This is a genomic window from Parapedobacter sp. 2B3, from assembly GCF_041925275.1.
GTDB lineage: Bacteria > Bacteroidota > Bacteroidia > Sphingobacteriales > Sphingobacteriaceae > Parapedobacter > Parapedobacter pyrenivorans_A.
Genome location: NZ_JBHEUZ010000006.1, coordinates 1 through 57,671, shown reverse-complemented (window position 1 = coordinate 57,671; position 57,671 = coordinate 1). Strand labels below are relative to the sequence as shown.

44 protein-coding genes (1 of these 44 running past the window's edge) are annotated in these 57,671 nt (G+C 51.1%); 31 read left to right on the top strand and 13 right to left on the bottom strand.

The genetic code is table 11. The annotated features are described in order from the left end of the window. The 12 genes from ACEVG1_RS08660 to ACEVG1_RS08605 all read left to right on the top strand — a co-directional run. On the top strand, positions 1-190 hold the 3' portion of the coding sequence (locus ACEVG1_RS08660) for a DoxX family protein (protein WP_374743254.1). It extends 161 nt beyond the left edge of the window; the window shows 190 of its 351 coding nt (coding positions 162-351); the start codon falls outside the window, past its left edge; the stop codon is at positions 188-190. A gap of 63 nt (positions 191-253) precedes the next feature. Continuing rightward, entirely contained in the window at positions 254-586 is a 333-nt protein-coding gene (locus tag ACEVG1_RS08655) for a hypothetical protein (protein WP_374743253.1), read from the top strand. An 80-nt stretch (positions 587-666) separates the two neighbouring features. Beyond that, entirely contained in the window at positions 667-1,416 is a 750-nt protein-coding gene (locus ACEVG1_RS08650) for an EcsC family protein (protein WP_374743252.1), read from the top strand. A gap of 20 nt (positions 1,417-1,436) precedes the next feature. Further along, positions 1,437-2,486 (top strand): A/G-specific adenine glycosylase, encoded by a 1,050-nt coding sequence (gene mutY / locus ACEVG1_RS08645; protein ID WP_374743251.1) that lies wholly within the window; start codon positions 1,437-1,439, stop codon positions 2,484-2,486. A gap of 18 nt (positions 2,487-2,504) precedes the next feature. Continuing rightward, positions 2,505-2,957, top strand: coding sequence for a single-stranded DNA-binding protein (locus ACEVG1_RS08640; RefSeq protein ID WP_374743250.1), 453 nt, complete (start codon positions 2,505-2,507; stop codon positions 2,955-2,957). Between the two features lie 31 nt (positions 2,958-2,988). Further along, positions 2,989-4,026 (top strand): phenylalanine--tRNA ligase subunit alpha, encoded by a 1,038-nt coding sequence (gene pheS, locus ACEVG1_RS08635; protein ID WP_374743249.1) that lies wholly within the window; start codon positions 2,989-2,991, stop codon positions 4,024-4,026. A 2-nt stretch (positions 4,027-4,028) separates the two neighbouring features. Continuing rightward, the gene (locus ACEVG1_RS08630) at positions 4,029-4,454 is read left to right on the top strand and encodes a hypothetical protein (protein ID WP_374743248.1); all 426 of its coding nucleotides are present in this window, start codon (positions 4,029-4,031) and stop codon (positions 4,452-4,454) included. Position 4,455: 1 nt separating this feature from the next. Next, entirely contained in the window at positions 4,456-5,031 is a 576-nt protein-coding gene (locus ACEVG1_RS08625; RefSeq protein ID WP_374743247.1) for a TetR/AcrR family transcriptional regulator, read from the top strand. 35 nt (positions 5,032-5,066) lie between these two features. Next, a complete protein-coding gene (rlmD, locus tag ACEVG1_RS08620) occupies positions 5,067-6,479 on the top strand; it encodes a 23S rRNA (uracil(1939)-C(5))-methyltransferase RlmD (RefSeq protein ID WP_374743246.1) in 1,413 nt (470 codons plus the stop codon). A gap of 30 nt (positions 6,480-6,509) precedes the next feature. Beyond that, positions 6,510-6,908 (top strand): hypothetical protein, encoded by a 399-nt coding sequence (locus ACEVG1_RS08615; protein ID WP_374743245.1) that lies wholly within the window; start codon positions 6,510-6,512, stop codon positions 6,906-6,908. A gap of 63 nt (positions 6,909-6,971) precedes the next feature. Beyond that, a complete protein-coding gene (locus ACEVG1_RS08610) occupies positions 6,972-7,721 on the top strand; it encodes a carboxypeptidase-like regulatory domain-containing protein (RefSeq protein ID WP_374743244.1) in 750 nt (249 codons plus the stop codon). An 88-nt stretch (positions 7,722-7,809) separates the two neighbouring features. Further along, positions 7,810-8,499 carry an OmpA family protein gene (locus ACEVG1_RS08605; protein WP_374743243.1) on the top strand — a complete coding sequence of 230 codons (690 nt, stop codon included), beginning with the start codon at positions 7,810-7,812 and terminating at the stop codon, positions 8,497-8,499. A 55-nt stretch (positions 8,500-8,554) separates the two neighbouring features. Here ACEVG1_RS08605 and ACEVG1_RS08600 read toward each other — a convergent pair whose 3' ends face one another. Then, complete coding sequence (locus tag ACEVG1_RS08600; protein ID WP_374743242.1) at positions 8,555-8,977, bottom strand: secondary thiamine-phosphate synthase enzyme YjbQ; 423 nt, start codon at positions 8,975-8,977, stop codon at positions 8,555-8,557. Positions 8,978-9,055: 78 nt separating this feature from the next. Between ACEVG1_RS08600 and ACEVG1_RS08595 the strand changes: the two genes are divergently transcribed. The 9 genes from ACEVG1_RS08595 (at position 9,056) to ACEVG1_RS08555 (ending at position 23,590) form a co-directional block, all read left to right on the top strand. After that, positions 9,056-9,547, top strand: a complete 492-nt coding sequence (locus ACEVG1_RS08595) for a VOC family protein (protein WP_374743241.1) — start codon at positions 9,056-9,058, stop codon at positions 9,545-9,547. A gap of 97 nt (positions 9,548-9,644) precedes the next feature. Continuing rightward, on the top strand, positions 9,645-10,787 hold the full coding sequence (locus ACEVG1_RS08590; protein ID WP_374743240.1) for an acyl-CoA dehydrogenase: 1,143 nt from the start codon (positions 9,645-9,647) through the stop codon (positions 10,785-10,787). A gap of 201 nt (positions 10,788-10,988) precedes the next feature. Further along, positions 10,989-12,770 (top strand): DUF885 family protein, encoded by a 1,782-nt coding sequence (locus tag ACEVG1_RS08585; protein ID WP_374743239.1) that lies wholly within the window; start codon positions 10,989-10,991, stop codon positions 12,768-12,770. A 27-nt stretch (positions 12,771-12,797) separates the two neighbouring features. Further along, a complete protein-coding gene (locus ACEVG1_RS08580; RefSeq protein WP_374743238.1) occupies positions 12,798-14,219 on the top strand; it encodes an APC family permease in 1,422 nt (473 codons plus the stop codon). Positions 14,220-14,288: 69 nt separating this feature from the next. Next, positions 14,289-16,544, top strand: coding sequence for a DPP IV N-terminal domain-containing protein (locus ACEVG1_RS08575; RefSeq protein ID WP_374743237.1), 2,256 nt, complete (start codon positions 14,289-14,291; stop codon positions 16,542-16,544). A 404-nt stretch (positions 16,545-16,948) separates the two neighbouring features. After that, positions 16,949-20,080, top strand: coding sequence for a SusC/RagA family TonB-linked outer membrane protein (locus ACEVG1_RS08570; protein WP_374743236.1), 3,132 nt, complete (start codon positions 16,949-16,951; stop codon positions 20,078-20,080). Positions 20,081-20,091: 11 nt separating this feature from the next. Continuing rightward, entirely contained in the window at positions 20,092-21,747 is a 1,656-nt protein-coding gene (locus ACEVG1_RS08565) for a RagB/SusD family nutrient uptake outer membrane protein (RefSeq protein ID WP_374743235.1), read from the top strand. A gap of 121 nt (positions 21,748-21,868) precedes the next feature. After that, entirely contained in the window at positions 21,869-22,552 is a 684-nt protein-coding gene (locus ACEVG1_RS08560) for a hypothetical protein (protein WP_374743234.1), read from the top strand. Positions 22,553-22,579: 27 nt separating this feature from the next. Beyond that, complete coding sequence (locus tag ACEVG1_RS08555) at positions 22,580-23,590, top strand: hypothetical protein (RefSeq protein ID WP_374743232.1); 1,011 nt, start codon at positions 22,580-22,582, stop codon at positions 23,588-23,590. A gap of 64 nt (positions 23,591-23,654) precedes the next feature. On the opposite strand, the gene ACEVG1_RS08550 is transcribed toward ACEVG1_RS08555, so the two are convergent. Then, positions 23,655-26,348 carry a carboxypeptidase regulatory-like domain-containing protein gene (locus ACEVG1_RS08550; protein ID WP_374743231.1) on the bottom strand — a complete coding sequence of 898 codons (2,694 nt, stop codon included), beginning with the start codon at positions 26,346-26,348 and terminating at the stop codon, positions 23,655-23,657. Between the two features lie 157 nt (positions 26,349-26,505). On the opposite strand from ACEVG1_RS08550, the gene ACEVG1_RS08545 reads away from it, so the two are divergent. Continuing rightward, positions 26,506-28,896, top strand: coding sequence for a TonB-dependent receptor (locus ACEVG1_RS08545; protein ID WP_374743230.1), 2,391 nt, complete (start codon positions 26,506-26,508; stop codon positions 28,894-28,896). A gap of 1 nt (position 28,897) precedes the next feature. On the opposite strand, the gene ACEVG1_RS08540 is transcribed toward ACEVG1_RS08545, so the two are convergent. Beyond that, the gene (locus ACEVG1_RS08540; RefSeq protein WP_374743229.1) at positions 28,898-29,782 is read right to left on the bottom strand and encodes an AraC family transcriptional regulator; all 885 of its coding nucleotides are present in this window, start codon (positions 29,780-29,782) and stop codon (positions 28,898-28,900) included. A 305-nt stretch (positions 29,783-30,087) separates the two neighbouring features. Between ACEVG1_RS08540 and ACEVG1_RS08535 the strand changes: the two genes are divergently transcribed. The 4 genes from ACEVG1_RS08535 to ACEVG1_RS08520 all read left to right on the top strand — a co-directional run bounded on the left by ACEVG1_RS08535 (position 30,088) and on the right by ACEVG1_RS08520 (position 37,179). Further along, the gene (locus ACEVG1_RS08535; protein ID WP_374743228.1) at positions 30,088-30,954 is read left to right on the top strand and encodes a sugar phosphate isomerase/epimerase family protein; all 867 of its coding nucleotides are present in this window, start codon (positions 30,088-30,090) and stop codon (positions 30,952-30,954) included. Between the two features lie 187 nt (positions 30,955-31,141). Continuing rightward, on the top strand, positions 31,142-32,275 hold the full coding sequence (locus tag ACEVG1_RS08530; protein ID WP_374743226.1) for a Gfo/Idh/MocA family protein: 1,134 nt from the start codon (positions 31,142-31,144) through the stop codon (positions 32,273-32,275). A gap of 89 nt (positions 32,276-32,364) precedes the next feature. After that, complete coding sequence (locus ACEVG1_RS08525) at positions 32,365-35,874, top strand: PVC-type heme-binding CxxCH protein (protein ID WP_374743225.1); 3,510 nt, start codon at positions 32,365-32,367, stop codon at positions 35,872-35,874. 156 nt (positions 35,875-36,030) lie between these two features. After that, positions 36,031-37,179: an aldose epimerase family protein gene (locus ACEVG1_RS08520; protein ID WP_374743224.1), complete on the top strand. Its 1,149-nt coding sequence runs from the start codon at positions 36,031-36,033 to the stop codon at positions 37,177-37,179. 54 nt (positions 37,180-37,233) lie between these two features. Here the strand turns inward: ACEVG1_RS08520 and ACEVG1_RS08515 are convergent, their stop codons facing one another. The 5 genes from ACEVG1_RS08515 to ACEVG1_RS08495 all read right to left on the bottom strand — a co-directional run bounded on the left by ACEVG1_RS08515 (position 37,234) and on the right by ACEVG1_RS08495 (position 43,030). Further along, positions 37,234-38,214 (bottom strand): sugar phosphate isomerase/epimerase family protein, encoded by a 981-nt coding sequence (locus tag ACEVG1_RS08515; protein ID WP_374743223.1) that lies wholly within the window; start codon positions 38,212-38,214, stop codon positions 37,234-37,236. Between the two features lie 103 nt (positions 38,215-38,317). Then, positions 38,318-39,817, bottom strand: coding sequence for an L-arabinose isomerase (araA, locus tag ACEVG1_RS08510; protein ID WP_374743221.1), 1,500 nt, complete (start codon positions 39,815-39,817; stop codon positions 38,318-38,320). A 44-nt stretch (positions 39,818-39,861) separates the two neighbouring features. Then, the gene (locus ACEVG1_RS08505) at positions 39,862-40,563 is read right to left on the bottom strand and encodes an L-ribulose-5-phosphate 4-epimerase (protein WP_374743220.1); all 702 of its coding nucleotides are present in this window, start codon (positions 40,561-40,563) and stop codon (positions 39,862-39,864) included. Beyond that, positions 40,560-42,227 (bottom strand): ribulokinase, encoded by a 1,668-nt coding sequence (locus tag ACEVG1_RS08500; protein WP_374743219.1) that lies wholly within the window; start codon positions 42,225-42,227, stop codon positions 40,560-40,562. Before ACEVG1_RS08500 ends, ACEVG1_RS08505 begins: the two co-directional genes overlap by 4 nt. A gap of 104 nt (positions 42,228-42,331) precedes the next feature. Then, the gene (locus ACEVG1_RS08495) at positions 42,332-43,030 is read right to left on the bottom strand and encodes an NUDIX domain-containing protein (RefSeq protein ID WP_374743218.1); all 699 of its coding nucleotides are present in this window, start codon (positions 43,028-43,030) and stop codon (positions 42,332-42,334) included. Between the two features lie 325 nt (positions 43,031-43,355). On the opposite strand from ACEVG1_RS08495, the gene ACEVG1_RS08490 reads away from it, so the two are divergent. The 5 genes from ACEVG1_RS08490 to ACEVG1_RS08470 all read left to right on the top strand — a co-directional run bounded on the left by ACEVG1_RS08490 (position 43,356) and on the right by ACEVG1_RS08470 (position 53,018). Continuing rightward, the gene (locus ACEVG1_RS08490; protein WP_374743217.1) at positions 43,356-45,305 is read left to right on the top strand and encodes a glycoside hydrolase family 97 catalytic domain-containing protein; all 1,950 of its coding nucleotides are present in this window, start codon (positions 43,356-43,358) and stop codon (positions 45,303-45,305) included. A 373-nt stretch (positions 45,306-45,678) separates the two neighbouring features. After that, positions 45,679-48,795, top strand: coding sequence for a SusC/RagA family TonB-linked outer membrane protein (locus ACEVG1_RS08485; RefSeq protein WP_374743216.1), 3,117 nt, complete (start codon positions 45,679-45,681; stop codon positions 48,793-48,795). A 10-nt stretch (positions 48,796-48,805) separates the two neighbouring features. Beyond that, the gene (locus ACEVG1_RS08480; protein ID WP_374743215.1) at positions 48,806-50,575 is read left to right on the top strand and encodes a RagB/SusD family nutrient uptake outer membrane protein; all 1,770 of its coding nucleotides are present in this window, start codon (positions 48,806-48,808) and stop codon (positions 50,573-50,575) included. Positions 50,576-50,752: 177 nt separating this feature from the next. Then, positions 50,753-52,060 carry a Gfo/Idh/MocA family protein gene (locus ACEVG1_RS08475; RefSeq protein ID WP_374743214.1) on the top strand — a complete coding sequence of 436 codons (1,308 nt, stop codon included), beginning with the start codon at positions 50,753-50,755 and terminating at the stop codon, positions 52,058-52,060. Then, the gene (locus tag ACEVG1_RS08470; protein WP_374743213.1) at positions 52,032-53,018 is read left to right on the top strand and encodes a glycoside hydrolase family 43 protein; all 987 of its coding nucleotides are present in this window, start codon (positions 52,032-52,034) and stop codon (positions 53,016-53,018) included. Before ACEVG1_RS08475 ends, ACEVG1_RS08470 begins: the two co-directional genes overlap by 29 nt. Here ACEVG1_RS08470 and purE read toward each other — a convergent pair. The 5 genes from purE to ffh are packed head-to-tail and all read right to left on the bottom strand — an operon-like array spanning position 53,010 to position 57,198. Then, positions 53,010-53,516, bottom strand: a complete 507-nt coding sequence (gene purE / locus ACEVG1_RS08465) for a 5-(carboxyamino)imidazole ribonucleotide mutase (RefSeq protein ID WP_374743212.1) — start codon at positions 53,514-53,516, stop codon at positions 53,010-53,012. The two genes, ACEVG1_RS08470 and purE, sit on opposite strands and share 9 nt — an antisense overlap. A 51-nt stretch (positions 53,517-53,567) precedes the next feature. Continuing rightward, positions 53,568-54,710 carry a 5-(carboxyamino)imidazole ribonucleotide synthase gene (locus tag ACEVG1_RS08460; RefSeq protein ID WP_374743211.1) on the bottom strand — a complete coding sequence of 381 codons (1,143 nt, stop codon included), beginning with the start codon at positions 54,708-54,710 and terminating at the stop codon, positions 53,568-53,570. 24 nt (positions 54,711-54,734) lie between these two features. Then, entirely contained in the window at positions 54,735-55,238 is a 504-nt protein-coding gene (locus ACEVG1_RS08455; protein WP_374743209.1) for an NADH-quinone oxidoreductase subunit B, read from the bottom strand. Then, positions 55,235-55,834: an NADH-quinone oxidoreductase subunit A gene (locus ACEVG1_RS08450; protein WP_374743208.1), complete on the bottom strand. Its 600-nt coding sequence runs from the start codon at positions 55,832-55,834 to the stop codon at positions 55,235-55,237. Before ACEVG1_RS08450 ends, ACEVG1_RS08455 begins: the two co-directional genes overlap by 4 nt. A gap of 23 nt (positions 55,835-55,857) precedes the next feature. Further along, a complete protein-coding gene (gene ffh / locus ACEVG1_RS08445) occupies positions 55,858-57,198 on the bottom strand; it encodes a signal recognition particle protein (protein WP_374743207.1) in 1,341 nt (446 codons plus the stop codon). Between the last annotated feature and the right edge of the window lie 473 nt (positions 57,199-57,671).

The window sequence follows — 57,671 nt, the reverse complement described above, 5'->3', positions numbered from 1 at the left end:
GTTGGCTTCGGTTTTAATCTTGTTTCCGAGAACTTTTGTGTGGGGGAATTTTCTGATGGCAGCAGGGATTTTGATGATTATTTGTTTGCAATTATTGAACAAGGACCTGAAAGGTGTAGCGACGGAAGTTCCGTTTTTATTACTTAACCTGGTCATCATTTATTTGCAACATCCGTTGAAAAACAACTAAAAATGAAAACACTACTGCGGGCAACAAACGAAAAACAATCAAACAACTAAAGTAGAAAACGACATGCAAGACGAAACAATATTAAAGCCTGTAAAAACATTGATGGAAGCAATGGAGGCAGAAAACGCTAAAATAATCCGGGCTCAATTTTCAAAAGCGGCCACGCAGGCTTATGGCGCCGATGGAACCATGAAAACAGCTGAGGAAACTGCTAGATGGTTAGAAAGCGACATTATCAGTCGTCAAGGTAAGGTTGCAAAACCTGAATATACCGTGCTTAACGAAAACGAAATTGTTGTTAAAGGGCAATATTCAAGTCAAGGATACTCAAACAAAGCTAATTTTTTGTTCACTGTTGAAAACGGACTGATAACGAGTTGGAGAATGAGATATTAAGTAAGGCCGTCGGCTCTTTTGTGCCCCGTTGCAAGTGGAGCCGGATGTAACAATGCCATTTAGCGGCTGTCTAACCAACCATGGAACAGGATTGGGATGCGGGTATGTCATCGCTATACCGAAAAAAGGTGATGATTGAGCTGGCCTTCTGGAAACACAAGATGACGAAGAAGCAGCCGATGGGATCTGTGTGGGCCAAGAATATACAATCCAAACTGAACGACCTTATTCCAGAGAAAGTGCACCAAGCGATTACCTTTACGATTGAGAAGATGGTAAAGGGCGTATTATTCGGAGCGACGTACACGGTTGCCTCTTCAAGGGCGTACGGGAGCTTCCAACTGCGCGAAGCGTACGTGAAGAAATTTATCGATACCTATAAAAAGGCTGCGTCCATAGAAGGCGCCGTAACGGGGGCGGGGGGTATCCTGATGGGCATTGCCGATTTCCCTGCCTTGTTGGCCATCAAGATGAAAATGCTGTTCGATATCGCTGCAACTTATGGCTATGACGTGCGGCAATACAAAGAACGGCTCTTTTTGCTTACCGTATTCCAGCTGGCATTCTCAAGCCACAAACACCGGGCCGCGGTGTACGATAGGCTGTGCAATTGGGAGGCGTATGCGGAAAGCCTGCCGGACGACATCGACAGTTTCGATTGGCGTACCTTTCAATTGGAGTACCGGGATTACATCGACCTGGCCAAAATGGCACAGCTAATCCCGGTAATCGGTGCTGCCGTTGGGGCAGTGGTCAACTACCGCCTGGTACAGCAGCTCGGCACTACAGCGATGAATAGCTACCGGATGCGGATGTTGGAGACTAGCTAAAAAAATGGGACCTTTGCCGCATGGCATTTTCCAATGATATCATCACCTGGTATAACCAGCATAAGCGGGATTTGCCATGGCGCGATACGACCGATCCGTATGTTATCTGGCTTTCGGAAGTCATCCTGCAGCAGACAAGGGTAGCGCAGGGGCTTCCTTACTTCCATCGGTTCTTGTCCCATTATCCCGATGTCGGGTCGTTTGCATCGGCCCCAGAGGGGGAGATACTACGGCACTGGCAGGGATTGGGCTACTATTCGAGGGCACGCAACATGCACAACGCTGCCAAAACGGTGGTAGCAGCGCATGGCGGGGTGTTCCCGAGCCGGTATGACGACCTCATGGGTTTGAAGGGGGTGGGTGAATACACCGCAGCGGCCATTGCCTCTTTCGCGGCCAACGAGCCGCGCGCCGTGGTAGACGGCAATGTTTTCCGTGTGCTGGCCAGGTATTTCGGTATCGACGAACCGATCAATTCCACCGGCGGGAGGAAGGTATTCCTGAAGCTGGCGCAAGAGCTCCTCGATGGCAGCCGCCCGGGTTTGTACAACCAGGCCATCATGGAATTTGGGGCCTTGCAGTGCAAACCCCAGAACCCCGACTGTGCGAACTGTGTCTTGCGGCTGGATTGCCGTGCGTTGAAGGAAGGCCGCGTTGATCAATTGCCTGTGAAGCTGAAGGGAAAGGCAAGCCGTAACCGTTATTTCAATTATTTCGTGGTGGAAGAGGGCGATCGTGTCTTGATGAATAGACGGGGCCCCGGCGATATCTGGGAAAGCCTGTACGAATTGCCCCTGATTGAGACCCCCCGAAGCATGGAACTCCACGAATTGGCTGCGGATAAGGTGGTTATGGAACACTTCGGTCCGAATGCTGGCTTGAAGTTGGTGGGCGGGCCGGTAAAGCATGTGTTAAGCCACCAGAACCTACATGCCCAATTCATTGCCGTGGATCGTTTCGAAGGCGTTGGCGACAAAAAAATGAACTGGCGTTATGTTTTTATCAAAGATTTAGGTACATTAGCTAAACCGAAGCTGATTTATTCTTTTTTGAAAGGATTATATGGTTAACCAAAAAGCACCTAAATTATGTCAGGCATCAACAAAGTTATTTTAGTCGGCCATTTGGGCAAAGACCCCGAAATACGCCATTTGGAAGGGAATGTCACCGTAGCCAGTTTTCCGTTGGCAACGTCGGAAATGTACAATAAGGATGGCCGTAGGGTGGAGCAAACCGAGTGGCACAACATCGTAATGTGGCGGGGCTTGGCCGAGGTGGCCGCCAAGTACCTTTTTAAAGGAAAGTTGGTCTATATCGAGGGGAAGTTGCGTACGCGGACATATGAAGATAAGGAAGGGATTAGACGGTACACCACGGAAGTGGTGGCCGATAATTTCACGTTGTTGGGACGGCGCAGCGATTTTGAAGGACCGGGTGGTGCGGGTACCCCGGCGACCGAACTGGCAACCAAAAAGGATGACAGCGGAGAGACGCCCGTGGATTTCAAAGAGAACGACGGCGACGACGATTCACTTTTTTAAAACTTTTATTTTTTCCCGTATCTTTGGCGTCATGTTGGACGAAAAGATAGCACAGTATACGCGGGAAATCGAGCAGTTTACGCCGCAATCACAGGGGGATACGGAGGCCTTCCGGTTGAAGTTTTTGGTTGCCAAGGGCGTGATACGCAACTTGTTCGATGCATTTAAATCTGTTTCGCCCGAAGAAAAGCGTACGCTTGGCAAAAGCTTGAACGAACTTAAGCAGGCTGCCGAGCTGAAATACAAAACCGCGCAGGAGCAGTTTGCGGCGAGCCAGCCGATCCATCAGCGCCATACGGAAGATCTTACGTTACCCGGCGAAGGGTTCGTGTTGGGGTCGAGGCATCCGCTTGCGCTGGTGCGCAAAGAAATCGTGGAGATATTCAAAAAGCTGGGCTTCGTGGTGGCCGAAGGGCCTGAAATCGAAGACGACTGGCACAACTTCACCGCACTTAATTTCCCGCCCGAGCATCCGGCACGCGATATGCAGGATACGTTCTTTATCAAGAAGCAGGACGGAAATGACATCGCATTGCGCACGCACACATCTTCCGTACAGGTGCGCATGATGGAGAACGGCCAGCCGCCGTTCCGCGCTATCATGCCGGGACGGGTGTATCGAAACGAAGCCATATCTGCCCGGGCGCATTGCTTCTTCCATCAGGTAGAAGGGCTTTACGTGGATGAGTATGTATCATTTGCTGATCTCAAACAGACCCTCTACTATTTTGTGCAGGAACTGTTCGGCGAGGATACCAAGGTCCGTTTCCGCCCGTCTTACTTCCCCTTTACGGAGCCATCGGCCGAGATGGACATCAGCTGCACCATCTGTAAGGGCAAAGGGTGTACGATGTGCAAAGGCACGGGTTGGGTAGAGATTCTGGGCTGCGGCATGGTGGATCCCAATGTGCTCGAAAATTGTGGCATCGATTCGGGCAAATACAGTGGTTTCGCATTTGGCATGGGCATTGAACGCATTACCAACCTCAAGTACGAGATCAAGGACCTGCGTTTATTTTCCGAAAACGATGTGCGCTTTTTAAGCCAGTTCGAAACGGAGTTGATTTAAACATGGGTAAAGCTGGCTGGTATATCGCACTCTCCATCATCCTGGTGCTGCCCGCGGCTTGTCGAAAAGGAGGATGCAATGTGGTTCCCTACGTACCGGTGAATAGGGTTCAGTTTTCCACCGCCCAATACCCGGCGCTGGCAGGAGCCAATGGTAGCATAACACTCAGCGGGGGTGTGGCGGGGATCATCGTATACAATACCGGAAACGGTTTTGTTGCCTATGATCGGTGTAGTACGGTCGACCCGGATAAGCGGTGCGCCGTTGAAGTGGGGTCTAATCCCCTGGTGGCTATCGATCCGTGCAGCAAGGCAGAGTTTATCCTCTTAAACGGATCGCCGGCTAAGCTGGCAGAGTGTCCGCTGAGACCGTATGCGATCCAACAGGTTGGTAGCGGTGCCGCCGCGATCTATTATATCGATAATTAAAATGGAAGCTGATAAAGTAAAGGAATCGATAAAGAAAGCTGCCCGGGAGCTTTTCAGGCGTTATGGTTATAAGAAAACCAGTGTCAATGAAATCGCCCGTCGAGCAAAGATCGCCAAAGCGACCATTTATAAGTATTTTGACAGCAAAGAGCTCGTGCTGCATGCCATCCTGATGGACTATATCCGCGAAAGCGTAGCCGATCTGCTCAGCAAATACAATAACCAGGCGGATCTGGAAACGTATTTGGGCAACACGATCCTGCGCGTAAGCCGCCTTACATATGCGATATGCAACGAATTTCTGGGGTGGGACTTTATCCGCGAGTCTACCAACACGCAGGAATACCTGCGTACCTTGTCGGATGACCTTGAGTTTCTCCTCGTTAGCTCCTTTATCAATAATTCCGAAATCGGCGAAGCGGTGACACCCGAAAAACTGACGTTCCTCATCAAAGCCAGTAAGAACATCGTTTTCTCATTTGCGTTTACCTCGGTAAGCGAGGCGGACGTCCGCAAGAATTTCGTCTCTTTCCAGAAAGAAATCCTGCCCTACCTAGTTAAAGCTACGGTAGCGTAGCGGTTCTTCAAAAAACCCTTACCTTTGTACGTTTTATGAGTAGAAGAAGGCTTACCGCCGAACAGCGATTGCTGGCAGGTGTTTCGATTGTGGATATTGCCGAAGGGGGCAAAGGGGTGGCGAAGGTCGACGATCTCGTGGTTTTTGTCGACAAGGCGATTCCGGGCGATGTGGTCGATGTGGAGCTCACACGCAAGAAAAGGAATTTTGCCGAGGCGCGGGTACGCCAGCTCAACGCGTCTTCCCCCCATCGGGTGGTCCCGTTTTGCGACCATTTCGGGGTGTGCGGCGGTTGCAAATGGCAGCACATGGAATATCCGGCGCAGCTAACCTATAAGCAAAAGAGCGTGGATGAGGCCCTCACACGGTTGGGTAAATTAGATACGTCGGCGATGGAGGCCATATTACCTGCACCGCAGACACGGTACTACAGAAATAAGCTGGAGTATACGTTTTCCAACAAGCGGTGGCTTACCGACGTAGACGGGTCCGATGAAGGGTTGGAAATGCGCGCGCTGGGGTTTCACGTACCCTCCCGTTTTGACAAAATCCTTGATATCGAACATTGCTATTTGCAGCAGGACCCTTCCAATGCCATCCGCAACAGGCTCCGTGCTTTTGCGTTGGACCGCGACATTTCGTTCTACGACTTGCGGCAGCACGAAGGGGCATTGCGTAACCTGATTATCCGCACGGCTTCGACGGGCGAGTTGATGGTGATCGTTGTGTTTGCTTATGCCGATGCGGAGACCATCGAAGCAACGATGGCTTTTCTCCAATCGGAATTTCCGGACGTCACGTCGCTCCTGTATGTCGTGAACCAAAAGAAAAACGATACCATTTTCGACCAGGAAATCCATGTGTATAGCGGGCGCGACCACATATTCGAGGAAATGGAAGGCCTTCGGTTCAAAATCGGGGCGAAGTCGTTCTACCAAACCAACTCCGCACAGGCCTATGAGCTTTACAAAATAGCGCGCGATTTTGCGGGTTTTGAGGGGTGGGAATGCGTGTATGATTTATATACCGGTGCAGGAACGATCGCCAATTTTGTCGCGCGGCACGTAGGTGAGGTCATCGGCGTGGAATACGTGCCGACAGCCATCGAAGATGCGAAGATCAACTCAGCGATCAACGGCATCCAGAATACGAAGTTTTATGCCGGGGATATGAAAGACGTGCTGACGGCGGATTTCGTTGCGGCACACGGCAAGCCCGATGTGGTCATTGTAGACCCCCCCCGGGCGGGAATGCATGCCGATGTGGTGGCCAGGTTGCTCGAGATGGAAGCGCCCAAACTGGTGTATGTAAGCTGCAATGCCGCTACACAGGCGCGCGACCTAGCTTTGCTTGCCGAACGATATGCGGTCCGGCGCATCCGTCCGGTCGATATGTTCCCACATACGCAACATGTCGAAAACGTGGTATTGCTTACGCTGAAGGGCTAAAAGATAACCCTGTACGAATAGTTAATTGCTATGGACTTAAAAGATTTGCTCGCTGCGCAGGCCGGCGATGATGGGCAACCGAAAAAGGAGAGCCCGCTAAAAAGCCTGCAATTGGATTTGGATTTCTACAGCGAGTCCATCAAGGAGATTGCTGTGGAGATTATGGCGGAAGGCTTGTCGGCTTACCCTATTTTCATTGCCCACCAGCACGAAGTCGCCTTGGGCGAACTGATATTGGATAAAAATGAGTTGGGCACCAATTGGTCCATCCATGCATCTACCGTGGAAGAATTTGTGGAACGGGGCGTGATCAATGAGGAGCGGAAAGCCCATTTCATCAAGAAATACAAAAAGCCGGAAGATTTTATGTGCCTGTTCGTGATCGTGCCAGAGGGCGCCAACTTCGTTTTCTATCCGTATAAAAAATGAGGTGGCCTGTGGTAGCACATTGTGGCATTAAACGTTTGGCCCGATAGCCAGTCCAATAGACGTATGGATTACCGCTATCTACTTGCGCTGTTTGTTTTGATGGGGGTGTTGCCCCTACGGGTGGGTGCCCAGGAGTCTGGGACCATCCGGGGTATCGTTGTGGAAGCGGGTACAAGTAAACGGCTGGGCAGTGCGACGATTTCCAATGTCAACACAGGTCAATCCACGGCATCCAATAGCTTGGGAACCTTTGAAATCAAGGCGACCGTAGGCGATTCGCTCGAGGTATTGCTGATGGGGTATGGGACCGTGCAGACGGAGGTTAAAACGCTAAGCGATATCCTGATCGATATGCGCCCCGCGAGTATCCTCTTGGAGCAGGTAGATGTAAACCGGACCACCAAGGAAGCTGAACTCCGCGACGCGATGCGCGGCTACCGCAAACAAGGCGTGTATTTCGATGGTAAGCCCCCCGCATTAGCCTATATTTTCAACCCGATTACTTCCCTTTACGAGCTGTTTGGCCGTACGCCCCGAAATGCGCGGCGTTTCCACAATTATATGGAAAAGGAACTCGCCGAAACGGATGTCGACCGCAAATTCAGCCGCACGAAAATACAGGAGCTTACCGGCCTCGCCGACGATGACCTGACGAACTTCATGTTTTGGTACCGTCCGTCTTACGAAAAAATGCAATATTGGGGCGACTACGATCTCACCGCCTATATCATGCAGTCTTTCAGGCAGTTCGACCGAGACGGTCGGCCCGCTACACCCAAGCTGCCCAAGCTGGAGGCAACTCCAGTAAGGTAAATCACCACATCATTGCATCGATACATCTGCACATCAGCAAGGTTTGGCATCGGGTTTGCGCTTACTCCGGAAACAATACGTTAAAGTTATGATTACGAATAAAAGAATAGCACTATTTGGACTATCGGTAGCTACTTCGGCGATGTTATTGGGTAGCTGCGGAACCATCCAATCCATGAGCAATACCCAAAAAGGTGCCGCTACGGGCGCTGTAGCCGGCGGTGCGTTGGGTGCCCTCATTGGTAACAAAGCGGGCAATACGGCCGTGGGTGCCATCGCAGGTGCTGCGATCGGCGGTGTAGCCGGCGGGCTCATCGGCAGGAAAATGGACAAGCAAGCGGCCGAAATTGAACGTACCGTGGCGGGCGCAGAGGTGATTAAAGCGGATGAAGGTATTATCGTCAAGTTTGATTCAGGCATCCTGTTTGATTTCGATAAGACCGACCTGAAACCTGCTGCCGAGGAAAACATAGCGAAATTGGTCGAATCGCTGAATAATAACCCCGATACGGATATCCTGGTCATCGGTCACACGGATAGCAAGGGTACGGACCAGTATAATCAAGGGCTTTCCGAGCGTCGGGCCAAAGCGGTGAAAAGCTTTGCGGTTTCCGAAGGACTGGCGGGGCGACGGGTTAAAACGGAAGGACGCAGTTTCCACGAGCCCATTGCCGATAATGACACCGATGCGGGCCGGGCACAAAACCGCCGTGTGGAAATCGTGATCGTTGCCAATGATAAGATGATCAAAGAGGCAAAGGATCAGGCTGGCTCATAGTGCGCTAATCACTGCCAGTTACGAAATGCGACCTGCGGTAAGTACGGTCGCATTTTTAGTTGCCCCAAGCGGTTACCAACAACCGTCGGCTACCGCCATGATTGCGGTGCTCGCAAAGATAGATGCCCTGCCAAGTGCCCAGTGCCAGTTGCCCATTTCGGATGGGAATCGTTACCGAAACACCCATCAATGAAGATTTGATATGCGCGGGCATGTCGTCCGGCCCCTCGTAGTCGTGGCGATAGTTGGGGTCATTTTCGGGCACAGCCTTATTGAAATAGGTTTCGAAATCCATCCGTACGGTAGGGTCCGCATTTTCGTTTAGCGTAAGTGAGGCGGATGTGTGCTGGATGAATACCTGGCATATCCCCGCCTCCCAATGCCCGATGGCCGAGAGGCCATCTTCGATTTCTTCCGTGATGAGGTGGAAGCCCCTTGATCGTGCCCGTAACGTTATCTGTTGCTGAAAAATCTCCATAAAGAGGCAAGATATGAAATGTTTTGCTGTTTTTGCCAACCGTTGTATGTGTACTTTGCTTTCGTTAAGTTTGTGGTTATGAGTGAACACTATATCATCCCATCGCGAACGCGCATCGGCCACGTCCACCTGAAGGTTTCGGACCTTGAGCGCTCCCTTGCGTTTTACTGCGGCCTGTTAGGTTTCGAGTTGACCACGCGTTATGGCCACCAAGCCGCATTTGTGTCGGCTGGCGGGTACCATCACCATATCGGATTGAATACTTGGCATAGCGGGGGTGCGCCCCCTGCGCCGGCGTATGGGGTTGGGCTATACCACACGGCCATCGTTTACCCGGAAAGGAAGGACCTCGCTGTCATTTTCGACCGTTTGCAAAAGGCCGGTTACCCGCTGACGGGTGCGAGTGACCACGGGGTTTCTGATGCGCTTCACCTCGATGATCCCGATCGCAACGGTGTGGAACTCTATTGGGATAGGCCAAGGGAGCATTGGCCATCGAAGCCCGATGGTTCACTGGAAATGTATACCCGCCCATTGGATTTGGAAGGTTTGCTGGGCGAATTGCATTAACTTCGGCTGCCCAAATTCCTGCAATATACTATGCTTGCATAGTATATTTTCCTATCTTTGTGCAAGGTACATCTGGTACCTCGATAACCGCACAGTTATGATATTCGAACTCACCGAAGAACAACGGATGATACGGGATGCCGCCCGTGATTTTGCCCAGCAGGAATTGAAGCCCGGCGTAATAGAACGTGATGAGCACCAGCGATTCCCTGCCGAGCAAGTGAAGAAACTTGGCGAACTGGGGTTTTTGGGGATGATGGTCGCCCCTGAATATAACGGTGCCGGGCTCGACGCGGTTTCATATGTACTGGTGATGGAAGAGCTTTCCAAAATCGATGCATCGACATCGGTCGTGGTATCGGTTAATAATTCGTTGGTATGTTATGGCCTTGAAGCATACGGAACAGAGGAGCAGAAAGAGAAGTACCTTAAACCCCTGGCTGCAGGTACGCATATCGGCGCATTTTGCCTTTCGGAGCCCGAGGCGGGATCGGACGCGACCTCCCAGCGCACCACTGCCGTAGATAACGGTGACCACTATGTGCTTAACGGTACCAAAAATTGGATTACGAATGGTAGTACGGCATCCACCTATCTGGTGATTGCCCAAACCGATCCCCAAAAGGCGCATCGCGGTATCAACGTGCTCATCGTGGAGAAAGGGATGGCTGGGTTTACGGTAGGACCGAAGGAAAATAAGCTGGGTATCCGTGGGTCGGATACGCATTCACTGCTTTTCGACGATGTGAAAGTACCCAAAGAGAACAGGATTGGTGAAGATGGGTTCGGTTTTAAATTCGCGATGAAAACATTGGAAGGTGGCCGCATCGGTATTGCAGCCCAGGCCCTCGGCATCGCTTCGGGCGCATATGAACTCGCCCGTGACTATGCCAAAGAGCGCCAAACGTTTGGCAAGCCCATTGCCGACCACCAAGCTATCCAGTTCAAACTGGCCGATATGGCTACCCAGATTGAAGCCGCCCGGCTGATGTGCCTTAAAGCTGCCTGGCTCAAAGATCACGGCCAGCCGTATACCCAAGCCGCAGCGATGGCCAAGCTGTATGCTTCTGAAGTGGCCATGCGGACCACCGTGGAGGCGGTTCAGATTCATGGTGGGTATGGCTATGTGAAGGAATATCACGTGGAACGCCTGATGCGCGATGCCAAAATCACCCAGATCTATGAGGGTACCTCCGAAATCCAGCGCATGGTCATCGCGCGGGAGCTGTTGAAAGACTGATGGAGAAATAGCCACTTCCATTTGCCATAATCATGTTACAGGTCTTGCTCAAATCGGGGCAAGAAATGTTAATATGTGACTATATATACACTCCTTCTTGCCCTATATTTGTTACTACGGTTCGCGGGCAGTTGACCCTTCGATCGCTAACCCATTTTGAGCACCGTTTGCTGTTGGTTTGATGGTCTAATCATTGTCGTTATGGTACGTAAAATAAGGAGTGGTCTTGTTGTATTGTTTTTTGTGGCTTCAATTCCAACGTGGGCTGCTGCGCAGCAGGATGCAAGGCTTACCAGCCTCTATGAGCAAGCGAGCGAGGCATCGGGGCTGGTGGTGCAATATGAGCAAGATGTGCGTGCCATCGGCTATTTCTATGGCCCGATGGGATCCGGTGGGTATGGCCGTTGGGGCATGCAGGTGCTCAACTCGCCCGAACAGCGGGCGCGCTTACGCCAATTGGACAAGGATTACCTCGGTAAACTCGGTCAATTGGATTTCGACGGGATGAGCATACATGGCCAGGTAGATTACGTATTGTTGAAAAGGAAGATCGAGGCCCATGTGGACCAACTGGAAGCGGAAAGCGAGCACTACCGGCGCGTCGTGCAATACCTGCCCTTTGCCGAAACGATCTATAGCTTTGAAGCAACGCGCCGCCGCGGAACAAGCGTAGAGGGCGAAGCCATCGCCCAACAGCTGGACGGTGCACTCGATGTGCTCGGTAGTGCCAAAGAGATGGTGGAGGCATTGGAAAAAATACCACACAGCGACGCCAATTTCCTTGCGGGGGCGGTGTCAGCGTTGAAATCCCGCCTCCAAAGTGCATTCGATTTCTACAATGGCTACGACCCCATGTTTACGTGGTGGGTGCCCCAGCCCTACCAGGCACTGGATGAGGGCCTAGCTGAATATGAAAAGCTAGTTCGTTCAAAAAACGATGCCAAACCATTCGATGATGGCAGCCATATCGTTGGCCAACCCATAGGCCGCGAAGCATTCGACCGCCAGCTTAAGCAGGAGATGATTGCCTATACCGCTGAAGAATTGTTAGCGCTTGCCGACAGGGAGTTCGCATGGTGCGAAGCCGAGCTGCTGAAGGCATCGCGCGAAATGGGGTTTGGTGACGATTGGAAAGCGGCTCAGGAAAAGGTGAAAAATAGCTATGTGCCTCCCGGCAAACAACCCGAACTGATCATCAAGCTCCATGATGATGCCCTGCATTTCATCGAAGAGCATAAGTTGATGGCCATACCGCCGCTTGCTGAAGAAACATGGGGAATGATCATGATGACCCCGGAGAGGCAGTTGGTGAACCCATTTTTCACCGGCGGACGGGAAATCAGCGTGTCATATCCCACCAACTCGATGAGCCATGACCAGAAGTTGATGAGCATGCGGGGGAACAACCCCTATTTCTCGCGAGGTACGGTGCAGCACGAATTGGTGCCCGGCCATCACCTGCAATATTTCATGAACAGCCGTTACAAAACTTATCGCCGCGATGCGTTCAATACGCCTTTTTGGACGGAAGGCTGGACGCTCTACTGGGAGTTGTTGTTATATGACCAGGGGTTTGCCAAAACACCCGAAGAGCGTATTGGCATGCTTTTCTGGCGGATGCACCGCTGTGCGCGCATCACGTTTTCCATCAAGTTCCACACCGGCGAGTGGACACCTCAGCAATGCATCGACTACTTGGTAGACCGTGTGGGGCACGAGCCGGCCAATGCGCACGGTGAGGTGAAGCGTTCGTTTGAAGCCAATTATAGCCCATTGTACCAACTGGCGTATCTTGTGGGGGGGCTTCAGCTGTTCAGTATCAAAAACGAACTGGTAGACAGTGGTAAGATGACGTTCGAGGAATTTCATGAAGCCGTTATCAAGCAAAATTACCTGCCCATCGAAATGGTGCGGGCTACGTTGACCAACCAAAAATTAACAAAGGATTATGAACCGACTTGGAAATTTTATGACATTGACTAATCGGATGCACCACCCAAATCGATCGGCATGAATAAGACGACTAGCGGATTTAGGTCATCCTTGGGGTTGATGGATGCGACCATGCTGGTGGCGGGGAGCATGATCGGCTCGGGGATTTTCATAGTAAGTGCCGACATTGCCCGTAATACGGGAAGTGCAGGATGGCTCATGGTCGTTTGGCTCATTACGGGCTTCATGACCCTCACCGCCGCCTTGAGTTACGGCGAGTTGAGTGCGATGTTCCCCAAGGCCGGCGGACAATACATCTACCTGCGCGAAGCGTACAGCCCATTGGTGAGCTTTGTGTTCGGTTGGACATTTTTCACGGTCATTCAGACCGCCACCATTGCCGCAGTGGGGGTGGCGTTTGCCAAATTTACGGCGTACCTGCTACCGCAGCTGGATGAAGACGTCATCCTTTGGGATCTGGGATTTTTACAGGTGTCTGCTGCCCAGCTTGTGTCTATTGTGGTCATTTTGGTGCTTACGATTGTCAATACCCGCGGGGTCAATAGTGGCAAGGCCGTACAGACATCGATCACCATCGTCAAGATTGTCAGTTTACTGGGCCTAGTGCTTTTCGGGCTGCTGGCATTCGATGGTGAGGTGTGGCGGAGCAATTGGCTATCCGGCGACACATGGAACCTCCGCCGGCTGGCTGCCGATGGGTCCCTATCCGATTACACGATGTTCGCCGCGTTGGGTGCCATTGCCGCCGGGATGGTGGGCGCCATCTTCAGCAGCGATTCTTGGCACGCCTCGTCATCGGTAGCGGGAGAGATAAAGAACCCCCATCGCAATGTAGGGTTGAGCTTGGCGCTTGGCACAATCATCGTTACCGTAGTGTATCTGCTTACCAACCTGATGTATACGGGCGTGCTTACCATGGAACAAATGGCGGGGTCAGACAAGGACCGTGTGGCCATGGCGGCAGCACAGGAAATATTTGGTCCCATGGGTATTACGGTGATTGCCGTGATGATCATGGTCTCCACTTTCGGGTGCAACAATGGACTTATCATGGCGGGGGCCAGGGTGTATTATTCAATGGCCCAGGATGGGCTCTTCTTCCGTAAAGTGGGGTTGTTGAATCGGTTCTCGGTACCGGGGGTGGCGCTGTGGCTACAATGTGTTATCGCAGCGCTTTGGTGCCTAAGCGGAAAGTATGGCGACCTGTTGGATATGATCTCCAGCGTGGTGGTTATCTTTTATGTACTTGCCATTATCGGTATCTTCAGGCTGCGGAAATCACAGCCGGATATTCCCCGCCCTTATAAAGCATTCGGCTATCCGGTACTACCGATGATTTATATCGTAATGGGCGTTGTTTTCATTGCATTGATGGCCGTTTACAAACCAACCTATACGTGGTCGGGCATTATCATCGCGGCATTGGGTATTCCTGTGTACTATTTGATCCGCAAGAAGCCTTCATCCGAAAGCACTTGATACGGAAAGAGGTACCACTCTGTGGGTTGTGGGATTTATGCTTTGTTACCGACTAAATTAAACGATATCATGAAACTAAATTTATCTTACTTCAACCTCATCGTTATTTGCTTGGCGGTATTCGGGGACGCCCGAGGACAGGGAACCGCCGCCGATTACAAACGGGCTGCCGCTTTTGGGGAAACGACCCGCAACAAGGTGTTTTATTCGCCCAATAGCTTTTCATGGCTGGAAGGTCAGCACCGGCTTTGGTACGTGAACAACACGCCCGAAGGACGCCGTTTTATGTTGGTCGATGCCGACGAACGGACGAAAAAGGAGGCATTTGACCATGCGAAGGTAGCCGCTGCCCTGGCCTTGGCCAGCGGTGAAGTTGTCAAAGCCGATAGCCTCCCGTTTAGCAGCATCGCCTACAAGGGAAGCGACCAAATCGAATTTGATGCGTTTAGTAAAGTGTGGAGCGCTGATTTAGCTGATTACGAAGTTGGCGATACCGGTCGGAAGCCCGAGCCGCGTCGGTGGGGAAGGCAAGGTTATTGGGGCGATCGTAATGAAGGGGAAACGAGGGAGATCCCGTCGCCGGATAGCAATTGGGTAGCCTATGTCAAAAATTATAATGTGTATGTGCGTCAGCGGCAAGGTAATAAGAGGGAAGTCCAACTGAGCTACGACGGTGCGTTGGGATATGCGTATTCGCCATTCATCGCTTGGTCGCCCGACTCGAAAAAACTGGCCGTGAATAAAGTGCGCCCCAATACCCAGCGGAAAATATACTTTGTCGAATCTTCGCCGAGTACGCAATTGCAACCGATCCTCCAGGAGCGCAATTACCTGAAGCCCGGCGATGCCCTGCCTCAGTATCAACCGGTGCTTTTCTGCGTAGATAGTAAAGAATCGTTTGCGGTCGACCCGGAATTGATCCCCAACCAATACAGCTTATCGCGCCTCGAATGGCGCGAAGACAGCCGGGCCTTTACGTTCGAATACAACCAGCGCGGCCATCAACGGTACGAGATTTTTTCAATGGATGCGTCGACCGGTGCCGTAAAGTCGCTGGTTGTTGAAACCAGCCGTACGTTTATCGACTACAGCGGCAAGCGTTTCCGCAGGGATATCGGCGACGGGAAGGAAATCATTTGGGCATCGGAACGCGACGGGTGGAACCATCTTTACTTGTACGATGGCCATACCGGCAAAGTGAAAAACCGGATAACCCAAGGGGACTGGGTGGTACGCAGCGTGGTGCACGTAGATGAGGATAAGCGGTACCTGATTTTCACTGGAAGCGGCCATGCGGCCGATCAGGACCCCTATTTTGTGCAATACTATCGGGTCAATTTCGACGGGTCGGGCCTTACCGCACTTACCCCGGAAAACGGTAACCATCAAGCCACTTTTTCGTCGGACCATTCGGTGTTCGTAGATACGTACTCCCGTGTGGATGCGCCGCCGGTTTCGGTGCTTCGCCGTACGGATGACGGCAAGGTATTGTTGGCGTTGGAAAAAGCAGATGCCAGTGCCCTGTTGGCTACCGGATGGAACTATCCCGAAGTATTCCACTCGAAGGGGCGCGACGGGACCACAGACATCTGGGGGGTGATCATCCGGCCGTCCCATTTCGACCCAGATAAGTCCTATCCCGTTATCGAGAATATATATGCAGGGCCGCAAGGCTCGTTTGTGCCCAAGAACTTCGGTACGCAGCAAGGCATGGCAGCGCTGGCCGAACTGGGTTTTATTGTGGTACAGATAGACGGTATGGGCACGTCCAACCGTTCGAAAGCTTTTCACGATGTTTGCTGGAAAAACCTCAAGGACGCCGGTTTTCCTGACCGGATCCTGTGGATGAAAGCCGCCGCCGCGAAATACCCGTATATGGACCTGGATCGGGTAGGTATATACGGTACATCCGCCGGCGGCCAAAACGCAGCCGGCGCGGTGCTGTTCCATCCCGAATTTTACAAGGTTGCCGTATCGTCATGCGGCTGCCACGACAACCGCATGGACAAGATGTGGTGGAATGAACAGTGGATGGGCTATCCCATCGGGCCGCAATATGCGGAATGTTCCAATGTGGTCAATGCCCATAAACTGGAAGGCAAGTTGATGCTTATTGTGGGTGAGGTGGATGACAATGTTGACCCTGCATCGACCATGCAGGTGGTGGATGCGTTGATAAAAGCCGACAAAGAGCACGAATTGGTGGTCATACCGGGGGCAGGGCACACGTCGGGTGGAGAGTATGGCGAGAAGAAGCGGCGCGACTTTTTCGTGAAGCACCTGTTGGGTGTGGACCCTCCGGCGTGGCAAAAAGGCCGCGATTGATCAAGGCTATCCTCGGTAACAAGGCCCGCTGGCGGTACACTTAGTAATTGTGCCGCCATTTCCTGCATACAGACTAATACTTCAAGTAACATACGGGTTATATCAAGGTTAAATAATAGTAAAAGTTGGCCAATATCCGGTTTGTTCGCAGCCGATTTCCTCTCTATGTTTGAATTGTCATTGGTAATCAAGAGCTAACCAATATTTCCAAGACGAATTGATGGCGGGGGCCGGTGTGCCATGGATTGCACGCTTGGGTTTGACGTGTTGGAGTTACTAAATTAATTCTTTGAAACAATCCCGCAAATATGCATGAGAAAATCAACAGCCCGTTTCCGTAGTTCGGAAACACCGAGCACCAAAAGCAGTAAGTCAATTTTTTATTCATTTTTAGTATGTACACTATGAGACAAACATTACTAATCGTCGCGGGTCTCTTGTTGTCAGTTTCCTTGATGGCGCAGCAAACGATTACCGGAACGGTGAAAGATGGTAACGGGGATCCGTTGCCTGCGGCCTCCGTTACCGTACGTGGCACAAGCAACTCGGTGCAGACCAATGATCAGGGGCAATTTTCCATCCAGGCGGCCCAAGGCGCGGTGTTGCAAGCCAAGGTAGTGGGCTTTGACCCGGAAACGATTACCGTAGATGGCAGTTTGCCCATCCATTTCGTGCTGTACGAATCATTGAGCTCGCTCGATGAGGTGGTAGTAATTGGTTATCAGTCAGTAAGTAAGAAGAAGAACACGGCAGCGATTTCCAGCATCTCAGGCAAAGAGTTGGAGAATATCCCGGCGGCCAGTTTCGAGTCTATCTTGCAGGGTCGCTTGGCCGGGGTCAATGTCCAGAATATTTCCGGGTCGCCCGGAGGGGTCTCCACAGTCTATGTGCGTGGTTCTACGGGCATCAGTTCCAATTATGATGAGGCACAGGTGCTCAGTAGCCCACTTTACGTAGTGGACGGCGTTCCCCAGCCTACGGAGCAATACTCAAACCTCAATACCGGAACGGGTACGAGTTACCTAGCGGGTATCAATCCCAACGATATTGAGTCGGTGGAAATATTGCGGGACGCATCTGCAGCTGCCATATATGGCTCACGGGCGGCCAACGGGGTCGTATTGATCACCACCAAAAAAGGCGATAACAGAGAACCCCGGGTCATGATTACGGGTTATACCGGACTTACCGTACGTCCCAACCTGCGCGACATTGCCTTGGGGAGTGCCGAACGGAGCCAGAAAATGCAAATTATCGAAAACCAGCTGACCATAGCCCAACAAGCCAACCTGACCTATCTATTGACGGATAGCTTGAATCCGGCGTTCAACGGCAATACCAATTGGCAGGACTTGTTTTATCAGCGCGGACTGGTGAACAATGCTGACGTGAGTATAAGCGGTGGCAGTGGTACTTCCAATTACCGGTTCAGTGCCAATATCTATGATGAGGACGGCGTAGTGAAAGCCACCGGTTTCAAGCGTATGTCCACACGGCTTAATCTGGTGAGCAAAGCGCTGAAGGAAAAGCTCACCATTAACCCCATCATCGCCTATACCTATATGGATCGCGCACGGGGAAATGTCGATCAAAATGACGTCAGCCCATTTCCGTTGAGCGCCGGCAACATGCCTTCATCCCTATATAATCCTTCGGAAGACTACATTTCTTTTCTAACCGATGGGTTTGATGACGATCTGGACAATAACATCACCAACCAATTGAGCTTGAACTTCAACGTGAATGCGCAATTGCTGCCTGAGTTGCAATTCGTATCGCAAACTTCGTTCAATTACAATACAGGGAAACGAAACTACAACATCCCCAGCCGATTGAATGCCAACCTGGGCAACTTTGTGTACGCGTGGTCTTCAGCGCAAGAAAACTATTTGCTTTCCAATTACTTAACGTATAACGATACGTACGGCAAGCATACGTTGTCTGTATTGGCCGGCCAGGATATCCAGCACGACAAGTATGAACAAATGGAGTCTTCCGGAAACTACGGGCAGTCTGACCAAATCCAGGTAGTGCAGGGTTTCCTGCAGGATAATATCGGGACTTTTTCCGATTACCAGGCTTGGGGCCTCGTATCTTATTACTCTCGGCTGAGCTATGATTTCGATAGCCGTTACATCTTTTCCGGTAGCATCCGTGCGGATGGATCGTCGCGGTTCGGTAAGAATAACCAATGGGGATGGTTTCCTGCGGCTTCGGCGGCTTGGCTGCTATCCGAAGAATCGTTCTTGGAAAACCACCCGAGCATATCCATGCTGAAAATAAGGGGAAGCTACGGAGCCACGGGCAACCTACCCCGGGAGAACTACCTTGCATTTAACCTCTATTCGGTCAATAACGGGGGCTACGCCGGGGCCAATGCCGGCTCCTATAATGGCGTGTCTGCCATTACACCCAATTTTACCAGCGGGGTAGCGCAAGATGACCTTACCTGGGAGAAGGGCGAGAGCTGGAATATCGGTGCCGACCTGGATTTGTATAATGGCAAATGGAGCCTCTCTGCCGACGTTTACAATAAAGAGACCTCCAACCAGCTGTTTGCCGTACAACTACCCACCAACACCGGGTATGATTATGCGCAGACCAACTCGGTAGGTGTCCGAAACTCCGGCGTGGAGTTTATCCTCAGTGCCAGCCCGCTTCCGCGTAGCAGCAAGGTCAATTGGCGTACAAACTTCAATATCTCCTACAACAAGAATGCGATTATGAGCCTGCCCAACGGAGGCAGGGACCTCATCATGTCTGGCGATCGGTTTGACAAGTCGCACATCCTTTCGATTGGTAGCCCCATCAATGCTTTTTACCTGTACGAAACCTTGGGGGTATACGCCAATATGAATGACGTGCCGATAAACCCCTATACCGGTGAACTATTCAGCAATAGCAACGGTACCTATGGCGAGGGTATGTTTCAATTCCGCGATGTAGACGGTGACTTTTTCACGGACGTTTTCAACAGCGGCATCAACCCGGATAAAATTCCGATGGGTGATCCCAACCCCAAGTGGTACGGTGGCTGGACAAATAGCTTCAGTTACAAAAATTTCGACTTTTCATTTTTTATCAACTTTACGCTAGATCGGGATGTGCTCAACCTGTATGAGTCGGATGCCTTCGGCGCCAACTCGTCGGGCAACGTGGGGGGCATGGCCGGCAGGGCATTGCCTGATCTGAGCAAGTATGATATCTGGATGCAATCGGATGATCAAGCCAAGTATGCCAAGATCGATATTGGCACCTATCGCTACTATTACACTTCGGCCCAGTCTTTCTTTCTAGAAGACGGCAGCTATGTCCGGTTGAAAAACGTAATCCTTTCCTACCGTTTGGGGCAACAGTTTCTGGATAGGTTGGGGATAGGTCAGTTCAGGGTCTATGGCATACTCGACAATGCGCTCACTTGGAAGGCCTCCAAACAGTTGCCGGATGCCGAAGCCGTCAATCAGTACGGGGAATACAATGGCAATGGGTTTCCCATACCACGCAAGTTTACTATAGGAGTGGAAATAACGTTATAGGGGGAATGATTATGAAACATATCTTGATATACAGAAGTCTATGTGCAGTGCTGCTGGTGGTAAGTGCATCATGCAGTAAATTTTTAATAGAAGAACCGAAGAACTCCACGTTTGTCGGTGAGTTTTGGCAATCAAGCAACGACGTTAACAGCGGGTTGGCCGGGGCCTACGCGCTGTTGCGGGATGCGGTGACCAGCGGCAACTTCAATAATGCAGGCCGGTACTACATGTACGGTGATGCCGTACCGGGGAATTACTTTACCATCCAATACGTAGGGGATGGGCTGGAAGGTATCCAGAGCGGGGATTTCACGTTCCAATACAACATTGAATCCTATGGGGATTGGACGAAATACTATAAGACGATTACCATGTGTAACCTGTTGCTGGAAAGGGCAGATGACATGGATGAGTCTTTATTGGATGACCAAGCGGATCCCCGTGAGTTTTTGGATGATGTAATGGGACAAGCCTATTTTATCCGGGCGTTGGCCTATTTTTACCTAACGCGTACATGGGGAGATGTGCCACTGGTACTAAACACCTCCGCCGATCCGATCAATGAAGATTTCCTGGGCCGATCGCCGAAGGGCGAGATTATGGCACAGATTGAAGCAGACTGCAACGCTGCCGCCGGATTGTTGCAGTGGGGATATACAGACAATGACAAGGCAAAAGTTACCGCAAACAAAGGATCGGCGTACGCCTTGCTTGCGCATCTGTATCTCTGGCGAGCCACGACTACCGATGTGGCCAGTGATCTGCCGATCATGGAAGACGTAGACAAAGCGCAACAGGCGATAACCGCGTTGAAGGAAAACGGAGGTTACAGCTTGGTGGATACCGCAAATTATTACCAGACGTTTATCGGGAAGTCGTCCGAGGGTATTTTTGAGCTTGCCGCCAGTGAAGACCATTTGGAGGGATCTGCGTCGCACATTGCTTCCAACTTTCTACGGCAGGCACATATCAGCTACAACAGCGCCACCTATTCGCGTTTTTTTGTGCGGCCCGAGTACCTGACCACCCATTTTTCCAAAGAATATAGGGGCTGGGGCTGGGTATGGAACACATCGCTCAACCAGTGGGAATGGATTGACCACGCCGCAACGGTAGGGGAAACGGTTTATAACGACGAATATCCCGATGGTATCGAGGTGACGGCCGCTATGCTTACCGACAATGCAGATGTGCGATACCGCAAAAATTTCACCGACCTTTCGCTGGATCAACCCACTTGTATCAAATACCACGAAGTTGAATACCGGAGTGCTAATTCCGCGTACCTGAGTAATAACCTGATCCTGTTCCGGTATAGCGACATGTTGCTGTTGGAGGCCGAGATTGCACTGTATCAAGGACGTATTGCCGATGCCGTGACCGTTATCAATGGATTCCGTACCCGGAACGGTTCCGAAGCCCTACTGTCGGCAAACATCACGAAGGATGAAGCCATGTACCAGTACGCGCTCGAACGGGGGAAGGAGCTTTTTCTTGAAGGCCATCTTTATTACGATCTGATACGCACAAGACAGTATCCGCAGTTTATTACCTGGCTTTCCGAATCGCGGTTTAGACAAGGCGGATTTTACTGGCCAGTGGCACCGGCTTTGTTTACGAACAACCTTAACATGACGCAGACCAGTTATTGGATCGGTAAAATTTAAGTGGAATGGAAATTTTTGTTGAAGTGTAGAATTAAAAGAAAATGAAACCTGCATGAATCGCCGTAAACAAAAGGTTATGAATGATTTATGTCGGCTTCATTACCATTTAAAAAATATTCTGATGAAAAAATTTAATCTAATAATTCCTTTCCTCGCGTTGGCTGCTAGCTACCTTTCGTGCGAAAGCGATGCCTATATCAATGATGGTGGCACGGCGAGTCCTTTTGTGGATATGACGACGTATGACTTCCTCGCCTCGCATCCGAAGTTTGACTCGTTGGTCGCTATCATCGATAGAGCGGGGATGAAGGACTTGGTAAACAGCGATATCACCTTTTTTGCCAGCACAAACTACAGCGTGGCTCCGTACGTATCGGCAAAGCGGCAGAAGAAGATTATCGAGCTGGGCGATGAGAATATAGACTTTGGCATAAGGGATATAGCGGTGGAAGCGTTGGACTCGCTCAAGATGTACATGTTTGACGGACCCATCCATCGGGAGCAGCTCAATACGGACGGGACCTATTACGTGAGCAAATTCGGGCCCGAGGATAATGTGCAACTGATGCTCGGCCTGCGGCGGACCAACGGGGGGTATACCGATTGGGTGTATTATGTGAACTTCACACGCGTTGCCGGTACGCTCGATAGCGATTTCCCGGAAGGTATGGTGATTTCAGACGAAGAGCAGGACTTATCGTACGATTGCCAAACATCGGGCATCATTACGACTACCGGAGTGTTGCACGTTTTGTCTGACAATCATCGGCTCATGTTTAACAGGGAGCCCACCGCAGGTAATTAACTTGGTTTATAAAAAAGAATAATTCATATGAAACGGAATATCATATTTATCCTGGGACTTATTACCGTTATTGTTGTCGGTTATTCCTGTTCAAAAATTGAAAAGGGGTTTTTAAGTGGTAATGTACGGTATGTCAATGGGACGATCTATGTACAGCGAGGGATGGCATATGTGGCCTCCGACCGGATTGAAACAGATGGTTCTACGCCACCCTTCAGTTACAAATTGTTAAACCTGCGCGATAAAGAAACGGGGCAGTCTGCGCCCGAAGAGTTCTTTACGGAATATGAGGTGCAGATGTTTAAAAGCGGGATGGTCTTTAATGCGCAGACCGACACCACGGTGGCCCTATTGGATGCCAAACGGGAAGTGGTTATGACACCTCCCATGGTGTTTAATGAGGTTAGCGGACAGTTGGTCTTTAATCGTTCTTCCAGCAATCTCCCGTTGGGCAGTTACACTTTTGATATCGAGATGACCAATCCCAAAGCCACCCGATTATTCGAAAACATGGGCGAAATTGAAGTGGTTGAACCGACGATTGATGACATGTTTGAAGTGAATTATCAGGCAGCAACCGGTTCCGATGCTTCGGAGACCTTTTACGACACCCCCGCGCCGCAGTTATCTTGCGAGCGTGTTTCGACGGATGGTGCGCGTGTTATTCTTAAGATAGTCGATAAAAACGGCAATCCTTTCAATCCGGCCAATGGTGAGGTCGTGAGACGCGGCGATCGCCCGATGTTTGAAACGTATGCGAAGTTTAACCCTGTAATCGAAACAGATACCGCGCTGATTTGTGACTTTGAAGTCGGCCCTTTTCCGCTGGCTAACTACGTGGATGCAACCGGATATGATTGGTTGTACAAAATGTATTACCGTATTCCCAACCAGTTTGCGATTATCGATGGATATCAAAATCTGAATGTAAATCCAGTGTTCGATTTTCGGGTACTGATGGAAGGTACATTTGTCGTTACCGTTCGGCTTCCTTCCGTCACGAGGCTAACCACACCTATCGGCGTGGGGGGAAGCTAGTAGTCGAAACGGGCAAGGACGTTACTCACCCGCCACAGCACACAGTGTGGCGGGTTTTTTACCTTTAATTCGAAGTTGCTAAGAACTTATACACCAATCCCAACATGAAATATTGCCGTAAGGTCAATTGTTCATTGTAATAGTTGGAGTTGCCATATCCCCCCATGGAAATATTTTGATTTTGATTGAGGATGTCAAAAGCCGTCAACTTCAATTCCCCTTTCCGCTGCATGATGGGGTAGTAGAGCGAAGCATTCACCAAATGCAAGTTGGTGCGCTCATTGCGTAAGCTTTGGGGTTGGTTCCTCACCGTATAGGAAGTTTCCAAACGGAACTTACGGATGTCGTCCAACCGCAGCATGCCGCCGATACTATGGTTTACGTTTTCGATGTCGCGGAAATTAGCGGTTTGCCGCTGATTCTTGCTCCTGTTAAAGCCAAACCCATAGGTAGGTATTACCGTAAATTTGGTCTTGTAGGTTATTGTAAGGCTGCTGTTCAAATTGCCATATAAATGCTGTGCCCTATTTTCTTCGCCATTCACCATGCTGTACGATTCGCTCGTCGACCCATTCCCGGAGACATTCCAATTGATGTTCCATGTCTTATTTTGTGCGATACGTTTGTTAATACCGACGTACCCAAACAGGCGCGCGGTTCCGGGGGCCTCGTAATAGGTTCGCGTGTTTTCGGAGCTGCTTACATCGTACGTCGTTTTCGAGCCAATCGAGGAATCGTAGACCGTGTAGTTTACCGTAGCGTTGAGGTTGAGGTGGGCATTTGCAAACCGTTTGTAATAGCTTATACGCCCCGTTTGTTCCGACTGGTTGTTGAAATAAGGGCTGGCGATGGTCAGCGAGGTAGGGTAAAGGTCTGAATTTACCGCTACGATTCGGTAGAAGGAGGGTAGCCGTACCTGTTTGTTGTACGACAGTTGCAGGCCGGCATAGCGCAATGAAGCATGAGGTAACCAATAACGGTGCCTATCGTCCAAATCGGCTACTTTTCCGTAATAATGATAGTTGCGGCTTACGTCCAATTGTTCGATGCCCGCCGTAATCTGTAGCTTTTTGTTAAATAAGGAAGCATTTACGCGGGTACCGATGTACAGGAAGTTAAACCGCCCCTGCTTGTTATTGGCGATGTCGTTTCTGCTTTCATACACATCTGTATTTATTTTGCTGTCTATGTCCTCCATATTGCGATCCAATTGCCAGTCATACTGGGTATACACATCCCAATTCAGTTGTTCGCGGATGGGCACTTGTACGTTTAATCGATTGTTGATGGAAGCATTGTCGCCGTTGGTTAGTTCCAGTACCCCTTGGTTAACGGTACTGTCGTTAAACAGGTAATACCGGTTGAAGGAGTTCCGGCTATTGGAGTTTTCCAATCGCTGGACGCTGGTGTTTTGTTGGAACGATAGGAGTATTTTCGATGCGGGCAATTTTTTCTCTGCATAGAGGCTATAGCGGAGATTCCGGTTACCCGAGGAGCTGTTGTTGTTGTTTTCGCTCTCCTGCACCTGCGTGCCTTCATCCCGATGCCTGTTCGAATTGCCGTAGTTTTCGTTCACGTTCCGGCGGAATGCCACATTGACGTCTAACGATACCGTGGCGGTGGTATCGGGCCGGTACCTCGCAAACGCTCGCACATTATGCCCATAATTTTTATACGTAGCATGGTGGTGGTTGTTCGCGATTTCAGTGATCGACTCATAGAAGTTCGAATTGATGCCTTTGTTGTCTACGTAATCATTCTGCTGCTCAAATGTATACATCAAATTGGCTTTCAGTTTTTTGGCAATGTCGTAGTTTGCGTTTATGCCTATTGAAACCTTGTTTTGCAATCCACCATAACTCATGTAACTAAACGAGTTGTTCTCTGCGCGGTTCAACCCACCATACTGGCCCAGTTCGCTGTAGTCGAAGCCCTGGCGGCTTAGGTTGTTGGCATAGCCGATAAAACTGATCTGCAAGGTATCGCGGAACGTATTGACGAGGGCGCCCGATTCATAGCGATCGCGTGTGCCGCCGCTGGCATAGAATTTCCCGAAGTTGGCCTTCACAAATTCCTTTTTTGTCTTCAGGTTGATAATGATGGGCAAATCCGTGTCGTCCAGGATCTCCCGTTTAGATTCACCCTTGTCTTTCACCACCTGCACGGCATCGATCAACGAAGCGTCCAGGTTGCGTGTCGCTATCGTGAGGTCCTGCGTAAAGAAATCTTTGTTATTGACCCGTACGCCGGAAACTTGCCTGCCCTGGTAATAAATCGAACCGTCCACATTGACTTGGAGACCCGGTAGCAACTGGAGCAGTTCCTCCACATTGGCATTGGGACGGGTCTTGAAGTAATCAGCCTTAAATTCCAACGTGTCGCCGATCAGCCGGACGGGCGCTACCTGCGTTATCACTACCTCGTCCAAGTTTACGCCGGTCATCAGCACCGTGTCAAGTGTAAGCGTCTCGCCAGCCTGTAATGTAAACTCATGGCTATAAGGCGAACTGCTTACGTGGGTGATATGTACCCCTAACTTTTTCGACGTCGGTATCTTTATTAGGTTGAACCTACCCTCATTGTCGGTTAAGGAATAGGTGACCACGATCGAGTCCTTCAACGAAACAACTGCGATGGTTGCTTTTTCCAACGGCTGTTTGTTTGCGTCTACCACCAGTCCTTTGATGGTGCCATTGTTTTGAGCGGCAAGTAGATGGGACAATAATAAGAAGTAGATGCTTAGAAGAAGAAGTCGCATAACGGCTTTGAAATGATTAGCTACGGTTTGTCAGGCCACCAATATATGAAATTATGTTGGAATAGAAGGGCTGATAAAGATATCGTTACTTGCATTTATAGCGGGAATTATAGTAATTTCGCCACGTCTCAAAGAAAATTCAAAGCAAGGGAAACGAATGATAAGTATATCTAAGGTTGGCGCGTCTTTACGCGGTGTGTTTTTAGTAATGGCATGTGTGGTGGTAGCAACTATTGCTGCGCAGGCCCAGTATACGGTAAGTGGTAAAGTGCTTTCACCCGATAATGAGGGATTACCGAAGGCCAGCATACAGGTGTTAAATTCTACCTTGGCAACCGCCACCGATGAGCAGGGGAACTTCGTACTCGCAAATGTCCCTTCGGGTAGCCATGTGTTGCGCGTCAGTGCTGTGGGGTATGCCACCGAAAACCATAAAGTGATCGTAGCGGGCAACCTGTCGGTCGATGTCGAACTGGGCCGTGTTGAGCACCGCTTGGATGAGGCGGTCGTTACCGCGCAGAAAATGGAAAGCGACCCCCATGATGTCCCGGCGAGTTTGTCGGTAGTCAGCAGCAAAGCGGTAGAGCAGCAGTATATGTGGAACATCATGGACGTAACGGCCGTAGTACCGAACCTCAACATGGCCAATCCGGGTGATGGCCGCAATGTGGCATCACTGCGCGGGATTACCACCACTTCCTATAACCAAGCGGTGGCTACTTACGTGGATGGGGTAAACCAATTCGGACTGGATACTTACATCCCTTATTTGCAGGATGTGGAGCGGATAGAGGTACTCCGTGGGCCACAGGGAACGCTCTACGGCCGGAATGCAATGGGCGGGGTCATCAATATTGTGACCAAGCAACCCACCAATCAGACCACGGGCCTTACCGAAATCAATTTGGGCAACCACGGACAGCAACGATACCTGGCGGGACTGCATACACCCCTTGTAAAAGACAAGCTGTTCGTTGGCGCGTCGTTGTTATACAACGGCTTGGATGGGTTCTATACCAACTACGACGACGCTAATTACGACAAACAACATGCGGTATTTGGCAACTATTACTTGAAATACCTGCTAAACACCCAATGGGCGATGACACTCAATTTCAAACACGTCTCCAACAGGAACGATGGTGCGTTTGCATTGAGCATGGGGCTGGACGAAACGTTTAAAGCCCCTTTCCGCGTAAGTCAGGACGCAAAGACAACCATGGTTGACGAGTCGCGCAACGCGTCGCTCTCCATCAATCACTTTGGCAATGCCATCAGTTTCAGTTCGCAGTCTGCGTTCCAATCAAACCATCGGTACTACCGGAACCCGATTGACGGGGATTTTTCAGTATTAGACATGGTTTCCATTGTGAATGATTATGGCAAAGACTGGAACAACGTGAAAGCGTTTACGCAGGAATTTAAGCTGTCTTCGGCGCCGTCGAAAAATAGTCCGATTAATTGGACGGCGGGGACATTCCTATTCCACCAAGATGCGCCCACCAAGCAGGGCACCCACTTCGGCACACAGGCCGAGATGATGGGCGCACCAGCGAATACGACCAGTATTCTAACCAACTCGGCCATTAACCAAGGCGTAGCGGTTTTCGGACAACTAGGATTCCGGTTTGGTAATGGGTGGGAACTCCAAGCGGGATTGCGTTATGATTACGAACATGCGGCGTTGGACGCCCGTGGTGAATTCCAGCCCGATGGAGGTGACGTAATGGTGCTGCAACCGGATACGTCGGCTTCTGCCGATTTCCACGCACTTAGCCCAAGCTTCAGCGCCAAATATGCCTTCCACGACCGTAGCCATGTATATGGCAGCTACTCCCGGGGCTTCCGTGCCGGAGGTATTTCGCAACTCTCATCCGACCCCAGCGAAGCGTCATTACGGGCGTTCGATCCGGAGTACAGCGACAATATAGAGGTTGGTGCCAAAAATGCATTCTTGAACAGGCAGCTTGAAGTGAATGTGGCCGCGTTTTATACCCGTGTACACAACGCGCAGGTACCTACCTTGGTGTTGCCCGACGCCATCACGGTGACGCAGAATACTGGCCGTATGGCGAGCATGGGCCTCGAACTGGAAGCCACCGCACGAGTAGTGCGCAATGTGAGCCTTTGGAGCAACGTGGCATTTACCCGGGCCCGTTACCTCGATTTGAATACCGCGGGCGAAGGCGGCAATGTGCAATTGGAAGGCAACCGCCCGGTGTTCACGCCAGATTGGACCGGCTTTCTCGGTGCGCAATATGTGTTGCCAATCGGCAAGTCCAAACAGCAGCAGTTCCAGTTGGGCGTGTATGGTAAGTTCATTGGTCAACAGTACTTCAACGTAGAGAATACACTGGGGCAGGAAGCGTATAGCCTGCTGAATGCCAATGTAGGCTACTCTTTTCAAGGATACGAGCTCATCTTGTGGGGGCAGAACCTCGCTGATAAGCGCTATGCTGACTACGCATACGATTTTGGGTTTGCAGCCGTGCATTTGGGACGTCCGGCTACCTATGGGGTCACGCTAAGGAAGCGGTTTGGGGTGTAGGTTAGAGCGTCAGGAATTTCTGGCGGTATTCAGTCGGTGTCATCCCGATGAACGTTTTGAATTGTTTGTTGAAATTAGATAAGGTATTGAAGCCCGATTCGTAGCATATCTGTGCAATCGTCTTCGCTTCTTCCGTAGAGAGTTGCTTACATGCATTCCGTATACGGAGTTCCGTAAGGAAGTAGGAGAACGATTTGCTGGTTTTCATGGTAAAATAGCGGCTAAATGACGTGGGTGTCATATTCAGCAGCGCAGCAACCTCCTCCAGGGTAATCTTGTACCTGAAATGCTTGGCTGCATAGTTGTAGACGATGTTGATCCGGTTTGTTTCTACATCTTTGAGCTTGTATTGCACCATGTCATCGTGCAATAGGTGGTACTCCTTGCTTTGGGCAAGTAAATCGAGTATACGGAACAGGTGGATGACGCTCTCCATACCATGCAAATGCACCAATTCGTGCATCAACACGGCCGTTTGGCGGGCAGTCTCCCCATGGATTTCCATTCCGCGCCGAATTTTTTCCAGTAAGGTTTTCAGTTGGTCAAATTCCTGTTTCTCAATGAGCTGTCCGAGAGCGGCCCCATTGAAATAGATAACCAATCCGCGGCTGATCTTTTCGCTGTGCGGCTCGAAGTAGCATTCGTCACTACGCCAAAGGTGGGGGATATTCGGTCCGAGGAACGTCAAGTCGCCGCTATCGAAGGGTTTTACGGTGTTGCCGATGAATTTGGTGCCCGTGCCTTCGACAACCAGAAAAAGCTGGTATTCCGAATGTGCATGCCACGTGGGGTCGAAATGCCTATCGTGCAGCTCCCGGATGAAGAATATGTTGGATTCCGGGATCCTGGTTTTTTGGATAGCTGTTTTTTTTACCGCAACATTCATGATAACTCCTAATTTGGTCCTATTGGCATCTCAAAAGTAAATAAACGGCCGATGTTCCCATATATTGTAAAGAAAATGTTAGCTAATTATCCACTAATCACGCTGGTTCGATGTTATTTAGATAAAATACAGTCAATATTTGTTAATTAATAGGTGTGCTGAAGCAGCGTAAACCATTACCTTAGCAGATACAATTAGCCAATATGATATTCGGCCGCGTGTTCAGCTAGGTGTTTTCGCTGGTTAGATGATCGTTGAGGTGAAAGAGCTTAAAATCAAACGAATAGTAACCGTATTATTTAACTATGGCATTAAATGTTAAATTGGGTGTAAGTACATGGTTGTGGACATCGCCGTTCCGTGCGGAAGAAGCCGCTGGCCTGTTCGAAAAAATCGCCACCCTTGGGTATAGCGCCGTGGAAATCGCTGTGGAAGACCCCGGATTAATTGATATTCCCAAGGTAAAGGATGCGCTGGCCGCCAATCGGTTGGAAGCGATTATATGTGGTGCATTTGGCCCAACACGTGATTTAACGAGCGACGACGAACAGCTGCAACGTACCGGCCTGGCATATATCGAAGCATGCCTCGACATTGCAAGTGCACTGGGCTCCCGGTTTTTTGCAGGGCCCATGTACTCGGCTGTGGGAAAGGCGCGTATGGTATCGCCGGCACAGCGAACCATCGAGTGGGAGCGGGCGGTGGCCAATCTACGCGTCGTTTGCGAAAGTGCGGCCAACAGGGGGCTGGAAATTGCGCTGGAGCCGTTGAACCGCTTCGAATCGGATTTGATCAATAACGTGGATGATGTGCTCCGCCTCATCGGCGACATTGACCATCCGGCAGCGAAAATATGCCTCGATATGTTCCACATGAATATCGAGGAACCCGACCCCGAGGCAGCTATTGTCAAGTCGGGGGAGAAATTGATCCATGTACAGGTATCCGAAAATTACAGGGGTACGCCCGGTACGGGCAATGCCAGCTGGGATGCCTACCGGCGCGGGCTGGAAGCCATCGGCTATCAAGGCGTGGTGTCTATCGAGAGTTTTACCCCGGCGAACAAGGAACTGGCCGCGGCGGTATGCATCTGGCGTAACCTTGCGGAAAGCCAGGACGCATTCGCAAGCGATGGGCACGTATTTTTGAAGAAGTGGATAACAGGTAACTGATTGAACGCGGATCTCGTCTGAGCCGAGACAGGTGCACAGATTATTTGGATAGCCACTGATCTGCTCAAATCCGTTTAATCCGCGTCATCCACGTTCCTTAGGTAATAAGGTAATAAGGTAATAAGGTAATAAGGTAATAAGGTAATAAATACGTAAACAGCAAATAGCAAACAGCAAAAAAGAAAATATGAGCAAAAAACCAATCAATGTGGCTATTGTCGGCTTAGGGTTCGGCGCGGAGTTCATCCCTATTTACCAACAGCACCCCGATGCCAATATGTATGCCATCTGCCAACGCAATGAAGAAAGCTTGAATAAGATCGGCGACGCTTTCGGTATCGAAAAGCGGTATCGCGACTATGACGAGCTGCTGAAAGATGATCAGGTCGATGCGGTACACATCAATACGCCGATACCAAACCATGCGGAGCAATCGCTCAAAGCGTTGCGCGCGGGCAAACACGTGGCATGCACCGTTCCCATGGCTACTACGGTGGAGGAATGCCGGCAAATTGTGAAGGCGGTCGAAGAGACCGGTTTGACGTACATGATGATGGAGACCGTTGTCTACGCCCGGGAGTTCCTTTTCATGAAAGAGCTTTACGAAAACGGTGAATTGGGTAAAATCCAATTCCTCAAAGCCAGCCACCAACAAGATATGGACGGGTGGCCGAATTACTGGCCGGGATTGCCGCCCATGCATTATGCCACGCATTGCGTGGGACCGGTGTTGGGCCTTACGCGCAGTGAGGCGGAATACGTATCCTGCTTCGGGTCGGGCACGATCCGTGAGGAACTGCACCATCATTATGGTTCCACATTCGCTGTAGAGACAGCCCACATCAAGTTCCGGGATTCCGATTTGAGTGCGCATGTGTACCGCTCGTTGTTTGACACCGCCCGCCAATACCGGGAAAGTTTTGAGGTGTATGGCTCCAAGAAAGCCGTGGAATGGCCACTGATAGAAGGTAATCCGTTGGTAGTGCACACGGCCAAGAAGGAAGAGCACGAGATACCCGAGGAGGTGGAGTGCCCGGACTACGCCCATCTGCTGCCCAAGCCCATCCAACATTTTACCACGGGGGGGGTGTATGACGAGGACGACAACCAGCACCTGTCCTTTACCCAAGGTGCGGGCCATGGTGGATCACACCCACACCTGGTGCATGAATTTGTAAGCGCGTTGATAGAAGGCCGCCAGCCGTTCCCCAATGCGCGGCAGTCGGCCAATATCACCTGCGTGGGCATCTTGGCGCATGAGTCGGCACTGAAGGGCGGAGAGCTTATCCCACTGCCAGACTTTACCTTGGCGGGCCGTTGATGGTCCGCCGTTTGTAGTCGGAAAAAAACGTCCAATAGGAAGGGATGTATATATATTTATAAATCAATAAACGTCTTTTGAACAATAAAATGGAAAGATTAATTAGACTACTCATGCTGGTCTTGCTACCGCTGCTGTTTTTTGGCTGCGGCGGCCAGCGTAGCGATGATGGGCCACGGCGGTTGGAACTGTTTTTCCTTGGCCATGCCAGTAAGCATCACGATTCGGAGTTATTGGCTGGCATACTCGCGCAGGAATATTTCCCCGAAGGGATAAACATCACCTATTCGGTGGACCCGGAGGACCTGACGCGGAAGGACCTCCAGCGGTATGATGGGCTTATTCTGTACGCCAACCACGATTCCATCAGCCCTACCCAAGAGAAGGCCTTATTGGATTATGTCGCATCGGGCAAAGGGTTCATCCCGTTGCACTCGGCCTCCTATTGCTTCCGCAATTCGCCGGAAGTGGTAGCGCTGATCGGAGGGCAATTCAAGAGCCATGGCGGTGGGGCGTTTTCCGCGGAAATCGTAAAACCCGACCACCCGGCCATGGAAGGCGTCGCTGCGTTCGAGACCGAGTGGGACGAAACGTACGTGCACGACCATATTGCCGATGACATCGTAGTGTTGATGGAGCGGGTAGACAGTACGGGGCGCGAACCCTATACCTGGGTGAAGGAATACGGGAAAGGCCGCGTGTTTTATACGGCCTTTGGCCATGACGAGCGTACGTTCCGCAATCCGGGTTTCCTCCAACTGGTCAAGAGCGGTATCCGCTGGGCGGTTGGCGAAAAAGCGGTGCAGCAGATGGATGCCTATACGGTGGCCCAGCCACAATACGAGGAAGGTCGCATGCCTAACTACGAGCGCCGCGACCCGCCGCCCCGTTACCAATTGCCGCTCAGTGCCGAAGAATCGCAAACGTTGATACAGGTACCTGTTGGCTTTAAGCTGGAACTCTTTGCCAGCGAGCCCGACATCAGGAAACCCATTGCCATGGAGTGGGACGAGAAAGGGAGGTTGTGGATTGTGGAGACGGTGGATTACCCCAATACGGTGCGGAACGACAACAGCAAAGGGGACGATCGCATTACAATCTGCGAGGACACCGATGGCGATGGCAAAGCAGATAAATTCACCGTCTTTGCAGAAGGGTTGAACATCCCTACGTCGTTCACCTTTGCCAATGGGGGCGTCATCGTTGCGCAGGCACCGGAATTTCTTTTTCTCAAAGACACCGACGGGGATGACAAGGCAGATGTTCGTGAAGTGCTGATTGACGGCTGGGGTACGTTTGATACCCATGCCGGCCCATCGCATCTCCAATACGGGTTGGACAACAAGGTATGGGGAACCGTGGGCTATTCGGGATTTGAGGGCAATATCGGCGGCCAGCCGTTCAGGTTTGGTGCTGGGGTATACCAATTCGACTCCGGCGCGGAGCACTTCGAATTTTTGGGCAATACAACCAATAATACCTGGGGTCTCGGCTTTTCGGAAGAGTTTGACGTGTTTATATCCACGGCCAATAATGAGCATAGCGACTTCTTCGCTATCCCTGCGCGCTATTACGAAAAGGCAAAGTTGCGCGAACGGGGCATTGAAAAGATCGATGGCCACTATAGCATGCATGTGCTTACCAAGGAATTGAGGCAGGTGGACGTGCATGGTGGATTTACCGCTGCTGCGGGGCACAGCTTATACACCGCGCGTGCGTTTCCGCAGGAATACTGGAACCGGGTAGCCTTTATCTCGGAACCCACGGGCAGGTTGGTACACCGCCACGTGCTTGAGCAGGTAGGTGCCGGGTTTAAGGAAAAAGGCGATGGTTGGAACATGGTGGCAAGTTCCGACAACTGGTTCGGCCCGGTCGCCGCCAAAGTAGGGCCGGATGGTGCGGTATGGGTGTTGGATTGGTATAATTTCATTATCCAGCACAACCCCACGCCGGATGGCTTTGAAAACGGGGAGGGGAATGCTTATATCGACCCCCTGCGCGACAATACCAAAGGACGTATTTACCGACTGGTTCATGAAGATGCCAAACGGTATAAGCCTGTGAAGTTAAACCAAGAGCGCCCGGGTACATTGGTGGATGCGCTGGCAAACGACAATATGTTCTGGCGGCTTACGGCCCAGCGGTTGCTGGTCGAGTCCGGCAATACCGAAGTGGCAGGCGACCTGAATAAGCTGATCCGTGACCAGTCGCTGGATGCCGTGCAAACCAACGGCCCTGCTATACACGCGATATGGACCCTACATGGGCTGGGTTTGCTGGATGGGGCTGACCAGAAAAGCCTGGACGTGGTTATCGACGCATTGGGACATCCGGCTGCCGGTGTACGGCGTGCGGCGGTCCAGACGCTCCCCATATCCCACGATGGCGTGGTGCAACAGTTGCTTGCATCCGGTGTGACCAAAGATGCCGACCTCCGGGTACGCCTAGCCGCGTTCCTGGCGCTGTCGGACGCGGCTCCGTCGGTTGAAATCGGCAAAGCGATTTTCGAGGCGGTGCAGCAACCCGAAAACATAGCAGATAAATGGATTTCGCATGCCCTGCTGATTGCCGGTGCTGTGCATAGGCAAGCGTTCATGGGCGAATATCATCAGCAGATCGGTCACCCCGACCTCTCCAATACCGATGGTTCGCTGGCAGAGCGCATCTTTGCCGGCAAAAGCATGTCGGTGCTTCCGTTGGGTACCGAACGTGGCGGTACGGTTGGCGGGCGCCAAATCCCCGATTTTGCCGACCAGGAAATCAGCTTTGTCACCGATGTACGGTCACCGGAGATGCAGCGCACGTTAGTGGAAGGTGTCTTGTTGTCGCATGGCGATGGCAGGAACGGGTACGCGGTGTACATAAAAGATGGCAAGGTGAACTTCCAGGTAAACCAGCAAGGGCGCAAAACAATCATCCATTCGACCGATGCATTGCCCAGCGCGTTCAAGGTGAAGGCATCGTTGCTTTCGGGCGGAAAAATGACCCTTTCTATCGATGGGGGGCAGGTTGCCGAAGGCAAGGCATCGGGTTTATTTGCGAAGGTACCCGATGGGGTTATCCGGGTAGGGCATAATCGAAGGCAGCAATGGGGCACGGATGAACTGCTCCCCAACGTAGGCGATTACCCCGATGATTTCCACTTTACGGGCGGGTTGGTAAACGCGCGGCTCGTTGTGGTCAACCTGCACGCCGCAGAGGAGGGCGAAACGGTGGTGGCCGATCATACCATTACCATCAAGGCCGTTATCGGCGAAATGAAATACGATGTGACAAATTTCGCCGCCAAGGCGGGACAGACATTGAAAATCATCTTTGAAAACCCCGATCACATGCAGCACAACATGCTGATATTGAAACCGGGAAGCTTGGAGAAAGTCGGTGAAGCCGCCGATGCCTTGGCCAAACAGCCCAACGGGGTCGAAATGCAATACATCCCCGCTACGCCGGATGTGTTGTTCAGCACGCCGCTGGTCAACCCCGAGGAACGCTACGAACTGACGATTACGGTGCCCGACACACCGGGCGATTACCCGTATGTGTGTACCTTCCCGGGCCATTGGCGCATTATGCATGGCGTAATGAAGGTGACGAAATAGCCGTTGCTTAGTAAATCATAAAAAAGCCATTGGACATTCGAGAATCCAATGGCTTTTTTTTGCGCCGCGATTATAATTGCATATAATTATAATTGCATATAAAAGCAAACTTATCTAAGTTTGCGGTATAGGTATTATGAACCTGATTTTAAAATAATGATAGAAAAAGCAAGTAAATCAATTTTAGCTATCCTCGCCATAGCCGGCGTGTGGGCCTGTAACCCGACCCAAGAGCAATCGGCAACTACTGATACATCCGCTGTTTTAACGGTGTCGCCTGCCGACTTCCAGGCGGAGGTAGGTGGTGACTCTGTCAAACTGTATACGTTGACCAATGGTAAGATAGTAGCGGCGATTACCAACTACGGTGCGCGGGTGGTGAGCCTGCACGTTCCGGACCAACAGGGGAATCTTGTTGATGTGGTGCTGGGTTACGAGGATTTGTCTACTTACCAACAGCCGGGCGATGGCTTTTTCGGTGCAATCGTAGGCCGGTACGGCAATCGCATTGCGAAGGGGCAGTTTGAGCTGGATGGGCAACCGTACCAATTGGAAATCAACAATGGTCCGAATACGCTGCATGGCGGAACAAATGGATTCTTCGGGAAAGTATGGGAAGTGAAACACGTGACCGATAGCAGCCTTGAGCTGCAATACATATCGCCCGATGGCGATGCCGGTTACCCGGGCAAACTGGATGCGACCGTGACGTATACGGTTACCTCTGCCAATGGGCTTGAAATTGCCTATCATGCAACGACCGACAAGGCTACGGTGGTCAACTTGACAAACCACGCGTATTTCAACCTTAACGGAGAGGGAGACAGCACCATCTTAGACCACCTGTTGACCATCCATGCCGATGGATACACGCCCGTGGACGAAACACTTATCCCTACCGGCGAAATTGCGGCCGTGGAAGGCACACCGTTTGATTTCCGCCAGGCCACAGCCATCGGTGCACGTATCGACGCAATGGACGGACAGCTATCGTTCGGTGGAGGGTATGACCATAACTTCGTACTGAAGAAAGATCCGGGAATACAATTGGTTGCCACGGTAGAAAGCCCCAAAACGGGCATCACCATGGATATCCTGACAGAAGAGCCGGGTCTTCAGTTCTATAGTGGTAACTTCATGGACAACATACAGCACGCCAAAGCAGGGAAAGTATACGGCTACCGCTCGGCATTCTGTTTGGAAACCCAGCATTTTCCGGACGCTCCCAACAGGCCGAATTTCCCTTCCACGGTGCTGGAACCGGGGGGTGAATACTCCACAAAGACGATTTACCAGTTTAGGTAGTTATATGACGTGGGCTTATAAGCATCCTGCGGTGCCCGAGGGCACCGCAGGATGCTATAACCCGAGCAGTTCGCTTTTGACGTAGCCGTAGCTTTTAGCGATACTTTCGAACGGGTCGATCGTGATGAAGTCCTGTTCTACAAAGGCGTATTGCAGTCCTGCCGTCTTTTCCTCCGCCACGATTTTCTTGAAATCGATGCTTCCTGTCCCGACTTCAGCATACGTGATATTTTCGGTGATTTCCATGAACGGTTTTGTGTCATAGTCGCTTCCGGTGATGACCGTGGAGTTATTTTTGTCCATATCTTTGATATGCCAAAGGGGGAAGCGGCCGGGGTACTTTTCGAAATAAGCCACACTATCCGTTCCGGATTTCTCGCTCCAGAATAAATCCAATTCGAAAGCCACCAGGTTATTGTCTGTGTTTTCGATGAGGATATCCATCCCCTTGCTGCCATCCGCCAAGGTACGGAACTCCCAGAAATGGTTGTGGTAGCCAATCGTCAATCCGGCTTTGGCAGCAAGTTCACCGCCTATGTTGAGTTGGTTGGCCATGAAATGGTAGTCATCGGCCGTGAGCTTGTCAATCAATGGGATGGGCGGGACCGGTGCGATGAGGTAACGCTGGCCCAATGCAGCTGCAGTGTCGATATAGGCTTTCAGTGCTTCTTGGCCGCCATTTCCCGGCGTGAGAAATTCCGCGAGGTCATAATGCCCGCTGTGGGTCTTTACGTTATTTTCCGCGAGGCGTGCCGAGAGTGCAGGGATACTCAGCCCCCAAAAGGTCGCTTTTCCATCTTCGCCGATTTCAGCGCCGAAGGTCTCTACGTGGTTATACCCGATTTCGGCCACACGGCTTAATGTCGAGGCCACATCTTCAGCGAGCTGGTCGCGCAGGGTGTATAGCTGCAGGCCGATTTCTTTGAGGGCCATTGTCGATTTTCCCTGTGGCGAACAGGAGAGAAGTGACGGGCTGAAATAAGCTGCCGCCATACCTATTCCCGCGTGTTTCAAGAATGTACGTCTGTTGTTCATTATTGGGTCTTTAGTTAGCTAATGTAAACGTTTGTGGTGGCAAATACAAAATTAATATCCGCCATGGCTGCCATGGTTAACCGCTGAAATACGCATGGCAATACTATCGGTGCAGTGTATAATAACGATCATTCCATCGGATTTCCTTCAGGAAATCAGCCAAACGGGTGTCCTTTCCAATGTGGAGTATTTCAATGTCGGCCAGTGCCGCGAAATCCTGGAAATGCTGCACCGAAAGATTCTGGCTGTACACCGTATGGTGTGCGCCGCCCGCATGGATCCACGCGGAGCAGCCCGTTTTCATATCGGGGAGCGGCTTCCATAACACGCGGGCTACGGGAAGGTTGGGTAGCCGATGCTGCGGGGCCTGCCCCTCCACGTCATTGACGACAAGCCGGAAGCGGTTGCCCATGTCGACGAGGCTGGCATTCAATGCCGGTCCGCTCGCCGCGTCGAAGACGAGCCGCGCCGGATCTTCCTTCCCCCCGATGCCCAATGGATGTACTTCCAGCGAAGGCTTTCCGCTAGCCAATGCAGGGTCTACTTCCAGCATATGGGCCCCGAGCACCAAGGTGTTCTCAGGGTCAAAATGGTAAGTGTAGTCTTCCATGAAAGCATTGCCGCCCGGCATACCTGCGGCCATCACTTTGGCGGCACGCACCAATGCAGCCGTTTTCCAATCCCCCTCGCCGGCATAACCAAACCCTGCTTGCATAAGCCGTTGCGTGGCGATGCCCGGCAATTGTTTCATCCCGTGCAGGTCTTCGAAGGTATTGGAGAACCCTTTGAAGTCGCCCGCTAGGAGGAAGTTGCGGAGGCCGATTTCGATCTGGGCGGCATCGCGCACATGGCGGTGCAGCTCACCACCGGTTTTAACGGCGGCACCGAGTGTGTATGCTTCTTCGTATTCCCTGATCAGTGCATCGACCTCGGCGGTGGAAACCGCATTGATCATGTCGGCCAGATCACCTACGGAGTAGGTATTTACCGAAAAACCAAATTTGGTCTCGGCATCCACCTTATCGCCGTCGGTGACCGCCACATTGCGCATGTTGTCGCCGAAACGTGCAAACCGCGCGCCTTGCCAATCGTGCCAGGCCGCCGCCGCCCGCGCCCATACATCGATTTGGCTTACCACATCCTCCTCTTTCCAATGGCCCGTCACCACCTTCCGGTTAATGCGTAGTTTGGAAACGATATGGCCAAATTCACGGTCGCCATGCGCACTCTGGTTGAGGTTCATGAAATCCATATCGATGGTATCCCACGGGATATCCCTGTTGTACTGCGTATGGAGGTGCAGCAATGGTTTCCGGAGGATGTTCAACCCCCTTATCCACATTTTGCCGGGGGAGAAAGTATGCATCCAAGTGATGATGCCAATGCACGCCGGCGTATGGTTGGCTGCGGCAATGGCGTCATAGATTTCGTCCGATGTTTTGACAATCGGTTTGAAAACGATCGCAACGGGGACCTGAGCTGCGCGGTTTAGGTAACCGGCGATTTCTTCCGCATGCACGGCAGCTTGTTTCAGTGTCTCTTCTCCGTAGAGATGCTGGCTTCCCGTTAAAAACCATACTTCTAGTTGCTTAAGATCGATCATGTATTTTGCTGTTTGCTTTTGTCTAATGTCTGTTGTCTAGAGTCTCACACCTGCCCATAATACGAGTCTGACCCATGTTTACGCTCGTAATGTTTCTTGATGAGGGCCCCTTTCAGCCGTGGTGCATCCGGGTTGATCCCTTCGGTGAGTACCGCCATTTTGGCTACGTACTCCAGCACGGCACTGTTATAGATGGCTTTCTCACCCGTTTTGCCCCAAGTAAACGGGGCGTGGTTGCCAACCAATACCATTTCGATTTCCTTGTAGTCCAATCCATGATCGTTGAAATGGTTGAGGATTTGGAACCCTGTTTCATATTCGTAGTCGCCCGCAATCATTTCGTCGGCCATGGGGGGGGCACAGGGGATATCCGTGGTGAGGTGATCGGCGTGGGTAGTGCCGTATATGGGGATGTCTCGCAGGCTTTGCGCCCAGGCGGTTGCGTAGGTAGAGTGGGTATGTACGATACCGCCTATCGCCGGCCAATGCTTGTAAAGCACGGCGTGCGTTTTGGTATCGGACGAGGGGCGTAGATCGCCTTCAACGACTTTCCCTTCGAAGTCAACAATGACCATTTTTTCGGGCGTCAGCTCAGTATACGCAACGCCACTCGGCTTAATGGCGAAAACACCTGCACTGGGGTCGGCAACGCTGGCGTTGCCAAAGGTGAACAGCACCAGTCCAAGCTTTGGAAGCGCCATGTTCTGTCGGTAGGCATCTTGTTTGATTGTTTCATATTTGCTCATGGCGACTCATTGGTTATGTGGTTTTCGATAAAACTGCCGACACGTGTATATTGGGCGTAGCGTTTAGCATACAGCGCGGCCAGTGAAGGGTTCGGGTGATATTCCCGGTCGAATCCTTGGCCCATCTGCTGCATCGCATCTTCCACCCGTTTGAATCGGCCGGCGACGGTTGCTGCAAACATCGCGGCACCGATGGCACAGGTTTGCGCAGAACGATGTACGTTGATGGGCATGCCGATCACATCGGCCATCACCTGCATCACGAAGGGCGACTTGCGCGGTATCCCACCGAGGGCGATCAAGCCCTTTACGGGGATGCCCTGGTTGATAAAACGGTCTATGATTTTTTTTGCCCCGAAGGCCGTAGCCTCGACCAGGGCGCGGAACAGCCGGGGTGCGTCAGACGCCAAGGTAATCCCTGTAAACGCACCCTTGAGGAGCGGGTTGGCATCGGGTGTGCGCCTGCCATTTAACCAATCGATGGCCAGTTCATGGCTTTCCATCGGTTGGAGCAGACTGGCCTGTCGGCCAAGTTCGGCGAGCAAGCCATCTTCGATGGCTTGGACCGCGGCGGGGTCCACGATCCCATCGGCTACCATAACCTTCAACGGCCAAGCTACCAAGTTTTTGAACCAGGCATATGCATCGCCAAATGCAGATTGGCCGGCTTCCAGCCCGACCATGCCCGGTATAACAGAGCCATTTACCTGTCCGCAGATACCGGCAACCCATTTGCCTTCCATCTCGTGCTGCGGCGCCACGAGGATATCGCAGGTAGATGTGCCGATGATTTTGCTGAGGTAATAGGGCTCAATTTGTCCACCCACGGCCCCCATGTGGCAATCGAAGGCACCGATTCCGACAACCACCCCGGTGTGGAGGCCGAGTCTTTCGGCCCATTCGGTACTCAACGTGCCGGCGGCCTGGTCTGCCGTAAAGGTTCTGTTCGGCAATTTGGCCGTAAAACCATCCAGAAGTGGGTCCAATGAAGCAAAAAAGTCATTGGGTGGGAAGCCCCCGAATGCTTCGGCCCACAACGATTTGTGGCCTGCCGAACAAACGCCGCGCTTAATATCCGACACATGTTGCCCACCACAGAGCAAGAACGGAACCCAATCACAATGCTCTACCCAAGAGTGTGTGGCGGCCCGCACCTGCCCGTCTTCACGGAATACGTGCAGCAGCTTCGCCCAAAACCATTCCGAGGAGTAGATGCCACCCACATACTGCAGGTAGTCCGTTTCGAACAGTTTGGCATGCGCGTTGATTTCGGCGGCTTCGTTTACCGATGTATGGTCTTTCCATAGTACAAACATAGCATTCGGATTTTCCGAAAATTCCGGCAGCAGGGATAGCGGCATACCGCCGGCGTCTACGGCCACCGGTGTGGATCCTGTAGTATCTACCGATAGGCCGATTACCTTCGGCGCAATGGCTGGCCCTGCCTCATCTACGCACGCCCGCACGGTATATTCCAACCCTTCGATGTAATCCAGTGGGTGTTGCCTGAATTGATTGCTGGCGGTATCGCAATACAAACCTGCTTTCCAGCGCGGGTAGTCAAATACCGATGTGGCCAGTTCTTCACCGGTTTCAGTGCTTACCAGTACAGAACGGACCGAATCCGTTCCGAAATCCACGCCTATCACGTAAGTTGCGCTCATGCTGTTTTTTTTGAATTGACCAGTCGTGTCCAAATAACATTTAATTGGCCGGTTTTAAAAGGAAAACGTCCTAATTTTTTAATTAGTATACGGGCTACCTGGTTTTAATACGCGGGGTTTGATACGAAATTCAGAAATTTAGTAAACTTTTCCTTATAGGTGGCCTTGTCCAGTTTATAATAGAAGGCACCTTTCTTGGAGTTTTCTTTGTCTTTATCCAGTTGTTTGATAAGCAGTCCGGTTGAGCGTAGTTTCCTGGTAAAATTACGTTTATCCAGCTCGACATCGTAGACTTGCTCATAGAGCGTCATGATTTGTGGAATCGTGAACTTTTCCGGTAGCAACTCGAATAAGATAGGGTGCAATGCGGCTTTGTAACGCAGCTTATTCTTGGCATTCTGAACCATCTTGTCGTGGTCAAAGATAAGCTTGGGCACGCGGTCCAGCGGGAACCACTCCGCGCGGTAGTCATCACTCAATTGCTTTTCGTATTTTTTGATATCGATAAGCGCGAAATAATTGATGCTGATCGTCCGTTCAATGGGATCACGATTAGGTTCGCCAAATACCAGCAACTGCTCCATATAGACATTTTTCAGCCCCGTAAGTTGTTTCAGTACACGGGAAGCGGCGTCTTCCGGGCGCTCGTCCGACTGGACAAATCCGCCCATCAGGCTCCATTTGTCTTTTTCGGGTTCGAACCCCCTTTTTATTAAAAGGAGCTTTAGGCTGTAGCCATCAAACCCGAAGATGATGCAGTCTACGGCAACTAGAATGCGGCTTTGTTTTATATATTTTGTCATAATGAAGGCGATTCGTTGTTCGACAAATGCAATAATAGCGGATTAAAATGGGATTATTAGACGAAAGTTAGCTTTTTATCCAACCATCCCATTACAAATTATAGTGGTATGTTGTCATGAAATGACATTATTTTATCATGCTGCTTAGCAGGCCGCGTAAAACTACAAAGGAATTTTATATTTTAAGTATTTGCAAATGAGTTTTTTAGTTCAGTGAAAGCATCGAGAGCTTAAATTTACTAATTGTTTTCTTGACGTTTATTTAAAAAAGTTCGACTTTAGCAGGGCACAATATGCCCTGCGAAGGCCGCGTGCCCAATTATAGATGAAACTACCATCGGATATGCTTCGTTTACCGTTTATCATCACCTTATTTTTTCACCTCAGTGTTTTAGCTGCCACCGATTCCGATTACGCCGTTACAAGTCCTGACGGCCGTTTGGTGATTACTATCCGGTATGGCAATGCCGGCCAATTGTATTATTCTGTCGCCTGGGAGGGGAAGACTGTATTGGAAGATGGTCGGCTTGGGGTCATTGGAAGGGGCATCCCGGTTCAGGACCAAGTTCGCATCGTAGCAGCATCCGGCATCCAACGGGTAACGGACGTGTATGAGATAAAAACCGCGAAACGCCGGTTGAACACCTATCGGGCGAATAGGCGCGTATGGCACGTTCAGGATGGAAATGGGAGGCGATACGATCTGATTTTTCAGGTATCGGATGATGGCGTGGCCTTCCGCTATTATTTTCCCGATCCGGGCCCCAAAGGGATGGTCATCGACGAGGAACTTACGTCATTCCGGTTTCCGGCTGGTGCCAAAGCTTGGTTACAGCCCATGGCGGTAGCCAAATCGGGATGGGAGCAAACCAACCCCTCTTACGAGGAACATTATCGGCAAGGGATACCGGTGGGTACGCCCGAGCCGACAGGCACGGGGTGGATTTACCCGGCGCTATTCCAAGTGGATAGTACGTGGCTGCTGCTAACGGAGGCCGACTTGGATGGCCGATATTGTGCAACGCGGCTGCGGCCCGAATCCCCCGGGGGGGAATATCGGATTGGCTTTCCCGACACACGGGAGGTGATGCCAGGCGGCGGACTACTTCCGGAATCGAGCGAGCCGTTCCACTCCCCTTGGCGCGTTATCACCGTGGGGTCGTTGGCTACCATCGCCCAATCTAATTTGGGGCTCGATGTGGCCACGGAAGCGATAGCCATCGCAGGCGATGTGGTCAAACCGGGTAAATCGTCATGGAGCTGGATCAACTCGAAAGATGACCACATTACTTACGACGAACAGCGCAGATACATCGACTTCGCTGCCGATATGGATTGGCAGTATTGCTTAATCGATGTCAATTGGGACCGCAAGATCGGTTATGGGAAAATCAAGGAACTGGCCGAGTATGCCGCTACCAAGGGAGTTGGATTGCTGTTGTGGTACAACTCGGCGGGCGACTGGAATACCGTCAAATACACCCCGAAAAATCGACTGCTCACACGCGAAGCCAGATGCGAAGAATTTGCCCGCATCAAGGCTATGGGTATCAAAGGCGTTAAAATCGACTTTTTCGGGGGCGATGGGCGATCCGTCATCCAATATTACATCGACATTCTTGACGACGCGGCGGCGCACGGCCTGCTCGTCAATTTCCACGGCGCCACCTTGCCCCGTGGTTGGTCGCGCACCTATCCACATCTGATGACGGTAGAGGCGGTCCGTGGTTTCGAGATGGTTACCTTCGGACAGGATGACGCGGATCGGCAAGCCACCCATGCGACCATCCTGCCGTTTACACGGAATGCCTTTGATCCGATGGACTATACCCCCATGAATCTATCTGAAGTACGCACGCAGGTGGAGCGCCGCACCACGGCCGCCTTTGAGTTGGCAACGAGTGTATTGTTTCTATCCGGTATCCAGCACTATGCCGAATCGCCTGAAGGCATCGCCCAAGTACCCGAATACGTGAGGGCATTTTTACGTGAGTTGCCCGATTCATGGGATGATGTGCGATTCATAGACGGCTTTCCGGGCCGGTATGTGGCTATTGCCAGGAAATCGGGTAGCCGATGGTACATTGCAGGCATCAACGGCGAAACCCATGCAAAAAGGATCAGGGTAGATTTAGCTGCGTTTGAAGGTGTAAGGCAGGCCGTGGTGATAACGGATGGGTATGAGCCTGGTACATTTAAGCGCGAATCGGTGCCGCTTGGGGAACAGCTGATCGATGTGAAACCCAACGGAGGTTTCACCATCGTTTTGGAGTAGTACGTCCATGTACATTCCTTTGGGCTGCTTTGTAACAATTGGATAGATAAATAATCCATTTATTATCAGTGAATTGGAGCCAATACAATCGATTTTTTTAAACTGTTTATTTGACATTTCGAAACTTTTCGGTTATTATTGTATTAGGTTACAGACCACAAATTATACAGCTACTAGAACAAACTTCAAGGGTAATCAAAGGTTGATTTATAAGTAATTAGACTACGGCGTGACAATAACGGCAAATTATGGAGTTGTCGTACGCTGGGTAATTATTAATAGTTAAACGTTGGATACCATCGTTAAGTGTGAACTTAACATTACATCTACGTGTTTACTGGCTTAACTAGTTCATCATTTAAAACCAAATTATATGAATTTTAAACAAGCTATCAAAGCAGTGATCAGTGGGATGGTAGTCTGCGGGGTCGGCATGGACTTGCCGGCGAAGGGGCATCCTATCTTACCGGTGGTGGCGGGTGTGGAAAGTCCACACCGGGCATCACAACAGCAATTGACCGTACGTGGTGTAGTCACATCATCATTGGACGGTTCCCCGCTTCTCGGTGTGAGTGTCGCCGTTAAAGGGACCAGTCGGGGCGTGGGTACCAACGAAGAGGGTCAATTCGTACTGGAAGATGTTCCGGGCGATGCCGTATTGGTGTTTACCATGGTTGGCCACTCAACGATGGAGGTGCCGTTAAACAACAGAAGTACGGTGGACGTGGTGATGGAAGCGACCATGTCTGATTTGGATGAAGTAGTGGTGGTTGGATATGGTGTGCAGAAGAAGGTTACGAAGACCGGTTCGGTATCGCAGGTAAAAGGAGAGGACCTGAAACAAGCGCCTGTTGTAAACGTGGAAAACACGCTTGTCGGCCGTATTCCTGGCGTGATGGCGTTAAATCAGGGCGGAGAGCCCGGTTACGACGGTTCCCGCATCCTTATCAGAGGTCGTAATACGCTGAACGCGAACAATGCAGGTCCGTTAATTGTTATTGACGGCATCCCGGACCGAGGTGGGATGGGGCGTTTGGACGCCAACGATATTGAGAGTGTTTCGGTATTGAAAGATGCTTCTGCGGCGATCTACGGCTCTCGATCGGCAAACGGTGTTATCCTCATTACGACCAAACGTGGTGTCACTGGCGAACCCCGTATCAGTTATAACTATAATCAGGGATTCGTAACGCCGACAAAACTTCCCGAAATGGCGGACGCAGCACTATACTCGCAATTGCAGAATGAAATCCTGGAGTACGGAGGGGATCCCATAAGGTGGTCCGAAGAAGATATCCAGAAATTCCGCGATGGGAGTGATCCGTGGCGGTATCCCAATTCGGACTGGATCGAGGAGTTGATCAGCCCTTCTGCTTTGCAAAACAAGCATTCACTCTCAATCCGGGGCGGCACGGAGAAAGTTAAGTACTATGCGTCGCTCGGGTCGTTGTTTCAGGATGGTATCTATCGCAACAGCGCCACGAAGTATAAGCAACAGAATGCGCGGATAAACCTGGATACCAAAATCGGTGAGCACTTAGACGTTCGCATGGATATGGCGGGGCGGCTGGAAGGCCGGAATTTTCCGCCGCGTTCGGCGGGATCTATTTTCCGGGCTGCCATGCGCGGGCGACCCAATGAGGCGGCGCGGTGGCCTAACGGATTGCCGGGGCCTGATATCGAGTATGGTGATAACCCTGTGGTAACGAGTACCAACGAAATCGGCTATGACAGACATGACCGATGGGTTTTAAATGGTACGTTGGGAGCTACGTTTCGGGTGCCGGGTGTAGAAGGGTTGTCATTTGACGGGAACTTCGGCATTGATAAGATGCTTAATTTCCAAAAGCGTTGGATTAAGCCATGGACCCTGTATACACTGGATGGTTTCGACGCCGACGGTGAACCGATTCTGAGCGGTGCGCAACGTGGTGTGGCACAACCCGAGCTTTATGAGAGTTTTTATCAAGATCAAACAATCACCATCAACGCAAGTGCCCGTTACGAACGTTCCTTTGGCAACCATAACATTAACCTATTGGCAGCAATCGAACAGATCGAAGGGCTTGGTGATAACTTCAATGGCCAGCGGAAATACTTCATGTCGTCGGCTATCGACCAAATGTTTGCCGGCGGCGAACTTGAGCGGAGCATCACCGGTTCGGGGTACGAGAATGCACGTCGCAATTATTTCGGCCGTGTATCTTACAACTTCAGTGAAAAATACCTGTTGGATTTCAACTGGCGCGTCGATGGCTCACAGCGGTTTCCGAAGGACCATCGGTTTGGCTTCTTCCCCGGCGTGGGGGCCGGCTGGGTTATTTCAGGCGAGGATTTCTGGAAAAACAACGTGCCCTTGGTTAACCATTTCAAACTCCGGGGGTCCTATGGGCAGTTGGGTAGTGATTTGATTCCAGACTTCCAGTACTTGAGCACATTCGGGTTTACAACAGGTATCATCGTAGGCGACGCGCTGTCGCGTGGCATCAATCAGACACGCACGCCCAACCCAAATATCCGGTGGGAGTTGTCTGAGAATTATAACGTAGGCGTAGAGTTGGAGCTCGATAATGGGAAGTGGGCGTTGGAAGCCGATTGGTTCATGAATAACCGATCCAACATCCTTACCCAACGGTCCGCGTCGCTGCCATTGTATGTCGGTTTCGGACTGCCCGATGAGAATATCGGTACGTCGACCAACCGTGGGGTGGAAGGTGTGGTTTCTTTCCGCAATGTTTTCGGCGATGATTTCTACCTTGACCTCTCGGCCAACGCCATGTATGCGCGCAACAAGCTCACTTTCTGGGACGAGACGCCTGGTGCACCGGAATACCAACGTTCTACAGGCAAGACCTTCGGGGCACCGCTATATTACGAGGCTATCGGCATTTTTAGTGATGACGCCCACGTGGAATCATACCCGCACATTTCGGGAGCCAGGGCCGGCGATGTTATTTTCCGAGATGTAAATGACGACGGGGTCATCGACGACCTCGATCGCATCCGGTATGACTATACGGAATTTCCGCGTTGGACATATGGATTCACACTACAGGCCGAGTACAAGGATTTCGACTTGACGATGTTGTGGCAAGGTGCTGCAGGTGCACGCCAATATGTTCGAACTGAATCGGGATTGATCGGTAACTTCCCGTTGGCTTTTGTAGAGGACCGTTGGACGCCAGATAATACCGACGCCACATGGCCGCGTACCTATGACCGTGAGCGTGAATACTGGGCAAACCGCGCCAATACCTTTTGGTGGTGGAAGACCGATTACCTGCGTTTGAAGACAATTGAGGTGGGGTATACCTTACCGCAGACACTCACTAAGAAGGCAGCGGTGAGTTCGCTACGTTTATTCGCAAGTGGACAGAACCTACTCACCTTTTCGAAAGTCGACTTCTTTGATCCCGAGATACCGGGTGGCTCTGCCCAATACTATCCGCAAACGAAGGTGTACAATGTTGGTCTAAGTATGAATTTTTAATCGGGAAAAGATGAAAAAAATTAGAAATATCGTGTCGGCATTGATCAGCGTATCCTTGTTGACCACGTTAAACAGTTGTAATAAGGAGTTTTTGGAGCGGCGACCGTTGACAGAAATCAGTGAGCTTGATGTGTGGACCGACCCGTCGCTGGCTAGGGCGTTTGTATCGCGGATGTATGAGGAAATGGATCATGGTTTTGCCGAGGTAATGATTTCGTCGCTTACTGACGAATCACGCTTCATTCATGATTACAGTTCGTCGCGTGTTGTTCAAGGAAATATTGGACCAGACGAGCACGGCCGGGCATGGCAATTTGCTGATTGGGGTAAATTCTTCCGGGTAATCCGGAACGCCAATATGTTCTTCGAAAACGTAGAAACCGTTCCATTTTCAAACGACACTGAGCGCGACCAATTGACGGGAGAAGTATATTTCCAACGGGCATACAACTATTTCTGCCTGTTGCGGATGTATGGTGGAGTACCCATCATCACGCAGACATTCGGCCTCAACGATGAAGAAGCGGTACAAAGTGTAACGCGTGCTAGTTATGAGGAGACGGTTAATTTTATTGTCGAAGATATCGACAAGGCGATCGCGTTGTTGAATGAAGAGACGGATAGGGGAATAGTCAATAAGCCGGCTGCTCATGCGCTCAAGTCGCGGGTGTTGCTCTATGCCGCCAGTGATTTGTATAACAAACCGGGCAACAACAACTCACTGGTAGGTTATACCGGTGGAGACCGCCAATCACGGTGGACGGCAGCAAAGAACGCAGCTTGGGAGATTATCAAGACCGGTCGCTATAGCCTGTATCAGCCGGGTGATAGCGCCGCAGAAAACTATGCCAATGTGTTCCTCGACAATGGCAACGACGAGGCAATCTTCAGCAAGTTATTTGATCGCGAGTTACTGGGTACTTCCCATGATCTCTATAACGGACCGAACGGTTACAACAACTGGGGTGGTAATGTGCCTCTGCAAAATATGGTCGATGCTTATCAGATGAGCGATGGCAGTCCGTTCAGTTGGAGCAACCCCGTACATAAAGCGGCCCCCTATGAAAACAGGGACCCCAGGTTTTATGCGACGATACTGTACAATGGCGCTCCCTGGAAAAAACGTGGCGACAATGGGATTGGCCTCGATCCAATAGGGGTTATACAAACCGCCCAGTATGAGTATTGGAATGGTAGTAGTGTGCAGACACGGTGGGGGCTTGATACGCGCAGTGGCCCAATCGAGAACTGGAATGGAACCTACAGTGGGTATTATCTGCGAAAGTTCATGGATATTACGCTCAATGCCCAGTTTTTCCGTGGCAACCAGGATTTTATTTTCTTCCGGTATGCTGAGATTTTATTGAATTATGCCGAGGCGTGTATTGAGCTGGGACAGGATGGTGAAGCAAAAACGTACCTTAAAATGGTGCGTGAGCGCGCCGGTATGCCTGGAGCGGATGTAGATAACGCAAGTGGTGATGCACTTCGCAATCTTTGCCGGTATGAGCGGCGCGTGGAACTAGCTTACGAAGGCCACCGTTTTTTCGATGCACGTAGATGGATGACCGCTGAGGTAGATTTCAACGTTGCTGCCCGTGGTATTGAGATTTACGGTAAATTGCAGCCAGATCGGCAAACACTCGTTTACGAATATACACCCGCGGCGATTCAGGACAGGGCGTTTCCTGAGAAGATGTATTTCATGCCCATACCTATCAATGAAATACGCATAAATGGGAAATTAGACCAAAACCCACATTATGTTCAAACCGACTGATAGTTGTATGCATTAACATCCTATTTTAGCGCCACGCTTTTCAAAGCGTGGCGCTTTTTATGTGGCTGTGGCCCAATCAGCCTTGTTGCAGGTCGCGATTTCATCCCTTATCACTGCAACCAATCCAATATTTTATTATCTTGGTCAACTAATTCGCTCCATTATAACACTATTGATATGAATACAACTAGAAGAAAATTCCTCGGCACAATGACAACGTTGGCAGCAACAGCCGGGGTGGCTTCGGCTTGGCCTCGCGCATTCTCCGTCGGCGGCACGTTCCAAGGCACCACCCGGGTGGGCCTCATCGGTGCCAACGGGATGGGATGGGCTAATCTCAACTCCATGCTGAAAGTGCCGGGAGTGCAATGTACGGCACTTTGCGACGTGGATGCCCATGTGCTGAATAAGCGCGCCGACGAACTGAAAACGCGGGGCATCGAACCCAAATTATATGGTAAACACGAGGAACTGCTTGCCGATCCGAATGTTGACGCGGTGATTATCGGCACTCCCGACCATTGGCACTGCCTGCAATTGGTGGATGCCTGCAAAGCAGGGAAAGATGTATATGTGGAAAAACCACTTGGCAATTCCATTGCAGAGTGCAATGCGATGGTGGCAGCAGCCGCCAAATACGGGCGAGCTGTACAGGTAGGGCAATGGCAGCGAAGCCAGCAACATTTCCGGGATGCCATCGAGTTTGTGCACTCGGGCAAATTGGGGAAAATCCGCTTGGTGAAGGCTTGGGCCTACCAAGGGTGGATGAAGAGTATTCCCGTGAAACCCGATGGGCCGGCACCGGAGGGCGTGGATTATATGCGTTGGTTGGGTCCGGCCAAGCAGCGCCCATTCAATCCGAACCGCTTCCACTTTGAGTTCCGGTGGTTTTGGGACTATGCCGGCGGATTGATGACCGATTGGGGAGTGCATATGCTCGACTTTGCGCTGATTGGCATGAAAGCAACCACACCGAAATCCATCATGGCTACCGGTGGCAAATTCGCCTACCCGGATGATGCCGCTGAGACCCCCGATACGCTCACCACAGCCTATGAGTTTGATGACTTCACCGTGCAGTGGGAGCATGCTAACGGAATCGATGGAGGGCCTTATGGGCGTAACCACGGCGTGGCGTTTATTGGCAATTTCGGCACCTTGGTGCTCGACCGTGGCGGTTGGGAGGTCATTCCCGAAGGGGACCGCATGGAGGCTGTTCCGCTGCAGAAAAGTCAGGACAACGGGCTGGATAAGCATACCACCAATTTCATAGACGTGGTGCGCTCCCGGAAGCTGGAAGACCTCCACGCACCGATTACCGCCGGTGCGCATATCGCTATCTTCTCGCAGATGGGCAATATCGCCTACCGTACGGGCGAGAAAATCTACTGGGATGCCCCAAAGGGGCGCTTCTCCAGTGAGGCAGCGAACAAATTGCTGGCGGCGGAATACCATAATGGGTATCGTATCCCTGCCACCGGGTAGCCGCGTTGATAGCATGAAGGAGATGGTCAGGAAATTCATGGCTGTAGGATTATGTATATCGGTGGCCTGCGCGGTACTCGCGCAGCCAATCGATAGCGTGTATGCATTTTCTTATTTTAAGGGTAATGGTGAAGATGGACTGCATCTCGCCTACAGCCAAGATGGGTTCAGTTGGCATTCGTTGAATGATGATGGGTCTTTTCTGCAGCCTGAACTCAGCGCCGATAAACTGATGCGGGACCCTTGCATCATCCGTGGTGGCGATGGCCGTTTCCACATGGTGTGGACAGTGAGTTGGACCGATCAGGGTATAGGCTATGCATCGTCAGGCGACCTTATCCACTGGTCCGACCAGCAGTATCTCCCCGTGATGGCCCATGAACCCGGCGCGCGCAACTGCTGGGCACCGGAAGTTACCTTCGATGCAGCGCGTGGGGTGTACCTCATCTATTGGGCTACCACCATCGAGGGCTTGTTTCCCGAAACACAGGTGGAAGCTGATAACGGATACAACCACCGTATGTATTGCGTTACGACGGAGGACTTCAAGACGTTTAGCGATACGCGCCTGTTGTACGAACCGGGGTTCAATGTGATCGATGCCACCGTTGTGCGCGATGGTAAGCGCTGGGTGATGTTTCTGAAAGACGAAACCCGTGAACCCGCCCAAAAAAACCTCAAGGTAGCTTACGCAGATAAACTGGAAGGGCCCTATAGCCCGGCTGGCAAACCCATCACAGGCAATTATTGGGCCGAGGGGCCTACGGTAACCCGTATTCATGGAGAGTGGGTGGTTTATTTCGATAAGTACACGGAGCATCAATACGGTGCCGTGGCTTCAAAAGACCTGATCAATTGGCACGAGGTTTCGGATAAGCTGACCATGCCCGAAGGAATCCGGCACGGTACGGTTTTCAAGATCAGCAAGGAAGAATTGAAAAAGCTAACGTCACATTGACTCCACTTCCTTCGCACTTTCTTCTACTTTCTTAGCCAATTCAGCTTTGTAAGCCAATAGGTTTTGTGCGAGTTGCTCGTCGGACACCGCTAGAATCTGGGCAGCGAGGATACCTGCATTTTTGGCAGCATTAAGCGCTACAGTGGCTACAGGTATGCCATTGGGCATTTGTAGGATGGAAAGGATGGAATCCCAGCCGTCGATGGAGTTGGAAGATTTTACGGGTACACCGATAACCGGCAAGTGGGTGATGGATGCAACCATACCGGGGAGGTGGGCTGCACCGCCGGCACCCGCAATGATGACCTTCAGCCCGCGGGACGCCGCGCTTTTCGCATAGTCATACATGCGGTCGGGGGTGCGGTGTGCCGACACAATGGATACTTCCACGCGGGCTCCGAGTAGTTTCAATATATCTACAGCATCCTGCATAACCGGCAGGTCCGATTTGCTACCCATGATGATGCCTACTTCTGGTATTGTTGTTTTTGTTGCCATTCGTTATCCGTTGTTTGCTTTTTCCGATTAACCATTAACCATTAACAATTGTCACGTCACCACCTTCAATGTCTGTTGCACTTCCCTGGCAATGGCGATGGCCTGCTCGCGGTCTTCGTTGATGATACACACGTGGCCCATTTTACGGAAAGGCTTGGTGAATTTCTTCCCATAGAGGTGTAAATATACGCCTTCCATCGCTAAAATATCCGCAATCCCTTCGTATCGAGCCAGCCCTTCATGGCCGGCCTCGCCCAACAGGTTCACCATCACGGCGTTGGTCCTTGTGCCGGTATTGCCGGGGGCGAGGTTAAAGATAGCCCGGAGGTGCTGTGCAAACTGGGAGGTGAAGTTTCCTTCGATACTTTGGTGTCCACTATTGTGCGGCCGTGGTGCCAGCTCGTTGACCAGCAGTTGCCCGTCTCGGGTGAGGAATAATTCTACGGCGAGCAGGCCCACAATCTGTAAATCCTCGGCAATCTTCTTAGCCAAGAGCTCTGCTCGCTGCAGGATCTCGAAAGGTAGGGTAGAGGGGGATATCAGGAACTCCACGAGGTTGGCTTCGGGATTGAACTCCATTTCCACGCATGGGAAAACGGCGACATCACCATCATCATTGCGCGAAACAATAATTGCCAGTTCCTTTTCAAAGTCGATCCACTGTTCGATCAGGCTCGGTGCTTCGAAGGCCGTTTTCATGTCGGACTCGTTGACAATTTTCTTCACCCCACGCCCATCGTAACCATCCTTGCGGAGCTTTTGGATGTAAGGCAAGGGTATGTAGGTGTTCGCGAGGTTTTCCTTAGACGAAATCAGCTGGAAAGGCGCCGTGGGGATGTCGTTTTGCTTAAAGAACTGTTTTTGCAGTCCTTTATCCTGTATGAGGCGGATTACGCGCGATTGCGGATACACCACTACGCCTTCTTCTTCCAGTTTTTCGAGCGCATCCACATTTACCTTTTCGATTTCGATGGTCACCATGTCGAGCCCTTTTCCGAATGCATAAACGGTATCGAAATCATCGAGCGCACCGTGCACGAATTGGTTGCTTAGGTTACGGCAGGGCGCATTCTTGTCCGGGTCGAGTACGTGTACATTCACATTGAAATTGATGGCCTCCTGGATCAGCATGCGGCCTAATTGCCCGCCACCGAGGATTCCCAATTTCAGTTCGCCGTAAAAGTCTTTTGCCATGATGAAGATTGAAATATATAAAGGTTATGCATGTGTTGATTGCAGTTTGTCGGCTACGATGTGTTCCGTTTCTATTTTTTTCTGTAGTTCGAGAAAAGCGCCGATGAGCGCTTCGGGCCGAGGCGGGCATCCCTGCACATAAATATCTACGGGAATGATGCGATCCACACCTTTGACTACGTGGTAGCCGTGCTGCCAGTAGGGGCCGCCGCAGTTGGAGCACGAGCCCATGGAGATGACGTATTTTGGGTCTGGCATCTGCTCGTAGAGCCGACGGATGCGGTCCGCCATCTTGAAGGTTACGGTGCCTGCGATGATCATCACGTCCGATTGCCGTGGCGAAGGGCGCGGGAACACGCCGAACCGGTCCAGGTCATAGGTGGAAGCCATGGCACCCATCATTTCGATGGCACAGCAAGCGATACCGAAGCTCATGGGCCACATGGACGATAGCCGGGCCCAATTGAGGAGGTCATCTAGTTTGGCGATGACGACGCCGTTGCTTTCCAGTTGTTTATCGATGCTCATGATGGTGTCGTTCCGGGTTTTCTGAATGCGGGCTTGAAAGCCGGTTTTTTTGGCTCGCCGCCTGCAGTTGTCGTTTTTGCAGTTGCCGGGACTACATTGTCTGGGTTGAATTTCCGCACCCGGTATTGACTACTGTTTAGTCTGTCGTATGCCGATGCGGGTATATTCACCGCTACGTGCGGCGTAACCGGCTTGGGTTTTATCCATTCCAGATCACCTTTTTTCCATACATATACCAAACCAATGATTAATATCCCAACAAACACAGCCATTTCCAGCAGGGCAAACCAGCCCCACCGCGTGTCGGCAGCAATCAATTCGGCCTGGCCGAAGACGGTTGCCCACGGGAAGATAAAAAGCAGTTCGACATCAAACAGCAGGAACACCAATGCGATGACATAAAAGCGCGGGTTGAACTGTATCCAAGCATTACCCACAGCCTCTTCACCACATTCGTAGGTGCTCAGCTTTTCGACGGTTGGTTTCTTGGGCGATAGGATTTTGCCCAGCAGTAAGGTGAATAATACCAATAAGATACCCGCTACTCCAATGAGGAGTATTTTGCCGAATTCGGTTAACTGCGCGGGGTCATCCATGATTCAAAGGTAGTGATTTTTTATTATCTCCCCATCGGCATTTTCGGTGCGCCCCGCATCATGCGGGCCATGGCAGCAGGATTGGACATCTGTTTCATCACCTTGCGCATGTCGCCGAATTGCTTCATCAGCTTGTTCACTTCCACCAGCTCTGTGCCCGATCCTTTCGCGATACGCGCCCGGCGTTTTTGGTCGATCACATCCGGGTTTTCCCGCTCATAGGGTGTCATGGAGTTGATGATGGCTTCGATGGGTTTGAACGCGTCGTCGTCGATTTCCACATCCTTCATGGCCTTACCTACACCGGGTATCATCCCCATGAGGTCCTTCATGTTGCCCATCTTTTTGATCTGCTGGATCTGGCTTTTGAAATCGTTGAAATCGAACTTGTTCTTGCGTATCTTGCGTTGCAGCTCGGCGGCTTCTTTCTCGTCGAACTGCTGCTGTGCACGTTCCACCAGCGATACCACGTCGCCCATGCCGAGTATACGCGAAGCCATCCGGTCGGGGTGGAACACGTCGAGTGCTTCCATCTTCTCGCCCGTACCGATGAACTTGATGGGTTTGTTGACCACCGATTTGATCGACAGGGCGGCACCGCCACGGGTATCGCCATCCAGTTTGGTGAGCACGGCTCCCGTGAAGTCGAGCCTGTCGTTGAATGCTTTGGCCGTATTCACGGCATCCTGGCCGGTCATGGCATCCACTACAAAAAGGATTTCATGCGGCTGTGTTGCGTCCTTTACCGCCGATATCTCGTTCATCAGCGCTTCATCGATAGCCAGTCGGCCCGCGGTATCCACGATGACCACGTTGTAGCCCTTCTGCTTGGCTTCGGCCACGCCCGCTTGAGCAATGCCGATGGGGTCGTTGGATTCCCTATCGGTATAAACGGGTACATCCACTTGCTGGCTGAGCACTTCGAGTTGGTCGATGGCCGCCGGACGGTACACGTCGCCCGCCACCAACAGTGGTTTTTTGCCTTTGGTTTCTTTGAGGTATTTAGCCAGTTTGCCCGAGAAGGTGGTTTTACCGGCACCGTTTAGACCTGCAATGAGGATGACCGTAGGGTTGTTACTGATGTCCAGTTCGGTGGTGGAACCGCCCATCAGCTCGGTCAGCTCATCGTTCATGATTTTGGTGAGCAACTGCCCTGGGGAAATGCTGGTGAGCACATTCTGGCCCAATGCCTTCTGCTTCACCTCGTCGGTAAACGCCTTGGCGGTTTTATAGTTCACGTCGGCATCGAGCAATGCCTTGCGGATTTCCTTCATGGTCTCCGCAACGTTGATCTCGGTAATATTTCCCTGGCCTTTTAATACCTTAAAGGCCCTATCTAACTTATCCTGTAGGTTCTGAAACATGTCAGTAATAAAATAAAATTGAACGAGGTGCAAATGTACGAAATCTGATGCTAATAAACAGCCGAGCGATAATTGGCAGCGATTCCGAAATTAGGTTTCGGTTGAGTTGGTGGATTATTGATGCGGGATTAGGGCAAAGTTTACCCTTGCTCGTTGGGTTATGCAGGTCTGGTCTACTTGTGGATATTTGTTTCTTCTTACCTCCTTTGCTGTTTGTCTATCGGTTTGTCCTGAATGTCCGGGAGCAGGATTCCTCCATCTATACCGCTAATACCTGAGTTGTCTGGAGTCCCTTCGCCACTTACCTAGCATAGTCATTTATACCTAGTTCTTTCGCTGCTAATGCAGCTGTCCCTTTTGCATACGACAGTTCTACTGCCATGATTTTAAATTCTGAATTACTAGTGATGCGTTAAGTTTTTAAAATTTGTTGTAATACATTGTATATAAATATATTATAATCGTTCTTTGAT

What these genes read in the sequence shown, in the direction of transcription:
- ACEVG1_RS08495 (WP_374743218.1), bottom strand. Translation starts at nt 43,030, where the DNA reads ATGACAAAATATATAAAACAAAGCCGCATTCTAGTTGCCGTAGACTGC.
- ACEVG1_RS08535 (WP_374743228.1), top strand. Translation starts at nt 30,088, where the DNA reads ATGGCATTAAATGTTAAATTGGGTGTAAGTACATGGTTGTGGACATCG.
- ACEVG1_RS08505 (WP_374743220.1), bottom strand. Translation starts at nt 40,563, where the DNA reads ATGAGCAAATATGAAACAATCAAACAAGATGCCTACCGACAGAACATG.
- ACEVG1_RS08520 (WP_374743224.1), top strand. Translation starts at nt 36,031, where the DNA reads ATGATAGAAAAAGCAAGTAAATCAATTTTAGCTATCCTCGCCATAGCC.
- ACEVG1_RS08570 (WP_374743236.1), top strand. Translation starts at nt 16,949, where the DNA reads ATGAGACAAACATTACTAATCGTCGCGGGTCTCTTGTTGTCAGTTTCC.
- purE (WP_374743212.1), bottom strand. Translation starts at nt 53,516, where the DNA reads ATGGCAACAAAAACAACAATACCAGAAGTAGGCATCATCATGGGTAGC.
- ACEVG1_RS08525 (WP_374743225.1), top strand. Translation starts at nt 32,365, where the DNA reads ATGGAAAGATTAATTAGACTACTCATGCTGGTCTTGCTACCGCTGCTG.
- ACEVG1_RS08580 (WP_374743238.1), top strand. Translation starts at nt 12,798, where the DNA reads ATGAATAAGACGACTAGCGGATTTAGGTCATCCTTGGGGTTGATGGAT.
- ACEVG1_RS08640 (WP_374743250.1), top strand. Translation starts at nt 2,505, where the DNA reads ATGTCAGGCATCAACAAAGTTATTTTAGTCGGCCATTTGGGCAAAGAC.
- ACEVG1_RS08625 (WP_374743247.1), top strand. Translation starts at nt 4,456, where the DNA reads ATGGAAGCTGATAAAGTAAAGGAATCGATAAAGAAAGCTGCCCGGGAG.
- ACEVG1_RS08650 (WP_374743252.1), top strand. Translation starts at nt 667, where the DNA reads ATGGAACAGGATTGGGATGCGGGTATGTCATCGCTATACCGAAAAAAG.
- ACEVG1_RS08595 (WP_374743241.1), top strand. Translation starts at nt 9,056, where the DNA reads ATGAGTGAACACTATATCATCCCATCGCGAACGCGCATCGGCCACGTC.
- ACEVG1_RS08475 (WP_374743214.1), top strand. Translation starts at nt 50,753, where the DNA reads ATGAATACAACTAGAAGAAAATTCCTCGGCACAATGACAACGTTGGCA.
- ACEVG1_RS08515 (WP_374743223.1), bottom strand. Translation starts at nt 38,214, where the DNA reads ATGAACAACAGACGTACATTCTTGAAACACGCGGGAATAGGTATGGCG.
- ACEVG1_RS08655 (WP_374743253.1), top strand. Translation starts at nt 254, where the DNA reads ATGCAAGACGAAACAATATTAAAGCCTGTAAAAACATTGATGGAAGCA.
- ACEVG1_RS08470 (WP_374743213.1), top strand. Translation starts at nt 52,032, where the DNA reads ATGGGTATCGTATCCCTGCCACCGGGTAGCCGCGTTGATAGCATGAAG.
- ACEVG1_RS08555 (WP_374743232.1), top strand. Translation starts at nt 22,580, where the DNA reads ATGAAACGGAATATCATATTTATCCTGGGACTTATTACCGTTATTGTT.
- ACEVG1_RS08590 (WP_374743240.1), top strand. Translation starts at nt 9,645, where the DNA reads ATGATATTCGAACTCACCGAAGAACAACGGATGATACGGGATGCCGCC.
- ACEVG1_RS08565 (WP_374743235.1), top strand. Translation starts at nt 20,092, where the DNA reads ATGAAACATATCTTGATATACAGAAGTCTATGTGCAGTGCTGCTGGTG.
- ACEVG1_RS08630 (WP_374743248.1), top strand. Translation starts at nt 4,029, where the DNA reads ATGGGTAAAGCTGGCTGGTATATCGCACTCTCCATCATCCTGGTGCTG.
- ACEVG1_RS08585 (WP_374743239.1), top strand. Translation starts at nt 10,989, where the DNA reads ATGGTACGTAAAATAAGGAGTGGTCTTGTTGTATTGTTTTTTGTGGCT.
- ACEVG1_RS08560 (WP_374743234.1), top strand. Translation starts at nt 21,869, where the DNA reads ATGAAAAAATTTAATCTAATAATTCCTTTCCTCGCGTTGGCTGCTAGC.
- ACEVG1_RS08485 (WP_374743216.1), top strand. Translation starts at nt 45,679, where the DNA reads ATGAATTTTAAACAAGCTATCAAAGCAGTGATCAGTGGGATGGTAGTC.
- ACEVG1_RS08550 (WP_374743231.1), bottom strand. Translation starts at nt 26,348, where the DNA reads ATGCGACTTCTTCTTCTAAGCATCTACTTCTTATTATTGTCCCATCTA.
- ACEVG1_RS08480 (WP_374743215.1), top strand. Translation starts at nt 48,806, where the DNA reads ATGAAAAAAATTAGAAATATCGTGTCGGCATTGATCAGCGTATCCTTG.
- ACEVG1_RS08450 (WP_374743208.1), bottom strand. Translation starts at nt 55,834, where the DNA reads ATGGATGACCCCGCGCAGTTAACCGAATTCGGCAAAATACTCCTCATT.
- ACEVG1_RS08500 (WP_374743219.1), bottom strand. Translation starts at nt 42,227, where the DNA reads ATGAGCGCAACTTACGTGATAGGCGTGGATTTCGGAACGGATTCGGTC.
- ACEVG1_RS08545 (WP_374743230.1), top strand. Translation starts at nt 26,506, where the DNA reads ATGATAAGTATATCTAAGGTTGGCGCGTCTTTACGCGGTGTGTTTTTA.
- ACEVG1_RS08615 (WP_374743245.1), top strand. Translation starts at nt 6,510, where the DNA reads ATGGACTTAAAAGATTTGCTCGCTGCGCAGGCCGGCGATGATGGGCAA.
- araA (WP_374743221.1), bottom strand. Translation starts at nt 39,817, where the DNA reads ATGATCGATCTTAAGCAACTAGAAGTATGGTTTTTAACGGGAAGCCAG.
- ACEVG1_RS08610 (WP_374743244.1), top strand. Translation starts at nt 6,972, where the DNA reads ATGGATTACCGCTATCTACTTGCGCTGTTTGTTTTGATGGGGGTGTTG.
- rlmD (WP_374743246.1), top strand. Translation starts at nt 5,067, where the DNA reads ATGAGTAGAAGAAGGCTTACCGCCGAACAGCGATTGCTGGCAGGTGTT.
- ACEVG1_RS08540 (WP_374743229.1), bottom strand. Translation starts at nt 29,782, where the DNA reads ATGAATGTTGCGGTAAAAAAAACAGCTATCCAAAAAACCAGGATCCCG.
- ACEVG1_RS08605 (WP_374743243.1), top strand. Translation starts at nt 7,810, where the DNA reads ATGATTACGAATAAAAGAATAGCACTATTTGGACTATCGGTAGCTACT.
- ACEVG1_RS08460 (WP_374743211.1), bottom strand. Translation starts at nt 54,710, where the DNA reads ATGGCAAAAGACTTTTACGGCGAACTGAAATTGGGAATCCTCGGTGGC.
- ACEVG1_RS08575 (WP_374743237.1), top strand. Translation starts at nt 14,289, where the DNA reads ATGAAACTAAATTTATCTTACTTCAACCTCATCGTTATTTGCTTGGCG.
- pheS (WP_374743249.1), top strand. Translation starts at nt 2,989, where the DNA reads ATGTTGGACGAAAAGATAGCACAGTATACGCGGGAAATCGAGCAGTTT.
- mutY (WP_374743251.1), top strand. Translation starts at nt 1,437, where the DNA reads ATGGCATTTTCCAATGATATCATCACCTGGTATAACCAGCATAAGCGG.
- ACEVG1_RS08490 (WP_374743217.1), top strand. Translation starts at nt 43,356, where the DNA reads ATGAAACTACCATCGGATATGCTTCGTTTACCGTTTATCATCACCTTA.
- ACEVG1_RS08530 (WP_374743226.1), top strand. Translation starts at nt 31,142, where the DNA reads ATGAGCAAAAAACCAATCAATGTGGCTATTGTCGGCTTAGGGTTCGGC.
- ffh (WP_374743207.1), bottom strand. Translation starts at nt 57,198, where the DNA reads ATGTTTCAGAACCTACAGGATAAGTTAGATAGGGCCTTTAAGGTATTA.
- ACEVG1_RS08455 (WP_374743209.1), bottom strand. Translation starts at nt 55,238, where the DNA reads ATGAGCATCGATAAACAACTGGAAAGCAACGGCGTCGTCATCGCCAAA.
- ACEVG1_RS08600 (WP_374743242.1), bottom strand. Translation starts at nt 8,977, where the DNA reads ATGGAGATTTTTCAGCAACAGATAACGTTACGGGCACGATCAAGGGGC.